Raw genomic sequence first — 56,039 nt, forward strand, 5'->3', positions numbered from 1 at the left:
ACGAACTGCGCGCCGAGACTGGCATTGCCTACGAAGGCCGCAGCCTCGGGACTACCCAGCTGTTCCGTACACAGGCCCAGCTTGATGGCGCCGCCAAAGACATCGCCGTGCTGAAAGAATCTGGCGTTCCCTTCGAACTGCTCGACCGCGCTGGTATCGCCCGCGTCGAACCGGCCCTGGCCAGTGTCACCGACATCCTCGCCGGTGCTCTGCGCCTGCCGAACGACCAGACGGGCGACTGCCAGATGTTCACCACCCGCCTGGTCGAGATGTGCAAGCAACTGGGCGTGGAATTCCGCTTCGAACAAGATATTCAGCGCCTGGACTACGCTGGCGACCGCATCAACGGTGTGTTGATCGACGGCAAGCTCGAAACCGCTGACCGCTATGTACTGGCCCTTGGCAGCTACTCGCCGAAGCTGCTCAAGCCGCTGGGGATCAAGGCGCCGGTGTACCCGCTCAAGGGTTACTCGCTGACCGTGCCGATCACCAATCCGGCAATGGCGCCGACGTCGACCATTCTCGACGAGACCTACAAGGTTGCGATCACCCGTTTCGACAACCGCATCCGCGTCGGCGGCATGGCTGAAATAGCCGGTTTTGACCTGTCGCTTAACCCGCGCCGACGCGAAACCCTGGAGATGATCGTCAACGACCTTTATCCTCAGGGCGGCGATCTGGCCCAGGCTTCGTTCTGGACCGGCTTGCGCCCAACCACGCCTGACGGCACGCCGATTGTTGGTGCCACCCCGTTCAAGAACCTGTTCCTGAACACCGGCCATGGCACCCTCGGTTGGACCATGGCCTGTGGTTCCGGGCGTTTGCTGGCGGACCTGATGGCGAAGAAAACGCCGCAGATCAGCGCTGCAGGTCTCGATATTTCCCGTTATGGCAACCACCAGGAGTCCGCAAAACATGTCAATCCAGCGCCAGCTCACCAATGAGCGCATGAGCCAGATCGTTGTCCACAGCGGTACCGTGTATCTGGCAGGGCAAGTCGGCGACGACATGAGTGCCGGGATTGAAAAGCAGACCCGTGAAACCTTGGCCAACATCGAGCGTCTGTTGGACCTGGCCGGCACCGACAAAAGCAAGTTGCTGTCGGTGACGATCTACCTGAAAGACATCGACGCCGATTTTGCCGGCATGAACGCGGTGTGGGACAAGTGGCTGCCCAAAGGCGTCGCCCCGGCTCGCGCCACGGTCCAAGCCAAGCTGTGCGAACCGGAAATCCTGGTAGAGCTGTCCGTCGTGGCCGCGCTGCCTTAAACATAGATCCCTCTCCCGGCGCCGACGTTGTTGGTCGGTGCCGGTTTTTCTTCACTCTGCCGCCTAGAAGCCTGCCGCCATGCGTCCTGCCCGTGCCCTGATCGACCTTCAAGCCCTGCGCCACAACTACCAATTGGCCCGTGAAGTCACGGGGGCCAAGGCCCTTGCCGTGGTCAAGGCCGATGCCTACGGCCATGGCGCCGTGCGGGTGGCCCAGGCGTTGGAAGCCGAGGCCGATGGCTTTGCCGTGGCGTGCATCGAAGAGGCGCTGGAACTGCGTGCCGCCGGCATTCGTGCGCCGGTTTTGTTGCTGGAAGGCTTTTTTGAAGCCGACGAGCTGCCGCTGATCAACGAGCATGACTTGTGGTGCGTGGTGCATTCGTTGTGGCAGTTGGAGGCGATCGAGCAGGCCAAGCTGAGCAAGCCGCTGACCATCTGGCTCAAGCTCGATTCGGGCATGCACCGTGTTGGCCTGCACCCCAAGGATTACCACGAGGCGTACCAGCGCCTGCTGGCCAGCGGCAAGGTAGCGAAGATCGTATTGATGAGCCACTTCGCCCGCGCCGATGAGCTCGATTGCGTGCGCAGTGACGAACAGGTGGCCGTGTTTGAAGCGGCGCGCCAAGGCCTATCGGCTGAGGTCAGCCTGCGCAACTCGCCGTCGGTGATGGGTTGGCCGAATGTTTCCAGCGACTGGGTACGGCCGGGCATCATGCTCTACGGCGCCACGCCGTTTGGCGAAGACCAGGCCGTGGCCGCGCGTCTGCAGCCGGTGATGACCTTGGAATCGAAAGTCATCTGCGTGCGCGAGCTGCCGGCTGGGGAACCAGTGGGCTACGGCGCCCGGTTCATCACGCCCAAGCCGATGCGCATCGGCGTGGTTGCCATGGGTTATGCCGATGGTTACCCGCGCCACGCACCGACCGGCACCCCCGTGCTGGTTGCCGGGCAACGCAGCCAACTGCTCGGGCGTGTGTCGATGGATATGCTGTGCATCGACCTGACGGACGTGCCCCAGGCCGGCCTGGGCTCCACGGTGGAATTGTGGGGTAAAAACATCCTTGCCAGTGACATTGCCGTCGCCGCCGAAACCATTCCCTACCAGATCTTCTGCAACTTGCGCCGCGTGCCAAGGCTCTATTCCGGCGCTTGATCGCCAGGAACGAACACAGCTGCCCGGGATTTAGGCCCAAGTGTTGTAAATACTGAACGCTGTCGCCATGATAACGCTCAATTACAACAAAGCCTGAATCCTAGGAGGCTCCTGCATTGGACGTCGGCGAACGACTGCAATCCATCCGTAAACTCAAAGGTCTTTCCCAGCGTGAGCTCGCCAAGCGTGCGGGTGTCACCAACAGCACCATTTCGATGATCGAAAAAAACAGCGTCAGCCCCTCGATCAGCTCCTTGCGCAAGGTGCTGGGTGGCATCCCCATGTCCATGGTCGAGTTCTTTTCCGAGGAGATCCTCCAGGAAATACCGACGCAGATCGTCTATAAAGCCAATGAGCTGATCGACATCTCTGACGGCGCCGTCACCATGAAACTGGTTGGTCGGGCGCACCCCAGCCGGGCGATTGCGTTTCTGAACGAGATCTACCCGCCGGGCGCCGATACAGGCGAAGAAATGCTCACCCACGAAGGCGAGGAAACCGGGATTCTGGTGGAAGGGCGTCTGGAATTGGTGGTCGGTCTTGAAACTTTTGTGCTCGAAGCTGGCGATAGCTACTACTTTGAAAGCACCAAGCCCCATCGTTTTCGCAATCCGTTCGACGTGCCGGCGCGACTAATCAGCGCAGCCACACCCGCGAACTTTTAAGAAAAGAGGCGTCCTGCCAGCGTTGCAGAGACACCCGTAGCAGTAACCGTGCGGCCGAATCTCCCTTTATTTAATAGGGTTGTTTCGGCCCGGCGGGCTAACCGTTATACTTTCGCCGCCTGCGAAACCGTGGCCGCAGGCGTGAATAGCCACCATTGAGGGTGAACGCGTGAACCTAATTATGAAAATGCTGGCTGCACCAGCAACCGTACTGGCCCTATGGGCTGTCAGCGCTCAAGCTGCGACCAATGACGAAATTGCCAAACGCCTGGAGCCTGTTGGCCAGGTGTGTGTCCAGGGCCAGGAATGCAAGGGGATGGAAGTGGCCGTGGCAGCCGGCGGCGGCGGGGCGAAAACCCCGGACGACATCATCGCCAAGCACTGTAACGCGTGCCACGGTACTGGTTTGCTGGGCGCTCCGAAAATCGGCGACACCGCCGCCTGGAAAGACCGCGCCGACCACCAGGGTGGCCTCGACGGCCTGCTGGCTAAAGCCATCACCGGCCTGAACGCCATGCCGCCCAAAGGCACCTGTGCCGATTGCTCGGATGACGAGCTCAAGGGCGCAATCGAGAAGATGTCGGGGCTTAAATAAACCGATCTTCGCCAAAAAGCCGCTGACCAGCGGCTTTTTTGTGCCTGCGATTTGTGTTTCCAGGCTGTTCTTTGCAGCAAACACCGGCCACTCTCTGTCCAACCCCTAATCACGGAATGTTCAGGAGGGTCGGATGGTGCAGTTGTGTTCAATCGAGCAAGCAGTTGACGACGTACTGGCGCGTTTGCCAGCGCATATCCACATGGGCATGCCCCTGGGCCTGGGCAAGCCCAACCTGTTTGCCAATGCGTTGTATCGGCGTATCGCCAAATTGCCGGAACGGGCGCTGACGATTTACACAGCCCTCAGCCTGGGCCGCCCGACCATGGGCGACGGCTTGCAGAAGCGTTTTCTGGAGCCCTTCATCGAGCGAGTGTTTGGCGACTACCCCGAATTGGACTTCCTCGCCGACCTGCGCAAAGACAGCCTGCCGGCGAATATCCACGTGCAACAGTTCTTCATGCAGCCCGGCAGCCTGCTTCACAGCACCTCGGCCCAGCAGGACTACGTGAGCAGCAATTACAGCCACGCCGCCCGTGATATCAACGCTGCCGGCCTGAACCTAGTTGCGCAGCTGGTGGCCAGTAGCGCTGAGCATCCTGATCGCCTGAGCCTGAGCTGCAACCCGGATATCACCCTCGACCTGTTGCCGATGATCGCCAAGCGCCGCGCCGCCGGGGAAACCATCCTGATAGTCGGTCAGGTTCACACCGATTTGCCCTACATGCCCGGCGACTCCGAGCTGGGCATGGATGCCTTCGATTACCTGTTGGACGAAAAAGACAGCACCACGTTGTTCTCCACGCCGAACATGCCGGTGGGGTTCCAGGACCACTTTATCGGTCTGCATGCGAGCACTTTGGTACGCGATGGCGGCACCTTGCAGATCGGCATCGGCTCCATGGGGGATGCGCTGACCGCCGCGTTGGTGGCGCGCCAGGCGGACAACGAGGCCTACCGATTGCTGCTGACTGACCTCGATGTTTACCAATGGGCACCATTGATCAGCCATGAAGGCGGTGTCGCGCCCTTCGCCCGTGGGCTCTATGGTTGCAGTGAGATGTTCGTCAACGGCCTGCTGGTACTGGCGGATGCGGGGATTGTGCGGCGCAAGGTCTACCCCAATGTGGCGACCCAGGCGCAGGCGAATGCCGGCACGCTGGATGATGCCGCGCAGCCCGACGGTGTTTCGATCCATGGTGGCTTCTTCCTTGGCCCGCGCAGCTTTTACCAGAGGCTGCAGGAAATGACCCACGGCAAGCGTCTCGAATTCAACATGACCCGCATCAGCTACATCAACGAGCTGTACGGCCAGGAAGAGCTCAAGCGCCTGCAACGCCTGGACGCACGCTTTATCAACAGCGCAATCATGGTGACCTTGCTCGGTGCTGGCGTGGCTGACCAGTTGGAAGATGGCCGCGTGCTCAGTGGCGTAGGCGGGCAGTACAACTTCGTGGCCCAGGGGCATGCGCTGGAAGGGGCGCGGTCGATCCTGATCTTGCGCAGCTGGCGCGAGTCGGCGGGGGAGGTCAGTTCCAATATCGTCTGGGACTACGGCCATTGCACTATTCCCCGGCACCTGCGGGATATCGTCATCACGGAGTACGGCATCGCCGATTTGCGTGGTCAGACGGATGCCAAGGTGATCGAGGCATTGCTCAACATTAGCGATTCACGCTTTCAGGACGATCTGATCGAACAGGCGCAAGAGGCGGGCAAGTTGCCCAAGGATTTCAAGCTTGATCCGAGTTTCAGCGACAACACGCCGGAACGGCTCCAGGGTATCCAGGCGCGGCATCGCCGTTTGTTCCCGGAGTATCCGCTGGGCAGCGATTTCACGGATGAAGAACGCGACCTGTTGCGGGCGCTGAACTGGCTCAAGAGCAAATTCAAGCTGACGGAGATTCTGGAGTTGGGCAAGGCGGCGTTGGATGCACCGGAGCCGGAGGTGTTTCCAGAGCATCTGAGGCGGATGCGGTTGGATAGCCCTGAAGGGCTGAAAGAAGACCTGTATCAGCGTTTATTGCTCGCGGGCCTGCAGGCCACCGCGCACTGACAAACACCATAAACCCAATGTGGGAGCGGGCTTGCTCGCGAATGCGGTGTGTCAGTCACTGAATTTATTGACTGATCCACCGCATTCGCGAGCAAGCCCGCTCCCACATTTTGATCTGTGTTCGCAGCCAATTACTCGATGAAGGTCACTACGCCACCGGCCAGCGATTTGACCCGCGCCAACGACTCAACACGATACCCTTGCGCATCCAACTCCGCACGACCACCCTGGAACGACTTCTCGATCACGATCCCCAAGCCCGCAACGGTCGCACCGGCTTGCTTGATGATCGAGATCAGCGCCTGGGACGCCTTGCCGTTGGCCAGGAAGTCATCGATCACCAGCACGCGGTCGCTGCTGGTCAGGTGGCGTGGGGAGATCGCCACGGTGCTTTCGACTTGCTTGGTGAACGAATACACGGTCGCCGACAGCAGGTTTTCAGTCAGGGTCAGGGACTGGTGCTTGCGCGCGAAGATCACTGGAACGCCCAGGTTCAAGCCGGTCATGATCGCCGGTGCGATGCCTGAGGCTTCGATGGTGACGATCTTGGTAATGCCCGAGTCCTTGAACAGTTCAGCGAATTCGTCGCCAATCAGTTTCATCAGCGCCGGGTCGATCTGGTGGTTCAGAAACGCGTCGACCTTGAGTACCTGATCGGAAAGCACGATGCCTTCTTCGCGAATTTTCTTGTGCAGTGCTTCCACGGAAAGCTTCCTCTGTTGGCGCAACGCGCGCCGAAAGTAGATTAAAAAGTAGTCGATTCTAGCGCTTTAGCATCGCGCGTATATCCGCCAAGGCAGTGTTGCCGCGCACGGCTTTTACCTCGGTCGGGGTGTCGTCATTGCCTTCCCAGGCCAGGTCGTCCGGCGGCAGTTCATCCAGGAACCGGCTGGGGGCACAATCGATGATTTCGCCGTATTGCTTGCGCTTGGCGGCAAAGGTGAAGGCCAGCGTCTGACGCGCACGGGTAATGCCCACGTAGGCCAGGCGGCGTTCTTCTTCGATGGTGTCGGCTTCGATACTGGAGCGGTGCGGGAGGATCTCCTCTTCCATGCCCATGATGAACACGTAGGGGAATTCCAGGCCCTTGGACGCATGCAAGGTCATCATTTGCACACCTTCGGCGCCGTCTTCCTCTTCCTGCTGGCGCTCCAGCATGTCGCGCAACACCAGCTTGCCGATGGCGTCTTCGACGGTCATCTCGCCGTCTTCGTCTTTTTCCAGGGTGTTCTTCAGCGCTTCGATCAGGAACCAGACGTTGCCCATGCGGTAATCCGCGGCCTTGTCGCTGGAGCTGTTGGTGCGCAGCCAGTTCTCGTAATCAATGTCCATGACCATGCTGCGCAGGGCGCTGATCGGATCTTCGCCGGCGCATTGCTCGCGCACCTTGTCCATGAAGCGCTTGAAGCGCGACAGGCGATCGGTAAAGCGCGTGTCCAGGTGTTCGCCCAGGCCGATCTCGTCGGTGGCGGCGTACATCGAGATCTTGCGCTCGGTGGCGTAGTTGCCGAGCTTTTCCAGGGTGGTGGAGCCGATTTCCCGGCGCGGCACGTTGATTACGCGCAGGAACGCGTTGTCGTCGTCCGGGTTCACGATCAGCCGGAAGTAGGCCATCAGGTCTTTGACTTCCTGGCGTCCGAAAAAGCTGTTGCCACCGGACAGGCGATACGGCACTTGGTGGTGCTGCAATTTCAGCTCGATCAGCTTGGCCTGGTAGTTGCCGCGATAGAGGATCGCGAAATCGCTGTAGGGCCGGTCGGTGCGCAAGTGCAGGCTGAGAATTTCCACGGCCACGCGCTCGGCTTCGGCGTCCTCGTTGCGGCAGCGGATCACGCGGATCTCGTCGCCGTGGCCCATCTCGCTCCACAGTTGTTTTTCAAACTCGTGCGGGTTGTTGGAGATCAGCACGTTGGCGCAGCGCAAAATACGGCTGGTGGAGCGGTAGTTCTGCTCCAGCATCACCACTTTCAAGGAGGGGTAGTCGTCCTTGAGCAGCATCAGGTTTTCTGGGCGCGCACCACGCCAGGCGTAGATCGACTGGTCGTCGTCGCCTACCACGGTGAACTGGTTGCGGGTGCCGATCAGCATCTTCACCAGCAGGTATTGGCTGGCGTTGGTGTCCTGGTATTCGTCCACCAGTAGGTAGCGCACCTTGTTCTGCCATTTTTCCAGGATGTCGGCGTGTTCTTCGAACAGCTTCACGGGCAGCAGGATCAGGTCGTCGAAGTCCACCGCGTTGAACGCCTTGAGCGTGCGCTGGTAGTGGGTGTAGACGATGGCGGCAGTCTGCTCCTTGGGGTTACGCGCGTTTTCCAGTGCCTGGGGCGGCAGGATCAGGTCGTTTTTCCAGGCGCCGATCATGTTCTTGATCTCGTCCACGCCGTCGTCGCCCGCGTATTCCTTTTGCATGATGTCGGTCATCAGGGCCTTGACGTCGGTCTCGTCGAAGATCGAGAAGCCCGGTTTGTAGCCCAGCCGCACATGCTCCTTGCGGATGATATTCAGCCCCAGGTTATGGAAGGTACACACAGTGAGGCCACGGCCTTCGCCACCTTTGAGCAAGGTGCCGACGCGCTCTTTCATTTCCCGCGCCGCCTTGTTGGTAAAGGTCATGGCGACGATGTACTGGGCGCGGATGCCGCAGTTCTGGATCAGGTGCGCGATCTTGCGGGTAATCACGCTGGTCTTGCCGGAGCCAGCACCGGCGAGCACCAATAGAGGGCCGCCGACGTAGTTCACGGCTTCTTGCTGCCGGGGATTGAGTCGGGACATACAGAGTTCAGGGGGTCATTGATCAAAAGGGCGGGCATTTTAACAGGCTGGCAGGATTCTGCTCTCTCAGAACGACAGTGTGACGTACCACTCGATCTAAATTTGCCGGTTTTGATACTTTGCCGCAGGATGTGCAGGCATTTACGGCTAATGTTTGTAATCTGCGTATTTGATAACCCCTATCATTGGTGATTGTCAGCTCGCACGTCATAATGCCCGCCGCCAACGAAATCTTGCAGAGTCTAGGGAGCTAGCTTGTCTACGCCTGTCGAACCCTTGCGTTTGCTGCTATTGGCCGATGCGCCTGAATGGGCAGCGTTGTTGCGCGAGTGCCTGGCGCCGATGGGCGATGGGGCTGTGCTGATCAGCGCGCCAAATTGGGATTCCGTGAGTCGTTTGTTCGATGACGACCACAGCGCCGTGCTATTGACCACGCCCAGCCTGCAACCCGGCCCTGGCCGTTGCAGCTTGCCGTGCGTTTTATTGTTGGAGCAGGAGCCTCTGGTTTCACCGTTGGGTGTCAGCGATTGGCTGGTGCGGGATGTATTGGATGCCGATACATTGCGCCGCTGCCTGCGTCACGTTCGCGAGCGCGGCCTGCTGGAAAACACCCTGCAACGCCTGGCCGAACAGGACCCCCTCACGGGCATCGCCAACCGCCAAGGCTTCCAGACCTTGCTGGCGGCGCGCCTGGCCGAAAACGAAGGCCGTGGCTTGGCCCTCGGTCATCTGGACCTCGATAATTTTCGCCATGCCAACGATGCCCTCGGTCATCAGGCCGGCGACCGGTTGATCTTGCAAGTGGTGTCGCGGCTCAAAAGCCAGCTCGAAGCCGGCGACCAATTGGCGCGCCTGGGCAGCGACGAATTTGCACTGCTGATCGATACTCGCCGTGCGCCCCAGCGCGCCGAGTGGATGGCCGAGCGCATCACCGAAGTCATGGCCGAACCCTACTGGGTGGACGGCGAAAGCCTGCTGATCGGTTGCAGCCTCGGGGTGGCACACGCCCGCGCCCGTGCCGGTGCCGACCCGCTGATGTGGCATGCGCATATCGCCATGCAGCAAGCCAAGAGCACCCAGGGCTGTACCTTTCATATCTTCAACGAACGCATCAACCGCAACGCCCGCAGCCTGGCCGACCTGGAAACGGAGCTGCGCCGCGCCTTGCGCCGTGATGAACTGGAATTGCATTACCAGCCGCGCCTCGACCTGGACGATGGGCATATCGTCGGCCTGGAGGCTCTGGTGCGTTGGCGTCATGGCGAGCGAGGGCTGTTGCCGCCTAGCGAGTTTGTGCCTTTGGCCGAGCAGAGCGGCCTGATCGTACCGTTGGGTTACTGGGTGATTTCCCGGGCCCTGCGCGACATGCAGGCGTTGCGTGAACGCGGCCTGCAGCCGTTGCACATGGCGGTCAACCTGTCGTTCCGCCAATTCCAGGATAGCCAGTTGCTCTCGACCCTCAGCCGGTTGATCGCCGAGCGTGGCGTGGATGCGCGCTGGCTGGAGTTCGAACTGACCGAGACGGCCGTGATGCGCCGCAGCGATCTGGTCAAGCAGACCATGGATGCCCTCGGTCGCCTGGGTGTGCGGTTTTCCCTGGATGACTTTGGTACTGGCTTCTCATCGTTCGTGCACCTCAACAGCTTGCCGATTGCCTTGTTGAAGGTCGACAAGAGCTTCGTGGGCGGCATGGAAGAGCGCGAAGAGAATCGCAAGTTGGTACACGCCATGATCAACCTGGCCCACAACCTGAACCTGGAAGTGGTGGCCGAAGGGGTGGAAACCCCTGAGCAGTTGGCGCTGTTGCGGTTGTTTGGGTGTGACCAGGCCCAGGGGTACCTGATCAGCAAGCCGCTGCCGTTGCCCGAGTTAGTGGAGTACCTGACCTTTGGCAAGAGCCAGCAGGCGTTGCTGGGCTGAGTTGTAAGCCCGGTCAGTGTGGGGGCTGGTTTGCCTGCTCCCACATTGACCGCGCACATTTTCTAGTCCGGCTGCATCGCTTGGAATTCAGCGCGAACCTCAGGCTCCCGCCGAATCATCCGCTTCATCTTCGCTTCAAACGCCCAAGTCAGGCTCACCGCCGCACACGCCAGGCCTAGCGCCAAGCCCCACCACACACCGGTCGGGCCCCAACCCAGCGTGAACGCCATCAGCCAGGCGGACGGCGCGCCGATCAGCCAGTAGCAACCCGCACCGATCAGGAAGGTCGTCTTGGCGTCCTTGAGCCCGCGAATACAGCCCATGGCGATGGTCTGCACGCCGTCGAACAGCTCGAACCAAGCGGCGACGGCGAGCAGGCTGACGGCCAGGACAATCACATCGTGGAACGCCGGGTTGTTGTGGTCGATGAGCAGTCCTATCAGCGGGTCGGAATAAAGCCACAGCACCGCGGCAAATCCCAACATCACCGCCGCACCAAAGCCGATACCAACCCGACCAGCCATGCGCGCCTGCAGCAATTGCCCCGCGCCGTAATGCTGGCCGATGCGCATGGTCACCGCGTAGGACATCCCCGCCGGCACCATGAACGCCACCGAGACGATTTGCAGGGCGATCTGATGCGATGCCAATTGCGTGCTGCCCATGGTGCCCATGCACAGCGCCGCAAAGGCAAACAGCCCGACTTCCACGGCGTAGGTGCCGCCAATCGGCAGGCCCAGGCGCCACAATTCACGCAGGTACTGGGTGTTCAGGCGCAGCAGGCCGTTGCCCAGCGGGTAGGCGGCGTACGCGCGATTGCTGCGGATGTACCACATCAGCGCCAACGCCATGCCGTTGGCGACGATGGCCGTGACCAGGCCGATACCCATCAGGCCGAGTTTAGGGAGGCCAAACATGCCTTCGATCAAGGCGTGGTTGAGCAGGTAGTTAAGCACGGTGCCGCACAGGCTGATCACCATCACTGGCGTCGCCTTGCCGATGGCGCTGGTGAACCCGCGAAGGGCCATGAAACTCAGGTAGCCGGGCAGGGCGAACGGCAGGATCGTCAGGAATTGTCCCGCCGAATGCACGTTGGTTTCGGTCTGGCCAAACATCAACAGCAGCGGCTTGAGGTTCCACAGCAGCAAGCCGGCGGCCAGGGCCATCAGCCAGGCGAGCCACAGTCCCGCCTGGGTCAGGCGGGTGGCGCCCTCGATATCGCCTGCGCCATGACGGATCGCCACCAGGGTGCCCACGGCAGCGATCACGCCGATGCAGAAGATCGACACGAACGAATAACTGGCCGCGCCCAAGCCGCCACCGGCCAAGGCTTCGGGGCTAAGGCGCGCCATCATCAGGGTGTCGGTCAGCACCATCAGCATGTGCGCCAACTGTGAGGCAATCAACGGCCCCGACAGCCGCAGAATGGCCCAGAGTTCGGTACGTGCCGGATGCTGCATGATCATCACGCTCAAATAGTCAGAGGGTTGTGGAAGGGTTGATTCTCGGCGCTTACGGCCCGTTACACAAAGGGATAAAAGCGATCGTTCACATGATTAAAACTCATGCCTGATTGATTCTGGTAGGGTTTCGCTATCCTGCTGTCGGAGTTTTCCCCATGTCTCGTCGTCTTCCTCCTCTTTATGCCCTGCGGGCATTTGAAGCCGCGTCTCGACACAACTCGTTCACCCGTGCAGCAGAAGAACTGTCGATTACCCAAAGCGCGGTAAGCCGGCACATCCGTACGCTGGAGGAGCATTTCGCCTGCCGTCTGTTCCAGCGCAGCGGGCGTACTCTGCAACTCACCGAAGCTGCTCGCCTGCTGTTGCCCGGCGTGCGTGAGGGGTTCGCCGCGCTGGAGCGCGCCTGCCATACCCTGAACGCCGAAGATGACATCCTGCGCATGAAGGCGCCGTCCACACTGACCATGCGCTGGTTGCTGGCGCGGCTCAGCCGCTTTCGGGCATTGCAGCCGGGCAATGAGGTGCAACTCACTAGCGCCTGGATGAGCGTGGACGAAGTCGACTTCAACCAGGAGCCGTTCGACTGCGCAGTGCTGCTGAGCTACGGGCATTTTCCGGCGGACTGGGAGGCCTGCTACCTGTTCCCCGAATTATTGATCCCCGTGGGCGCGCCGAACCTGTTGGAAGACGGCCCGTGGGATGCCGAGCGCCTGGCAACCGCCGAGTTGCTGCACCCCACGCCGGATCGTCGCGATTGGCGCAACTGGCTGGAGCGCATGGGCCTGTCATCGCAGATATCGCTCAAGGGCGGGCAAGTGTTCGATACCCTGGAATTGGGCATGATCGCCGCTGCGCGGGGTTATGGCGTGTCCATGGGGGATTTGCTGATGGTGGCCGAAGACGTTGCCCAGGGACGGCTGAGCCTGCCTTGGCCAACCGCTGTTGCCAGTGGGGAAAACTATTACCTGGTGTGGCCGAAAACCCGCCCCGGCGGCGAGCGATTGCGCCGGTTGGCGGACTTTCTCCAAGGTGAAGTCAAGGCGATGGAGCTGCCCGCGGTCGAGCGCCTCGACTGAGTGCCTGTGACCGTTCGTGCAATCGTTTGCGCGATAACCCTGTGATTCGCTCAAGTATTGATCGCGCGCGCCGAAGTAGGTGTGTTGGAACCATCGTGCACCAACGCTTCCCACTAGATAATTTGCCGAGTAGCGCTATGAGATCAGGATGATCCTGGCCTCGGCCAGGAGCTGTCATGTCTCAACCTCGCGCTCGGATCGCCTCCCAGCTAGGCCTCGCGTTAGCCGTGATTCTGGCTGTCGTTATCAGCGGCAGTACCGTGTTTGCCTTGCGTTCCCTCGACTCCGCCAACCTCGATACCCGTGAGGAACACCTGGCCAGCGAGGCGCGCTTGCTTGCCGACCAACTCAATACCTTCCACAGCACCTTGCGCGAGAGCACCCAGCGTTTGAGCGGGCTGTTTGAAAAGCGCTTCGGCGCCGGTTTGAGTGTGCGTGCGGACCAGCCGGTGACGGTGGCAGGCGTACAGACCCCAAGCCTGTATTTGGGCAGCGACGTGTTGAACAACGATTTCGATGAGGTCGATGAGTTCAAGGACAACTCGGGCGGCGTAGCCACTGTGTTTGTGCGCAATGGCGAGGACTTTATCCGCGTCAGCACTTCGCTGACCAAGCAGGACGGTAGCCGCGCGATCGGCACCGCGCTGGATCACCAGCACCCGGCCTATCAACGTTTGTTGGGCGGGCAAGGCTACGTTGGCCGCGCGGTGCTGTTCGAACGCTCTTACATGACCCAATACACACCGGTGCGCGATGCTGCTGGCAAGGTCATTGCGGTGCTGTTTGTCGGCTTCGACTACACCGATGCGCAGAACGCCCAGTTCGACAACCTCAAGCGGTTCCGTATCGGCAAGACCGGCTCGTTGGCTTTGCTGGATGAGCAAAAGCATTGGCTGGTGCCGCCGGCGGGCGTGCAGGCGTTGGACCAGGCGATCCCGCTGATGCTCGACCTGGCAAAAACGCCGGGCAAGGGGCGCTTCTGGAGTGACAAGAACGAAGATTTCTACAGTGTCTCGGTGCCGTTCGAAGGGGGCCCGTGGTCGGTCGTAGCGAGTATGCCGAAGTCGGAGATCCGCGAAGTGACGTGGGCGGTGGGCATCCGCTTGGTGATCGGCAGCGTATTGGCGATGTTGTTCGCGGTGGGTGCCGCCGTCTGGCTACTGCGCAGCAAATTGCAGCCCTTGAGCGACTTGGTGCGTCAGGCCGAGGCCTTGGGCGCGGGCGACCTGAGCGTACGTCTGAATGTGTCCAGCCATGATGAAATCGGCCAGCTGGCGCGCAGCTTCAACCAGATGGGTGAGGCGCTGTCGACCATGGTCTCGCATATTCGCAAGGCGGCCGAAGAGGTCAACAGCCGGGCAAAGGCGTTGTCCGGGTTGTCCGGTGGTGCGTATGAAGGCATGGAGCAGCAATCGGGTGAAATCACCAGCATGGCCGGCGCAGTGGAGGAGTTCAGCGCCACCTCGTTGAATATCGCCGACAACATGGGCAACACCGAACGCTTGGCACAGGAAAACGCCCAGCAAACCCGTATCGGCCGCACGTCGATGCAAGAGGCGTCGTCGTCTCTGGAGCACATCGCCACGGCGCTCAATAGCACCGCTACGGTGATCAACACCTTGGGCCAGCGCTCCCAGGAAATCGGCGGGATCGTCGGTGTGATTACTTCCATCGCCGAGCAGACCAATTTGCTGGCGCTGAACGCCGCGATCGAGGCAGCGCGTGCCGGTGAGCAAGGCCGTGGGTTTGCAGTGGTTGCTGACGAAGTGCGCAACCTGGCGTCGCGCACTCGCCAAGCCACCGACGAAATCTCCGGAATGATCCAGAGCATCCAGCAGGAAACCGGCAACGCCATTACCACGATGGAACACGGCAATGTGTTGATGCAGGAAGGTCTGTCGCGCAACGCAGACGTGGCTTCGGCCCTGGCGCGCATTGACGAGCAAAGTCGTTCGGCAGGGCAGCAATTCGCCGCCATCACCACCGCCACCCACGAGCAGAGCAGCACCGCAACCTTGCTGAGCAGCAACTTGCAGAGCATTGCGTTGGCCAACAGTGAGCAGCGTGAAGTGGTGTCGAATTTGGCGATCACGGCCAAAGAGTTGGAAACGTTGGCGGCGGGCTTGCGTCAGGAGGTAGACCGCTTCCGCTGACGCGCCTCGGATCAAGTTTGTATAGCAACGAAGTGCGATAACATTGTAGTGAGCGGGCTTGTCCCGCGCTGGGCTGCGAAGCGGCCCTATACCCAGACTACTCGGTTTTCCTGAAACGCCGCGGCGACCTTATTGGGGCCGCTGCGCAGCCCAGCGCGGGGCAAGCCCGCTCACTACAGGCATGCGATCTTTTGCTGGTCAGGCTTAAGTAATCGCCGCCGGGCGGTATTGCAGGGCCTCTTGCAGATGGTGGCGAGCGATGGCGGCAGCTTGCTCCAAGTCTGCCAAGGTGCGCGCCACCTTCAACAGCCTGTGAGCCGCCCGCAGCGACAGCGTCAGCCGCTCACAGGCGGCCTCCAGCCAGCCTTCATCGATCTTCGACAGCTGGCAGTGCTTGCGCAGCCCGGGTAGATCCAGGAATGCATTGGCGCAGCCTTGGCGCCGTTGCTGGCGTTCACGGGCATCGGCCACGAGTTTTGATGCACTTGCCGTATCGTCACCGGCCTGCGGTGTTGGATTCAGCGCAGTGCTCTCCCGTGCAACGGTCAGGTGCAGGTCGATGCGGTCCAGAAGCGGCCCGGAAAGCTTGTTGCGGTAGCGCTGGATCTGCTCCGGCGTACAGCGACAGCGCCCGCTGGGCTCACCCAAGTAGCCGCAAGGGCATGGGTTCATCGCCGCCACCAGTTGAAAACGTGCCGGGAAACTCACCCGGTCGCGGGCTCGCGAGATGACGATATGGCCTGACTCCAACGGCTCTCGAAGCACCTCCAACACCTTGCGATCAAACTCCGGCAACTCATCCAGAAACAGCACGCCGTGATGGGCCAGGGTAATTTCCCCCGGTTGGGGTTTTGATCCACCGCCCACCAATGCGGGCCCTGATGCTGAGTGGTGGGGCTGGCGAAAGGGTCGATGGGGCCAGTGGCTCAGCGGCGCGAGGCTGACTACGGACTGAATCGCCGCCACTTCCAACGCCTCCTGCTCGCTCAGCGGTGGCAGCAAACCCGGCAAGCGGCTGGCGAGTAGGGTCTTCCCGGTCCCCGGCGGCCCGCTGAATAGCAGGTTGTGCGCGCCTGCCGCCGCAATCAGCAGTGCGCGCTTGGCGGCTAGCTGGCCCTGTACTTCACTCAAGTCCGGATAAGGCTTGTTGAGATACAGCAAGCCATCGGACTTGTAAGGCTCAATCGGCTGATGCCCGTTCAGGTGCGCGACCACCTGTAGCAGGTGGTCCACCGCAATCACTTTCAAGCCCGACGCCAGGCACGCTTCTTCGGCATTGGCACGGGGCACTATCACGGTGCGCCCGGCCTTGCGCGCCGCCAGCGCGGCTGGCAACACACCTTTCACCGCCCGTACTTCCCCCGACAGCGCCAGTTCACCCAGGCATTCCACATTGTCGAGCATCAACGCTGGCACCTGTACGCTGGCCGCCAAAATCCCCAGCGCAATCGCCAGGTCAAACCGCCCGCCGTCCTTGGGCAGGTCGGCTGGTGCGAGGTTGAGGGTGATACGGCGGGCAGGGTATTGCAGCGCGGAGTTGAGAATGGCGCTGCGTACGCGGTCCTTGCTTTCCTTGACCGCCGTTTCCGGCAAACCCACCAAGGTCAGGGACGGCAGACCATTGGCCATGTGCACCTCGACGGTGACGGCAGGGGCTTCGACGCCGACCTGGGCGCGGCTGTGGACAATAGCGAGGGACATGCGTGTTCCTTGAAAAAGAGGCCGCTTCCTGCGGGTTTTTCAAGGGTAGGCGAGGCGGGGAAAAGCGAGGCAGAGAGGTTTTACAGAACGTATCCAAAGAGCGGAGCAAGACAAATGTGGGAGCGGGCTTGCTCGCGAAGGCGGAGTGTCAGCCAGCACATAGCTAACTGACCCACCGCCTTCGCGAGCAAGCCCGCTCCCACATGGACTGCGTTTATTCAGCAGGTTGCGGTGTCAATCGCGCTTCCAGCTCGGCGACTTTCGCTTCCAGGCTCTCAAGCCGCGCACGCGTGCGCGCCAACACCACCATCTGGCTATCAAACTCTTCCCGGCTCACCAGATCGAGTTTGCTGAAGCCACTTTGCAGCAATGCCTTGAACTGGCTTTCGATTTCGTTGCGGGGCAGCGGGGTGTCGCCGCTGAACAGGCGAGAGGCGTGGCCGCTCAGGGCGTCGAGGAGGTCTTTGGGCGCGAGCATGGGAAATAGTCCGGAAAACTGTTGGCCGGCAGTGTATCACGCGGCGTCTATAGTCTTTTTCACGGCCTTGGGCGCACGCTTTTCGCGCAAAGTGCCTGGCGTGCGCGCACCGTTTTTGTGCGCATTGCCGTCGCGAAAAAGCCCCGCAGGTGGGCTTAGGTGGGCAAAGGACTGATTTCAGTGATTTTTACGGAGCTGGCAAGGTTTCTGCTTAGACGATCATGACCCATGCACTGATGCAGTCGCTGTGACGAATGCAGTGCGCCGACGGATCAGGGGTACAGGTTTCGTCACCAGTGGTTCGCTGGCGTCACAACGGCAATTGCCTTTGCGACGACGCGTTACAAAGCCAGGCACTGCGCTTAGACTTGAGACGGGTTTGTTTTCCTGGGGCAAGTCCACCAATTCGGGAGAGAGTTTTCATGAAGCTAGTCACTGCCATCATCAAGCCGTTCAAGTTGGACGATGTACGCGAGTCGTTGTCCGAGATCGGCGTGCAGGGCATTACCGTTACTGAGGTCAAAGGCTTCGGTCGGCAGAAGGGTCACACCGAGCTGTATCGCGGCGCGGAATACGTGGTCGATTTCCTGCCGAAGGTGAAGATTGATGTCGCCATTGACGACAAGGATCTTGACCGGGTTATCGAGGCGATAACCAAGGCCGCCAACACCGGCAAGATCGGTGACGGCAAGATCTTCGTGGTCAATCTGGAACAGGCTATTCGCATCCGTACCGGCGAAACCGATACCGACGCAATCTAAGCCGCCAAACCCCAACGCCCCAGGAGAAAACAATATGACTCTGCGTAAATTCGCAGGGCTCGGAGCCCTGTTGTCCATCGTAATGCCAAGCCTGGCCATGGCGGCAGACGAAGTGGCTGCTCCAGTCCTCAATTCCGGCGACACCGCGTGGATGCTCACATCCACCGCGCTGGTGCTGTTCATGACCATTCCAGGCCTGGCGCTGTTCTACGGCGGCATGGTGCGCTCCAAAAACATTCTTTCCGTGATGATGCAGTGCTTCGCCATCACCGGTCTGATCACCATCTTGTGGTTCGTCTACGGCTACAGCATGGCGTTCGACACCACCGGGATGGAAGCGGGCGTCGTCAACTTCAACTCGTTCGTGGGCGGCCTGTCCAAACTGTTCCTGTCGGGTGTGACCCCGGCGAGCATTACTGGCCCTGCGGCGCTGTTCCCTGAGGCGGTGTTCGTCACCTTCCAGATGACGTTCGCCATCATTACCCCTGCGCTGATCGTCGGTGCTTTCGCTGAGCGTATGAAGTTCTCCGCGATGCTGATCTTCATGGGCGTCTGGTTCACTCTGGTCTACGCGCCGATTGCCCACATGGTGTGGGGCGGCCCGGGTTCGCTGCTGGGCGACTGGGGCGTGCTGGACTTCGCAGGCGGCACCGTGGTGCACATCAACGCCGGTGTGGCGGGCTTGGTAGCGTGCATCGTGCTCGGCAAGCGCAAAGGTTTCCCGACCACCCCAATGGCGCCGCACAACCTGGGCTACACCCTGGTGGGCGCGGCGATGCTGTGGGTTGGCTGGTTTGGCTTCAACGCCGGTTCCGCAGCTGCTGCCAACGGCACTGCCGGCATGGCGATGCTGGTCACCCAGATCGCTACCGCTGCTGCGGCATTGGGCTGGATGTTCGCCGAGTGGGTCACCCACGGTAAGCCAAGCGCGCTGGGCATTGCCTCGGGTGTGGTTGCAGGCTTGGTGGCAATCACCCCTGCCGCTGGCACCGTAGGCCCGATGGGTGCCTTGGTGATCGGCTTGGTAGCCGGTGTGATCTGCTTCTTCTGCGCCACCAGCCTCAAGCGCAAACTGGGCTACGACGACTCCCTGGACGCATTCGGCGTGCACGGTATCGGCGGTATCGTTGGTGCGATCCTTACTGGCGTGTTCGCGGCCCCTGCACTGGGCGGCTTCGGCACCGTGACTGACGTGGCTGCACAGGTCTGGATCCAGGCCAAAGGCGTCGGTTTCACCGTGATCTACACGGCCATCGTGACCTTCATCATCCTCAAGGTGCTGGATGCGGTCATGGGCCTGCGGGTTACCGAGGAAGAGGAAGCGGTTGGCCTCGACCTGGCACAACACAACGAACGCGGCTACAACTTGTAAGTACGCGTAAAAAAAGATGCCCGGCTTGCCGGGCATTTTTTTGCCTGGTGTTTGTCAGTCTCAGAATGCTGTAACGGTTTTTCCCTGGAGTTTGTGCTGGTACGCGCGGGGCACTTTTCGCCCTGCGAATGTCTTACAGGCATGTAGGCGTATTCGACACTTTGTTTTTTCCCAGAGCGCGCTAGAATGCGCGCCGATGGGCGCAGAACTGAAGGCGTGCCACGTGTTATCTGGACGAGCACCGTGATCATGACGGTGCTCGTAAAGTCCTCGCCACCGTGCACGGTGATGGGGCATAAGCCACTGGTTATCCAGTGGATGTTGATTTTTTTCCGGCGGCCTTCGACAGTTGGCGAAGCTGGGCTATAACTAATCTGCTTTTCGCAAGTCATGAGGTAGAACATGAGCGACGATGATCTGGAAAACGACGAACTCGAAGTAGGTGACGAAGACGACACCGAAGAAGGTCTTGAAGCGGCGGCGGAAGACGTTGCTGACGACGACGGTGGCGATGATGCACCTGCTCCGACTGCCAAAGGCAAAGCCAAGGCTGCGGTGTCGGTAGATGAGCTGCCAAGCGTTGAAGCCAAGAACAAAGAGCGTGATGCCCTGGCCCGCGCGATGGAAGAGTTCCTCGCTAAAGGCGGCAAAGTGCAGGAAGTCGAGGCTAACGTGGTAGCAGATCCACCGAAGAAGCCGGATAACAAGTACGGCAGCCGACCTATCTGAGGTCAGCCACCTGCTTGTAAGAAAAAGCCCGCCGTCGCTGCGGGCTTTTTCATGTCTGGAACGAATACCTTAAGGCTCACCGCATACCAATGTGGGAGCGGGCTTGCTCCCACAGTTTTGATTCGCGGTGTTATTGCCAGCTGCGAAGCAACTCTGGCAACTCTGACAGGTTACGAATCTCGGCATCCGGGCGCTTATCCGTATCCCACACCTTACCCGTCGGGTTAAACCACGCCGCCCGAAGCCCCGCCTGCTGCGCCCCGGCAATGTCATCCCCCGGGTGATCACCAATATGCACCGCCGCACTCGCATCCACCCCACCGCGCTGCAACGCCTCTTGGAACAGACGCGCATCCGGCTTGGCAATGCCGATATCTTCGGCGCGCAGGGCAAAGTGGAAGTAGTGCGACAGGCCAACACGTTGCACATCCGCATTGCCGTTGGTGATCACACCCAGCAGGAAGTGCTGGCGCAATGCTTGGAGCATCGGCTCGGCTTCGGGAAAGGGCGTGAGTTGATGGCGTGCATGAATGAACGCCTCAAAGCATACATCCGCCATTTCCGTGGCTTGTGGCTGTGGATAACCCGCTTCTTCGAACGCGTGCATCAAGACCCGGTGGCGCAAGATGCTGATACGGTTTTTGAGCTCCGGATGACGCTCCAGCACCTGCTTGCGCAGGGCGGCGAAGTGCTCCAGCGGCAAGTCGCCGACCTTGGACGCATGGGTCGCCAGCCATTCGCGCATCGACGCTTCGGCGCTGATGATGACGGGTACGTTGTCCCAGAGCGTGTCGTCCAGGTCGAAGGTGATCAGCTTGATACTCATGAGTCGCCGCCCTTGATGCGTTTGGCCCGTGGATGGGCGCTGTCGTACACCGTTGCAAGGTGTTGGAAGTCCAGGTGGGTGTAGATCTGCGTGGTCTTGATGTCGGAGTGGCCGAGTAGTTCTTGCACGGCGCGCAGGTCCTGGGAGGACTCCAACATATGGCTGGCAAAGGAGTGCCGCAGCATATGCGGGTGCAGGTTCTGCCCCAGTTCACGCTCGCCGGCGGCCTTGACCCGTACCTGGATAGCCCGTGGGCCCAGGCGGCGGCCTTGCTGGCTGACAAAGACGGCATCGTCCGCCGGGTCGGTCAGAAGACGCAACGGCAACCATAGCTGCAAGGCTTCCCGAGCCTTTCTACCCACCGGGAGTACGCGCGTCTTGCTGCCTTTGCCGAGTACCTGCACCAGGCCGTCCTCCAGGTCCAGTTGATCGAGGTTCAACCCGGTCAGTTCTGAAAGGCGCAGGCCCGAAGAGTAGAACAGCTCCAGGATTGCCTGGTCACGATGGGCCAGGAAGTCGTCCTCTACCGCGCCGTCCAACAGTTGCAGGGCGCGGTCGGTGTCCAGAGTCTTGGGCAGGCGTCGCTCGCCCTTGGGCGGCGACAGGCCATTGGCTGGGTCGTGGTCGCACAGGCCTTCACGGTTCAAATAATGATAGAGGCCACGTACCGCAGAAAGCAGGCGCGACAGGCTGCGCGAGGATTGGCCAGCCTGGTGCAAACGCGCGATCAGGCTGCGCAGGCTCTGGATATCCAGGGCCTTCCAGCTGCTGATCTGCTGTTTTTCGCAGTACGCCAGGACCTTGTTCAAGTCCCGTCGGTACGCTTCCAGCGTATGGGGCGACACTTGGCGCTCGTTGCGCAGGTGAGCGCAATAAGCGTCCAGTTGCCGTTCCATGGCTAGCGCACCGCGCGAAGGGCGGTGGTGAAGCGTGGCAGGACGCGGCCCAGCACTTCGGCGATGTAGGTCAGGAACAGGGTGCCGACCGAGCTTTTGTAGTGCGCAGGATCGCGGCTGGCGATGGCAAGCACGCCATGCAGGCCCTGATGGCTGAGGGCGACCACGGCGGTGGAGCCGATCTGCTTGCGCTGTTCGGCGCCAAACAGGAAGTCCAGTTCATGCTCGCGCAACGTGCCGCTGATGGTCTTGCCTTCGGACAGCAAGCCGCCAATCGCGGTTTGCGCTTCGCTGCCGCTGACCCAACGACCCACCGGCATCGGGTTGTCGCTGAACAGGATCAGGCTGACAAAGGGTACCTGGAAGTCCTGGCGCAGGCTGTCTTCGACGGCGATTACCGTTTCTTCCAGGCTGGAGGCGTCCATGAGGGTCAGGATCAGGCGGCGGGTTTTCTCGAACAGGCGGTCGTTGTCGCGGGCCACGTCCATCAGGTGCGAGAGCTTGTGGCGCATTTCGATATTGCGCTCGCGCAGGATCTTCATTTGCCGCTCCACCAGCGAGACGGTGTCGCCGCGCTGGTGGGGAATGCGCAGGGCCGGCAGGAGTTCTTCGTGATCGACGAAAAAGTCCGGATTAGCCTCAAGGTACGCCGCGACGGCAGCGGCCTCCAGACTTTCGCTCGGGGACGCTTCTGCGGGTACTTGAGGCTTATCGGTCATTAGCTTCGCTCACTCATAGACGGACCTGTCCTTCGTATACGCGCGAGGCCGGCCCGGTCATCATCACCGGGTGGCCTGGGCCTGCCCATTCGATGGACAAACGTCCACCGGGCAGGTCGATCAACAGCGGCGAATCCATCCACCCCTGGCTGATCGCGGCCACGGCAGCGGCGCAAGCACCGGTACCGCAAGCCTGGGTTTCGCCAGCGCCGCGTTCCCACACGCGCAATTGCGCACGGGAACGGTCGATCACCTGCAGGAAGCCCACATTGACCCGTGCCGGAAAGCGCGGGTGGTGTTCGATTTTCGGCCCCAATTCATGCACGGGCGCGTTGTTGATGTCGTTGACCCGCAGCACCGCATGGGGGTTGCCCATGGACACGGCTGCCAGGTCGACGACCTGGCCGTCGACGTCGACCGCATAGCTGGTGGCCTGCTCGGTGGCCTGGAACGGAATGTCCGCCGGCACCAGGCGTGGCGCGCCCATGTTGACGCTGATCTGGCCGTCGCTGCGGATATCCAGTTCGATCACGCCGCTTTTGGTCTCGACGCGGATCTGCCGCTTGGCGGTCAGGCGCTTGTCCAGCACAAAGCGCGCAAAGCAGCGTGCACCGTTGCCGCACTGTTCCACTTCGGAACCGTCGGAGTTGAAGATCCGGTAACGGAAATCCACTTCCGGGTTGCTCGGCGCTTCGACGATCAGCAACTGGTCGAAACCAATGCCGGTGTGTCGGTCGCCCCACTGTTTGGCGTGCTTGGGCAGGATGTGCGCGTGCTGGCTGACCAGGTCGAGGACCATGAAATCATTGCCCAGCCCGTGCATCTTGGTAAAACGCAGCAGCATGGCTTACTCCGGCAGCAGGCTTTCGCCAGCATACAACTCGGCTACCGTCTCGCGGCGACGCACTTCAAACGCTTGATCACCGTCCACCAGCACCTCGGCGGTACGGCCGCGGGTGTTGTAGTTGGAGCTCATGACAAACCCGTAGGCACCGGCCGAATGCACGGCCAGCAGGTCGCCTTCTTCCAGGGCTAGCTGACGATCCTTGGCCAGGAAGTCGCCGGTCTCGCAGATCGGGCCGACGATGTCGTAGGCGCGGGCTTCGCTATTGCGCGGCGTCACGGCAGTGACGTTCATCCAGGCCTGGTACAGCGCCGGGCGAATCAGGTCGTTCATCGCCGCGTCGACGATGGCGAAATCCTTGTGCTCGGTGTGCTTGAGGTATTCAACCTGGGTCAGCAGCACGCCGGCGTTGGCAACGATATAGCGGCCCGGCTCGAACATCAGCGTCAGGCCACGGCCTTCGATGCGCTCGCGCACGGCGTTGATGTAGTCAGCGATCTGCGGCGGTTCTTCATCGCGATAACGCACGCCCACGCCGCCACCGAGGTCGATGTGGTGCAGGTAGATGCCGCATTCGCCGAGGCGGTCGATCAGCGCCAGCAGGCGGTCGAGGGCATCGAGGAACGGCGGCAGGGTGGTCAGTTGCGAGCCGATATGGCAATCGACGCCCAGCACTTCCAGGTTCGGCAGTTGGGCGGCGCGGATGTACACGTCTTCGGCGTCGGCGATGGCGATGCCGAACTTGTTCTCTTTGAGACCGGTGGAAATGTACGGGTGGGTGCCGGCATCGACATCCGGGTTGACGCGCAAGGAGATCGGCGCGCGAACGCCCATCTCGGCGGCCACGACCTGCAGGCGCTCCAGCTCGTCGGTGGACTCGACGTTGAAGCAATGCACGCCAACTTCCAGGGCGCGGCGCATGTCTTCGCGGCTCTTGCCGACGCCCGAGAACACGATCTTGTCAGCCTGGCCGCCAGCGGCCAGCACGCGTTCCAGCTCGCCACGGGAAACGATGTCGAAACCGGCGCCCAGACGCGCCAGGACATTCAGTACACCCAGGTTGGAGTTGGCCTTGACCGCGTAGCACACCAGGTGTGGAACGCCGTCCAGTGGGTCGGTGAAGGAGCGATATTGGGCTTCGATATGCGCACGGGAGTACACATAGGTCGGGGTGCCAAAGCGCTCGGCAATCGCGGACAACGCCACGCCTTCCGCGAACAGCTCGCCGTCCCGGTAGTTAAAAGCGTCCATGGGTTTCCCTTAGTAGGTGTCGTGCTTATGCGCTTTGGATTGCGATGTTTGCGCCTGGTCGTTCGGGTCTTTGCTGTCATCGGGCAGGTACAGCGGGCCTTTTTGACCACAGGCACTAACGAGGCAAGCGACCGCGACGAGCGCAGCAAGGGAAGAGATCAGGCGCTTCATGGCGAAATCCTTGAATATGCATTAATTGCGCCCGAGTATACCGACCACCCGCCAGCTTGCCTATGCGCTGAAATACCCGTCCGGCGGGGGTTTGCCGAGATAGTCGAGAAGCGGACTAAGCCGGCCGGGGATATTTCATACCGCCAATCGTGATGAAATCGGTATCCTTTGCAATCGGCGAGGCTCGCCCGTATCGTGCGGCGCTTGAGCAAAACCAGACACTTTTGAGGTTGCCACAATGAGTTTGACCGAAGCCCGTTTTCACGACCTGGTGGATTCGACCCAGCAGGCGCTGGAAGATATTTTCGACGACAGCGGCCTGGACGTGGACCTGGAAAACTCGGCCGGCGTGCTGACCGTCAAGTTTGAAAACGGCACCCAACTGATCTTCAGTCGCCAGGAACCTCTGCGCCAGTTGTGGCTGGCCGCACGCACCGGTGGTTTCCACTTCGATTACGACGAAGAAGAAAACCGTTGGGCGCATGACACCACCGAGGAACTGCTGAGCGAAATGCTTGCTCGCCTGACCAAGGAACAGTCCGGCGCTGACCTGGATTTCGACGAGATTTGATCGTGACTCAGCCTGCACCTGTACGCCCGCCCAAGCCGCTGTTCAGCAATGTCAGCCCGGCGGTGCCGTCACCTTGTATCAGTTTGTGTCGCCTGGACGAGGAGAAAGTCTGTCTCGGTTGCTTCCGTCATGTGGAAGACATCCGGGAATGGCGCTCCGCCGACGATGCACGGCGCCGGGTGATCTGCGCCGAGGCCGAGCAGCGCAGGGCTCGCGCCTGAGGTCGTCTTGTTTATTTGTGACGCTGTGGTAGTGTCCGGCTACGCCTCAACTCATCGAGGCTCGTGAGAACCCCGCCTTTTTCTGGCGGGGTTTTGCTTTTTTGTGCAGAAAAAAGGAGTCTGCCTGAATCATGACCACCGCACCGTCCATCATCCTCACCCGCCTTGACGTGCAGCGTCTGGAGCAACTGATCGACCGCCTGGGCGACGAGTCTCCCGGTGTCGAAGCGTTGCAAGCCGAACTCGACCGCGCCGAAGACGTGGTTGGCCACGATGAAGTACCTGCGGGTGTCGTGACCATGAACTCCAGCGTGCATTGCCGTGAGCAAGGCAGTGGCAAGGACTACCACCTGACCCTGGTCTACCCGAAGCACGCCAATGCCGACGAAGGCAAAATTTCGATCCTGGCCCCGGTGGGCAGCGCGTTGCTCGGCTTGCAAGTGGGCCAGCACATCGACTGGCCGGCACCCGGTGGCAAGACCCTCAAGCTGGAATTGCTCAGCGTGGAAGGCCAGCCCAAAGACGGCGGCGCTTTCCCTCTTTAAAGCTGGCTCAACGCCTCGTTGAGCGACAGCTCCAGCTCGGACTTGTAACGCAGGTACAGGTTGCTCGGGCTTTGCACATCACCGAGCAGGCCCGACAGGTCCAGGTCGGTGATGTAGCAGCGGTAGCGTTCGGTCTCCTGGCGCTGCCCGACGATCTCCTGGGCGACCACGGCAAATAACTGGTCGCCAAACTCCAGCTCGGAGAACTCTCGCTGATTGCAGTACAGGGTAATGCCCACCTGGCCCGGTGCGGCCTTGCCGATAATCGCCTGTACGTCATAAAACGGTTTGTTCGCCGGATTCTGCGGCGCTGGCCGAGGCTCGATGCCGCGCGCGCGACTGCTGCCCGATGGCAACAGTTGGTAATACAAAGTTTGCACCGCGCCCAACGGTTCTTGTGGGTCCAGCGGTGACAGCGCATCCCGACGGTAGATGATCGACTGTAAAAACCGCTGCAGCGGCGCCAGCAAGCTCTGCTCATCATGAAACGGCAGGCGCTGTTGCCAAAGCGCGTTGAACTCATCCAGCACGTACAGCTCGGCGAAGCCTTCATTGACCCGGTAGAACACTTGCACGCAATCGGCCATGCCCATCGGCAGCAGCAGCGCCAGGTCGTGGTCTTCCAGGGCCATCGCGTCCAGGTGCAGCGGGCTGTAGCTGGCCTGTTCTTCGCTGAGGTAGGCGATCAGCGCGTCTTGGGTTGCCAGGGAGACATGGGTGGCTTGGCCGGGTACCAACTCCATCACGTGATAGTGCTGCTGCACTTGCAGCAGGTAACGGTGGTTGGACTGGCCCAGCAGTAGGTTCTGCGCGGTGTCGAAGATCTCTTCCACGCGTTGGGCAATGAACTGCGCGCGGTTGTGGCAGAAGCAGCGCACCCGCAGGCGCGGCAAGTGATCAGGCGGGAGTTGATTGAGGTAGTCACGCAGGCAGTCGAGCAGGGCGTGGGGGCCGTCATACCGACTGACCATCACCTCGTTCCAGCTATTGAGAGTGACCTGGTCCAGGGTCAGTACCAGGTTGTCGCGCACACCGGCATAACTCAGGGAGTCGGTGCGCTCGGTGGTCATGAGGATATTCAGGTCGCGGTGATGCTTGAGCGGGTCGACGCCGACGTTGATCAGCAGCAACACGTCCTCGGGCACTGCCGAACGCAGCAGGCGTTCTTCATCGACGCTGGCCAGGGGCAGGGCGATGGTCTGTTGCAGGCTGCCCAACAGGTTAAACAGCTCGAATTCAGTCATGTCGCTGGTGCCTGGATGTAGTGCCAGGCGGGTGCTGCTGTCGATCACGCCGTTGCGATGGCACCACGTGAGCATTTCCAGCAGGTCTCGGCTGCGTTTGATCGGCGCGAAGTGTTCCGACTCCTGGGCCGTCAGGTTGCCGTTATACAGGCCCCAGTAATGTTGGCCGGGCTCCTTGCGGTTGGGCGATTGCACCAGGGTCAGGGTGTCTTCGGCCAGGTCCGGGGCGATGCCGGGGTTGATGAACTCGACCTTGCCCGCCTTGCGTTCAAAGGCGGCGTACAAGCGCCGGCCCAGTACGTTGAGATCGCGCTTGTTGATCAGGCTGACGGTCTGCTCGGTGCGGGCGAATTGGGTCAAGAAGCGATAGCTGTAGTTCAGCTCATTGACCAGCGCGCGCCGTTCGGAGGCCACTTGGCGCACTTTCCACTGGCTGCGACTATCGAGCAACGCCAATTGGCGTTGGTCCCAGCCCCATTCGTGGGCCAGGCGCTCCAGCAGCAAACGTTGCCAACTGGTACTGCGCTGACCGGCACTGAGCTTGCGGTTGACCTTCAGGTAGAGCGCGCGCCGCACCAGTTCAAGGCGTTCTGGCTCATTGCGCGCCTTGAGGTATTCCTCGATGCGGCGGTACACCACGATGTACGGGTCCAGCTCGTCCAGGTCCATCTGGTTGGCGAACACCGCACGCTTGAAGCGCAGGCTCAGGCAATGCACGTTGGGATGTTCGCTCGCATAGACCTCGGTAAGCAGCAGCTTGAGCACCGATTTGTAGGGCGACTCGATGCCCTTGAACAGTTGCCACAGCCCGGCACCAATGAACTCTCCAGGCGGGATGCGCGCCAAGTGGCCGAGGTCGAGGGTTTCATCGGCGCGGATAAAACGTTTGGAGATCAGCGTGTGGGTGAACTCGGCATAGCGGGTTTCTTCATACACCGGCACCAGCCACCAGATTGGCGTGCGTCCGGCGAGCCAGATGGCGGTGCGGTAGAACTCGTCCAGCAGCAGGTAATGCTGCGTGGTGCCGCAATCGTCGGAGCTGAGTTGGGTGTCGCGCTCGCCCAGCACAAAGCGTGTCGGCTCGATCAGGAAGAAGTGCGCCTCGGCGCCCATGCTCAGGGCCCAGGTTTCCAGCAATTGGCATTTTTTGCGCAGTTCAGCCAGCTCGTTCTCACCCAGATCCGGTGCGTGGCATACCCACACATCCATATCGCTTTGGTCAGCCTGGGCCAGGGTGCCGAGGCTGCCCATCAGGAACAGTCCATGGATCGGCCGTGGCGGGTTGCCATGACGCGGCTTGTAGGAGAACGAACGGGTCAGGCGCTGGGCTTCGGTCAGGGCTTGGGCGTCGGGTTCGAAGTTCGACAGCCCGGCGGGCGTGCTACCGGAGACATAACCGGGCAACAGCGGATGGTTGACGTGAAAAAACAGCGGCAACAGGGTCAATACGCTTTGCTGGCGCGGTGTCAGCCCTTCGATTGCCCGGGCCATGCGGCCTTCATTAAGCGCCATGAACCGCGCGCGCAACTGGGCCAGCACCTTGCGGTCGATGCCTTCGTCCAGGTCGGGGCGGATTTCATGGGTGCGGGTCATGTCGAATTCGGTGGCTCGCAGAGCCCGACGTGGGCGGCCGTGTTGGAGTTTACAGCCAGTAGCGTAGGAGGTTTAGCGGGAAATGGTTTTTGACGTCAGAATTCTGTGCCGCCCACAGCAACGCCCTCGGAATCCGCAATCGGCGGACTCCATGGGCGGGATCGGGTGTCAGGCAGCTTCTTTGGTATTGGCGGTAGTCAGGATCGTCAGCAGGGTTTGGGCCTGCTCTGCCGCATCGCGACCGAGGCTGGTCAGATAGCCCCCGTCCGGCTGGTCAATAAGACCTTTTGCATGGAGACGTTTGGCAGCGGCGATGGCAGTAGGGGCGGCGGTCTGGTGGACTTTCAGACCTTCCTTGGTGCTGTCCAATGGGAAGAGTACAAGGATTTCCAGTTCGGCAACCAACTCAGGGGTATACGACATAAGGACTCCAGACTTTCTAAGAATTTATTAGAGGCTAGCAGGCCATAAGGTGAACGCACTTTGCCGAACTGTCCAGCGTGTAACTGCGGGCCGGGATTATTGCTTTTCGGGCGGCAGTGTCGGCAGGGCGCGCAGCGCAGTTTCATACCATTCGGTATTGAACGCGCGGTCCTCTTCCAGCAGCGCATCGATCTCGACGGCAAGCACGTGGGCCATCAATTGCAGGATCTCTTCACGTTCATAACCGACAAGGGTCAGTTTGTTGAACGTAGCCTTGGCCGCTGGCGGGTTTTCGCTCTCGATCTGGTTTTCGATTGCTTCGATCAGGGTGGTCTCGGCGAATTCTTCTTCGTCGTTGTCGATATCGGTCGGCTCGCTCATGGCAGGCTCCTCAAGGAAAGGGCGCCAGTCTACCTCCATTCAGGCAGGTGATGCTGCTGGTCAGGTGGAGCCTTGGGATCTATAACTCTTGCAGCCAACCCCATTCCCGGCCTGGAGGCAGACGCAATGCTCAAGCTCTACGGATTCTCGGTCAGCAACTACTACAACATGGTCAAGCTGGCGCTGTTGGAGAAAGGGCTGCCTTTCGAAGAAGTGCCTTTTTATGCCGGGCAAACCCCGCAAGCCTTGGCGGTAAGCCCACGAGGTAAGGTGCCGGTGCTGGGGGTCAAGCAAGGGTTTATCAACGAAACCAGTGTGATCCTCGAATACATCGAGCAAACCCAGGAAGGCCCCTCGCTGCTGCCGGCGGACCCGTTCCAGCGCGCCCAGGTACTGGCGCTGTGCCGGGAGATCGAGCTGTATATCGAGCTGCCCGCCCGCGCCTGTTTCGCCGAAGCATTTTTTGGCATGCCGGTACCGCAGGCGATCAAGGACAAATCCAAGGCCGAGTTGCTGCTGGGGGTTGGCGCGTTGGCTCGGCACGGCAAGTTTGCGCCGTATGTGGCGGGAGAGAGCTTTACGCTGGCGGATCTGTACTTCATGTACAGCGTGAACCTCGCCTGTGGTGTGGGCGAGAAGCTGTTTGGGTTGGATTTACTGGACGGGTTGCCGGCGGCCAAGGAGTTGCTGGAGAAGCTGCATGCCCTGCCCAACGCGCAAAAAGTGGCGGCGGACCGCGAAGCGGCAATGCCGGCGTTTATGGCGATGGTTGCGGCGAAGAAGTAGTCAGGAGTGTGGTAAATCAAAATGTGGGAGCGGGCTTGCTCGCGAAAGCGGAGTGTCAGTCGACGAATGTATCGACTGACACTCCGCTTTCGCGAGCAAGCCCGCTCCCACAGGTTTAACCGAGTTGTTGCTGAATGCTCGGTTTAGCGGCTAGCGAGCAACGCCTGGCCGCGCACCACCGCTGCCTTCACCTGCGCCGGCGCAGTGCCGCCGATGTGGTTACGGGCATTCACAGAGCCTTCCAGGGTCAGCACGGCAAATACATCCTGCTCGATCTGGTCGCTGAATTGGCGCAGTTCTTCCAGGCTCATTTCCGCCAGGTCCTTGCCGGTGTCCACGCCGTACTTCACGGCATGGCCGACAATTTCGTGGCAGTCACGGAACGGCAGGCCACGGCGCACCAGGTAGTCCGCCAGGTCCGTTGCGGTGGAGAACCCGCGCAGCGCCGCTTCACGCATGATCGCGTGCTTGGGCTTGATCGCCGGGATCATGTCGGCAAAGGCACGCAACGAGTCGCGCAGGGTGTCGGCGGCGTCGAACAGCGGTTCCTTGTCTTCCTGGTTGTCCTTGTTGTAGGCCAGCGGTTGGCCTTTCATCAGGGTCAGCAGGCCCATCAGCGCGCCGAATACGCGGCCGCTCTTGCCACGTACCAGCTCGGGCACGTCGGGGTTTTTCTTTTGCGGCATGATCGAACTGCCGGTGCAGAAGCGGTCCGGCAGGTCGATGAACTGGAATTGCGCGCTGGTCCACAGCACCAGCTCTTCCGAGAAACGCGACAGGTGCATCATCGCGATGCTGGCGGCGGCGCAGAATTCGATGGCGAAGTCGCGGTCGGACACGCCGTCCAGGGAGTTGCCGCCCACGGCATCAAAGCCCAGCAATTGCGCGGTGTATTCGCGGTCGATCGGGTAGGTGGTGCCGGCCAATGCGGCGCTGCCCAGGGGCATGCGGTTGGCGCGCTTGCGGCAATCTACCAGGCGCTCGTAGTCGCGGCTGAGCATCTCGAACCAGGCCAGCAGGTGGTGGCCGAAGGTCACAGGCTGCGCGGTCTGCAGATGGGTGAAGCCGGGCATGATGGTGTCCGATTCGCGCTCGGCCTGCTCCAGCAGGCCTTTTTGCAGGCGGGTGATTTCGGACAGGATCAGGTCGATTTCGTCCCGCAGCCACAGGCGGATGTCGGTAGCGACCTGGTCGTTACGGCTACGGCCGGTGTGCAGCTTCTTGCCGGTCACACCGATGCGGTCGGTGAGGCGGGCCTCGATATTCATGTGCACGTCTTCCAGGTCGACGCGCCAGTCGAACGTACCGGCTTCGATCTCGCCACGAATGGTGGTCAGGCCGTCGATGATGCTGTCGCGCTCGGCGTCGGTCAGCACGCCGACCTTGGCCAGCATCGTTGCGTGGGCGATGGAGCCCATGATGTCGTGGCGGTACAGGCGCTGGTCGAAAGTGACGGAGGCGGTGAAGCGGGCGACGAAGGCGTCGACGGGTTCACTGAAGCGGCCGCCCCAGGACTGGTTGGTCTTGTCGGTGCTCATGGATTCGCTCGTGATCTGCTTAATAAAGAGGCATGGAAGTGTGCCGGCGATAATAACAGGGTTGCCTGGGCACGCGGTGCTGCGGGTCGTCGGCATTTTTATTTGTGCAAAGGATGGCTAAGTGCCTTGCCGTCGACCGCGTCCAGGACGAGACTGGAGATAGAGGTACATTGAAACGATATTTGACGATTGAGCAATGCCGTCTCAGTGAGCGTCTACAGTTGGACTGATAGTGTGTGAATGCACCAAAGTCGGGTGATGCGGTCATAGCCCAGACTAACCATTTAAAACGGGGGGTATTCGGATTGTGTATCAGCAAACCCTATGACGGTGCCCGAAGGCAGCAGGTCTTGGGCGTTATTGAACAGGTCCGGGTAAATATGGGTGCCACTTCGAGGGCACTTTTTACCGCTCGCGCTAGTCTTAGCGTGGATCGCTGTGACGCAAGTCACCGCACCTGTCTACGCTATCCTTGTGCGAGACTCACGCAGGAATCCAGCGCAATATGAATGTCCTGATCGTTGATGACGAACCCCAAGCCCGCGAGCGACTGAGCCGTTTGGTCAGTGATCTCGAGGGTTATACAGTCCTTGAGCCTAGCGCCACCAATGGCGAGGAGGCGTTGACCCTGATCGACAGCCTCAAGCCAGATGTGGTGTTGCTCGATATCCGCATGCCGGGCCTCGATGGCCTGCAAGTTGCTGCCCGCCTGAGCGAGCGAGAATCCCCGCCCTCCGTGGTGTTTTGCGCAGGCCAGGACGAGTTTTCTGCGGAAACGCTGGAAGCCAGCGGCGTAAGCTTCCTGGCCAAGCCGGTGAGCGGCGAAGCGTTGCTCAAGGCCCTGAAAAAAGCCGAGCGTCCCAACCGCGTACAACTCGCCGCCCTGACACAGCCGGCCGCCCAAAGTGGCAACGGGCCGCGAAGCCATATCAGTGCCCGCACACGTAAAGGTATCGAGCTGATTCCCCTGAGCCAGGTGGTCTATTTTATTGCCGACCACAAGTACGTGACCCTGCGTCATGAGGCTGGCGAAGTCTTGCTCGATGAGCCGCTCAAGGCCCTTGAAGATGAGTTTGGCGACCGTTTCGTACGCATCCACCGCAATGCGCTGGTGGCTCGCGAGCGCATAGAGCGCTTGCAACGCACGCCCCTGGGACATTTCCAGTTGTTCCTGAAAGGGCTGAACGGCGACGCCTTGATCGTTAGCCGGCGCCATGTCGCCGGTGTGCGCAAGATGATGCAGCAGCTTTAGCCCAAGGGCTGTGGCGCGGTCTGCATTGCATATCCCGGTGCGGCGTGGCCAGGGAGGCCCCGCACTTGCTGATTCAAATCAAAGCGCATTTGCCTGAGCTGTTATTATCTGCCGTATCTATTCAGTACGGATTGATCCATGTCCTCTCGCGAAATCCGCATCGCCACCCGTAAAAGTGCCCTGGCCTTGTGGCAGGCCGAATACGTCAAAGCACGCCTTGAACAGGCCCATCCTGGGCTTACGGTGTCCCTGGTGCCCATGGTCAGTCGCGGCGACAAGCTGCTGGACTCGCCGCTGTCGAAGATCGGCGGCAAGGGTTTGTTCGTCAAGGAACTGGAAACCGCGCTGCTGGAAAACGAAGCCGACATCGCCGTGCATTCGATGAAAGACGTGCCCATGGACTTCCCCGAAGGCCTGGGCCTGTTCTGCATCTGCGAGCGCGAAGACCCGCGCGACGCCTTTGTTTCCAATACCTATGCATCCCTGGATGAACTGCCTCTGGGCAGTATCGTCGGCACTTCCAGCTTGCGCCGCCAGGCACAGTTACTGACTCGCCGCCCGGACCTGCAGATCCGTTTCTTGCGTGGCAACGTCAACACCCGCTTGGCCAAGCTGGACGCTGGTGAATATGACGCGATCATCCTCGCTGCCGCCGGCCTTATCCGCCTCGGCTTTGAAGATCGCATCACCTCGGCCATCAGCGTCGAAGAGAGCTTGCCGGCAGGCGGTCAGGGCGCCGTGGGCATCGAGTGCCGCACCGCCGACACTGAAATCCACGCCCTGCTCAAGCCCCTCGATCACCACGACACCGAAGTGCGCGTCACGGCGGAGCGCGCCCTGAACAAGCACCTCAACGGCGGCTGTCAGGTACCGATTGCCTGCTATGCGGTGCTTGAAGGTGAAAACCTGTGGCTGCGTGGCCTGGTGGGCGATCCGGACGGTGGCACCCTGCTGACCGCCGAAGTGCGTGGCCCGCAACGTGACGCCTCGGCCCTGGGTATCCAGGTTGCCGAAGAACTGCTGGACAAGGGCGCCGGCGCGATCCTGCAAAAGGTCTACGGCGAGGCCGGCCCGCAGTGACCGAATGGCGAGTGCTGCTGACGCGGCCTGCCGAGGAGTCGACGGCCTTGGCGGCGTCGCTGTCCGACGCTGGTATTTTCAGCAGCAGCTTGCCATTGCTGGATATTCAGCCGCTGGCGGTCACGCCTGAGCAGCAAGCCATTTTCCGTAACCTGGGCCGTTATTGCGCGGTGATCGTGGTAAGCAAGCCGGCCGCGCGCCTTGCGATGCAACAGTTGGATCAACCCTGGCCGCAACTGCCGTGGTTCAGCGTCGGCGCGGCCACCGCACAGGTACTGGCCGAACACGGTCTCAACGTTCACTATCCGCAAACTGGCGATGACAGCGAGGCCTTGCTTCAATTGCCTGCGTTGCGCGAGGCTGTTGCGCGCCCCGGCGCGCGGGTATTGATCCTGCGGGGCGAGGGCGGTCGAGAGCTGCTGGCGCAGCGTTTACGCGAGCAAGGTGCTAGTGTCGATTATCTGGAGTTGTATCGCCGTTTCCTTCCGGCCTACGAAGCGGGCGTCCTGACGCAGCGCATCCAGTTGGAACGCTTGAACGGCGTAGTGGTCAGCAGTGGGCAGGGTTTTTTACATCTGCAAACCCTGGCTGGCGCCGATTGGCCCCAGGTGGCACAGCTGCCGTTGTTCGTGCCCAGCCCGCGAGTCCAGGAGATGGCGCAGGCTGCTGGCGCAGAAAAAGTTGTGGATTGTCGTGGCGCGAGTGCCGCGGCTTTGTTAGTGGCGTTGCGTAGCACGACCTTTTAAGGAAAGCCGCCGCCACTCTCTGATACGCAAAGGACGGATACGTGAGCGAAACAGCCTTGCCTAAAGATGAAACCCAACCCGCACTCGATGCGCCGGTTGAGTCACCGGTCAGCACGCCGCGCCGTGGCAATGGCCTGGCAATTATCGCCTTGTTGTTGGGCGCCGCCGGTGTTGCCGCCGGCGGTTGGGGGATCTGGCAGGTCCGTGCCCTGCAAGCCAGCAGCCAGCAGCAGTTGGGCCAGGTGCAGACCCTCGACGATCAAGCCCAATCCCTCAAACAGAGCCAGCAACAGTTGGCCGCGCGTTTGGCGCAGTTGCCGGGCGCGGATGAGCTGGAAGAGCGCCGTCGTCTGGTCGCCCAACTGCAGGGTGACCAGCAGCGGCTGAGCCAGCGCCTGGAAACCGTGCTAGGCGCCAGTCGCCAGGACTGGCGCTTGGCCGAAGCCGAGCATTTGATCCGACTGGCGAGCTTGCGCCTGTCAGCGCTGCAGGACATCAACAGCGCCCAGTCGCTGGTGCAAGGCGCTGACGAGATCCTGCGTGAGCAGAGCGATCCAGGCTCCTACGCAGCCCGCGAGCAACTGGCCAAGAGCCTGGCCGCGTTGCGCAGCACCGAGCAGCCGGACCGTACCGGCTTGTACCTGCAACTGGCAGCGCTGCGTGACCAAGTGGTGCAACTGGCGGCCATCGCCCCGGAATATCAGCTCACCGATCCCGCTTCCCAAGGGCGTCCGACCACGGATACGGACAGCCGTTGGAGCCAGTGGTGGGAGCAGATTTCCCGCTACTTCCGTATCGACTTCAACCCCGACGACAACATCCGTCCGCTGCTGGCTGGCCAAGGCTTGAATCAGGTGCGCCTGGCCCTCAGCCTGGCGCTGGAGCAGGCGCAATGGGCGGCGCTCAATGGAGAGTCGGCGGTGTATAGCCGCTCGCTGGGTGAGGCGCGCAGCGTACTGCAAGACAACTTCAACCCGGATAACCCGCAGAGCAAGGCGATGCTCGCACGTATTGCCGAGCTTGAGCCCAAGGCCGTCTCGGTGGTGACTCCGGACCTGGCTGCGAGCCTGGCTGCGGTGCAGGCCTACCTTGAGCGTCGGCATCTGTCCGCCGATGAGGCCAAGGCGTTGGCCACGCCGGCGGCCACGTCGCCGAAGCAGGAGTAGAGCCGATGAAGCGTTTCTATGTGATCCTGGTGTTGGCGATTGCGATCGCCCTGGCACTGGCTGTGGGCATTTCGAAACACACGGGCTATGTGCTGATCACTTACCCGCATGTGCTGCATTACGAGTCGAGCCTGTGGGCCACTCTGGTGGCGGTGTTCGTCATAGGCATGGCGATCTATCTGGTTCGCGTGCTGCTGAGCCTGGTAACCACCTCCGGTGGGGTGGTCAATCCGTGGTCGCGGCGCAACCGCAGTCGTCGTGTGCAGATCGCCATCGAGCAGGGCCAGATGGACCTCGCCGAAGGCCGCTGGGCGAGTGCCGAACGCCACCTGCACCGTGCCGCCGAAGCCGAGCGCCAACCCTTGCTGTATTACCTCGGCGCAGCCCGTGCGGCCAATGAGCAGGGGCGTTATGAGGAGGCGGACGGCTTGCTGGAGCGCGCCTTGGAGCGCCAACCCCAGGCTGAACTGGCGGTTGCCTTGAGCCACGCGCAGCTGCAATTGGATCGCGGTGATACCGAGGGGGCCCTGGTCACCTTGCAGGCCATGCACGAGCGTCACCCTCACAATGCCCAAGTATTGCGCCAACTACAGCGTCTGCATCAGCAGCGCGGCGACTGGTCGGCGGTGATCCGCCTGTTGCCGGAATTGCGCAAGGACAAGGTGCTGCCCGCCAGTGAATTGGCTGAACTGGAGCGCCGCGCCTGGGGTGAGAACCTTAGCCTGGCGGCCCAGCGTGAAGAGCAGGGCGAGGCCGGTCTGCAGTCCCTCGAGCGTGCCTGGCAACAACTGACGTCCGCCCAGCGCCAAGAGCCGCAACTGGTCCTGGCCTATGCCGAGCAATTGCGCCAATTGGGCGCCGATGCCAAGGCCGAGGAGGCGTTGCGTGTTGCTATCAAGCGCGATTACGACAGCCACCTGATCCGTCTCTACGGTCTGCTGCGTGGCAGTGACCCGGCCCGGCAACTGAAATTTGCCGAAGGTTGGCTTAAGGACCATCCCGGCGATGCCAGCTTGCTGCTGACGTTGGGCCGCCTGTGCCTGCAGAACAGCCTGTGGGGCAAGGCGCGGGATTACCTGGAAAGCAGCCTGCAAGTGCAGCGCAACCCTGAGGCCTGTGCCGAGCTGGCACGCTTGCTGGCCCAGTTGGGTGATACCGAACGCAGCAACCAGCTGTTCCAGGAAGGTCTTGGCCTGTTGGATAGCCGCTTGTTGGCGTCACCGCTGCCAGTTCCCGCCCGAGCTTGATGTAGGGCAGAGTTGAAGGGTTGGATCAGAGGTGTCTGAAAGCCAACTCTTCGATGGTCCCGAAAGTGCTGGGGCTGGGTCGGCTATCAGTCAAATCCTACGCTGTATTGTTCGACGTCTTCCATGTTTTGACGGGATGTCCCTGGCCTCTCGCGGAATCGTCTGCTGCGGTGCGTGTTGAAAGGGATTGGGCCTTTCCTCTAACGTAGCGGCCTGTCTTTCGCGATGCGGATAAAGCATGTCTTTGGCCCCTTCACGTTCATTGTTTTTCCTGGCGTTCATGGCGGGTGCGCTGACGCTGGCTGGGTCTTTTTACCTTGAGTTCGGTGCGTCGTTGCGTCCTTGCTTCCTGTGCCAGATGCAGCGTGTTTTCCTGGCGGCCTTCGTACTGATCAATCTGGTCGCTGCCTTTCATAATCCCCAGCGCTCCACCCTCTATTGGTATGGGACGGCAAGCATGGGCTGTGCGGTATTGGGTGCCATAACCGCAGTACGCCAGGTGCTGCTACAAAACGTCGCGCCAGACCAGGCATCCGACTGTTGGCCCAGCCTGCATTACATGATCGAAAACCTGTCGTTTTGGCAGGCGTTGCAGTTGACCGTCAAGGGCACTGTCGATTGCGTGGAAATCAACTGGACCCTGTTTGACTTGAGCCTTCCCGAGTGGAGCCTTTTGTTCTTCGTAGCGATGCTGATCCTGGGAATCATGCAGTTTTCGCGATTGTTCTTTAGCCAGCGTTTACACCTCACGAGGCGTTAAACGCAGTGGGCAGTTTGTAGGTCGGGATTAAACACTTGTATGAACTTTCTCTCCTGCGTACCTTGAAGCCATAGTCATGCGGGCATAATCTGGCCCGCACGCGCTACAGAAACCATTTTTCAGATGCGGCCTTGTCCGGCTGCTGCTTTATCCTTGAAGTGTTGCGCGGGCACCAGGCGGCAGCGCCCCTACTAGGGAAGAGAGATCATCATGCTGGAAAGTTGTCAGAATGCTCAGGAACGCTGGGGTGGGGGGCACAAGCTGATCGACAGCTGGTTGAAGGCACGTCACGAACTGGTTCGGGCCTTTGATGCTCTCGGCGCCAAGCCCGAAGCACTGGCAGAGAACCGTGAACCGCTGCAGGACTTCTGCGGTGTGTTGGTGGACTACGTATCAGCCGGTCATTTCGGCGTCTACGAACAACTGACCAAGGAGGCGGAAGCCTTCGACGATCAGCGTGGCCTGGACTTGGCTGAGACGATTTACCCGCGCATCGATGTCATCACCGAAAAGCTGCTGGCGTTCACTGACCTGTGTGATGCCGGAAAGTGTGTTGCCGAAAAGTTCAAGGAGCTGGGTGGCTTGCTTCATGAGCGTTTCGAGTTGGAAGACTGCCTGATCGAAGTGCTACACAACGCTCACAAGGAAGAGGCGGCCACCCAGGCCTGACCTTTGCGGTGAGATAAAAAAACGGTGCGCATTGCGCACCGTTTTTTATTGCGTCAGTGACGAGTGCCGAGCAACTCGATCTCAAAAACCAACGGTGTGTAGGGCGGGATCAGCTCACCGGCACCGTCGGCGCCATACGCTTGGGCTGATGGAATCACCAGGCGCCATTTCGCGCCTACTGGCATCTGCTGCAATGCGCTGCCCCAGCCACTGATCACACTGTCTAGACGAAACCACTGCGGCTGAGTGCTTTGATCGAAGACGGTGCCATCGGGCAGTCGACCCACATACTTCACCTGGACTTGGTCACTGGCCAACGGCTTGTCGCCCGTGCCCGCGGCAAGTTCGGTGAGCAGAATTCCACCCGCCAGCTCGCGTACGCCTTTTAGGGCTTTTTCCTTGCTCAGGAATTGTTGTTCGGCAGCCAATGCTTTTTCACTTTGAGGGGCCTGCGCGTCGGCTTCGCCCTGGGCTTCGTGTTGAGCAAGAATCTGTTCGATGCGGGTGTTTTCCAGCGCCAGGGGTTTGCCTTGATAGGCCTGCTTGAGGCCGTCGATCAGGGCCTGGATCTGCAGGTCCGGAACCTCTTGGCGCAGGCGTTCACCTAGACTCGCGCCTAGGCTGTAGGCGAGGTCGTGCTGATCCTGCGAAGGGGTTTTGGGTGGCGATTGCTCGCTCGCATTGGCCATCGAAATCGCCAAGCCCAGCACCAGAAAAACGTAACGCGACATGGGGCATTCTCCCGCCGAAAGTGCGACGGATTATGCCAGTGTGAGTAGGTAAAAAGTGCCGCGTATTTTCGTTATATCGATAAGAATTTTCGTACGTTGCAACGCAAGGCAAACGATACTGTCAACATGCCCTAGCGGCGGTAAGAGCAGAGGGCTAGTATGAGCCGCACCCACGTCAGCCAGGAGGTAAACCATGTCGGCCAAACAGAAGCCTGTTAATACCCCGTTGCATTTACTCCAACAACTCTCGGGCAGCTTGCTCGAACATCTGGAAAGCGCTTGCTCCCAAGCCCTGGCCGATGCAGAAAAACTGCTCGCCAAGCTGGAAAAGCAACGCGGTAAAGCGCAAGAGAAGCTGCACAAATCCCGCACCAAACTGCAAGGCGCCGCCACTGCCGGCAAGGCCAAGGCACAAGCCAAAGCCAAAGACGCCGTCAAAGAACTTGAGGACCTGCTGGACGCCCTCAAGGATCGCCAAGCCGAAACCCGCACCTACATTTCCCAACTCAAAAAAGATGCTCAAGAAAGCCTGAAACTGGCTCAGGGCGTTGGCCGTGTGAAGGAAGCCGTAGCCAAAGTGTTGGGTGCTCGTACCCCGGCAAAAGCTGCTGCCAAGCCAGCTGCTAAAACCGCTGCTGCAAAACCAGCCGCCAAGCCAGCTGCTAAAACCGCTGCTGCAAAACCAGCCGCCAAGCCAGCTGCTAAAACCGCTGCTGCCAAACCAGCCGCCAAGCCAGCTGCCAAAACCGCTGCTGCCAAACCAGCCGCCAAGCCAGCTGCCAAAACCGCTGCTGCCAAACCAGCCGCCAAGCCAGTTGCTAAAACCGCTGCTGCAAAACCGGCCGCCAAGCCAGCTGCTAAAACCGCTGCTGCAAAACCAGCCGCCAAGCGAGCTGCCAAACCTGCTGCTGCAAAACCGGCCGCTAAGCCAGCTGCTAAAACCGCTGCTGCAAAACCGGCCGCGAAGCCAGTTGCTAAAACCGCTGCTGCAAAACCAGCCGCCAAGCCAGCTACCAAGCCTGCTGCTGCAAAGCCGGCCGCTAAGCCAGCTGCCAAACCTGCTGCTGCAAAACCAGCCGCTAAACCAGCCGCCAAACCAGCTCCGGCCAAGCCTGCAGCCCCTGCTGCAACCCCGGCAGCGTCCACCGCTCCAACCGCATCGGCCAGCAGCTCGCCTGCACCGGTCGCACCAAGCACCACCCCAACCAGCGCTTCCTAAGTGCCGGTGGCCACGACGCGCAGCAGCTGCAGCGCGTCGTGGTCAAGGTTGGCGGCATCCTCAGCCGCCAATCCTTCCATCCATTGTTGTTGACCTTTCATCCCCGTCGGCCATCCCTGTGCCAACGCTTCCAGACGCACTAGTAACTCTCGTTCGGCATCCAGCTCCAGGGCTTTGATCCGCTCCCGTAACGCTGCCAATTGCTCATCCTGCTGCGCCATGGCGCGCCATTGCACCCGAACCTGCCGTAACGGTTCGATCACGTCGACTCGCCATGGCCGGGCAAGCTGCTGCAACGCCAGCAGACGCCGCGGCTCAAGCGCGACACCGCGCTGTTCCAACCAAGCGCCACAGAGCAACAGGCACACATCCGCACCTTGCTCCTGAAGACGAAGGCAAGCGGCTTCGACGCCCGGACGGGCGTAAGTCGAGAGGGCAAAGCTCCACAGGTCAGCGCACATATTCACACTCAAGCCAGCGGGCAACGAAGCTGGTAGACTCCGCCGCCATTATGATCCGACTTCAAAGCCTAACATTACAGCGTGGCCCGCAACGTCTTCTCGAAGACGCCGAGCTGACCCTGCACGCCGGTCACAAAGCCGGCCTGATCGGTGCCAACGGCGCCGGCAAATCCACGTTGTTCGCCCTGTTGCTGGGTGAGCTGACCCCGGACTCCGGGGACTGCTTGCTGCCAGCCGACTGGCGCATCGCCCATATGCGCCAGGAGATCGACACCCTGGACCGCATCGCGATCGACTACGTGCTCGATGGCGACCTGCGCCTGCGCCAGGTGCAACACGACCTGGCCGAGGCCGAGAAAGCCCAGGACGGTGCCGCCCAGGCGCGCCTGCACTCGGAACTCGACAGCGCCGACGGCTACACGGCTGATGCCCGCGCGCGCAAGATGCTCGCCGGCCTTGGCTTTACCAACGAACAGATGGACCGCCCGGTCGCCGACTTCTCCGGCGGCTGGCGCATGCGCCTGAACCTGGCCCAGGCGCTGATGTGCCCTTCGGACCTGTTGCTGCTCGACGAACCGACCAACCACTTGGACCTCGATGCGATCCTGTGGCTGGAGGACTTCCTCAAGAGTTACCAGGGCACCTTGCTGCTGATTTCCCACGACCGGGATTTCCTCGACGCCGTGGTCGATAACATCGCCCATGTAGAACAGAAGAAAATCACCCTCTACCGTGGCGGCTACACCGCGTTCGAACGCGCCCGTGCCGAGCGTCTGGCCCAGCAGCAACAGGCCTACGAGAAGCAACAGGCGCAGCGTGCGCACATGGAAAGCTACATCGCCCGATTCAAGGCCCAGGCCACCAAGGCCCGCCAGGCCCAGAGCCGGATCAAGGCGCTGGAACGCATGGAAGAACTGTCGGCGGCCCACGTCGATTCGCCGTTCGACTTTGTGTTCCGCGAGTCGGTGAAAATCTCCAGCCCGCTGTTGGACCTCTCGGATGCACGCCTGGGTTATGGCGACAAAACCATCCTGGAGAAGGTCAAGCTGCAGCTCACGCCGGGCGCACGCATCGGTTTGCTCGGTCCCAACGGCGCGGGCAAGTCGACGCTGATCAAGAACCTGTCGGGTGAGCTTGAGCCCCTGGCCGGTCGCCTGACCCGTGGCGAGAACACCGTGGTGGGCTACTTCGCCCAGCACCAGTTGGACTCCCTCGACTCCAAGGCCAGCCCGTTGCTGCACCTGCAGCGCTTGGCGCCGACCGAGCGCGAGCAGACCCTGCGCGATTTCCTCGGTGGTTTCGACTTCCGTGGTGCGCGCATCGATGAGCCGGTACTGAATTTCTCTGGCGGCGAAAAAGCTCGCCTGGCCCTGGCGCTGATCGCCTGGGACCGCCCGAACCTGCTGCTGCTCGACGAACCGACCAACCACTTGGACCTGGAAATGCGCCTGGCGCTGACCATGGCCCTGCAGGAATTCAGCGGTGCGGTACTGGTGGTGTCTCACGATCGTCACTTGCTCAAGAGCACCACTGACAATTTCTTGCTGGTGGCCGATGGCAAAGTCGAAGAGTTCGACGGTGACCTCGATGATTACGCGCGTTGGCTGACGGATTACCGCCTGCGCAACGCGCCGGTCAGCAACACCCCGGTCAACCCGGACAAGACCGACAAGAAAGCCCAGCGCCAGGCCGCTGCTGCATTGCGCCAACAGTTGGCACCGCACAAGCGTGAAGCCGACAAGCTGGAAGCCGAACTGGGCAAGGTGCATGAGCGCTTGGCCAAGATCGAAGCCAGCCTGGGTGACAGCGCCGTGTATGAAGCCGCCCGCAAGGATGAGCTGCGCGACCTGCTGGCCGAACAGGCCAAGCTCAAGGTGCGTGAAGGGCAGTTGGAGGAAACCTGGATGGAAGCCCTCGAACTGCTGGAGTCCCTGCAAGCGGAGCTGGAGGCGCTGTCCTGATGGAAGCGCTGCAGCTGCCGTTGCCGGCCCAATGGATCGAGCCCGTGTGGATCGGTGTGCAAATCCTGCTGATCTTGCTGGCCGGCTACCTCGCCCAGCGCTTCGTGGCCAAGGGTCTCACGCGCTTGGGTGAGCGTTACCCGTTTCCGCCGCAACTGCTGATGCCGCTGCGCGGTGGTTTGCGTTGGTTGATCATGGGCAGTGCGCTGATCTTCGTGCTGGGCCGTCTGGGTGTGTCGGCCACGGTGCTCTGGACCGCGTTGTCGGGGTTTGTCGCGGTCGCCGCGGTGGCGTTCTTTGCCATGTGGTCGGTGCTGTCCAACCTGCTGTGCGCGATCTTGATCTTTACCGTGGGGCCATTTCGTCTTGGCGATATCGTCGAACTGGTGGACACCGTCGACAAACCGGGTGTGAAGGGGCGGGTGGTCGCGATCAATCTGCTGTACACCACGCTGATCGAAGTAGCCGAAGCCGGTACCGACAGTGCGATGGTGCAGGTGCCTAACAGCCTGTTCTTCCAGCGCTCGGTGCGGCGTTGGATCACGCCTGCGTAAAAATTCTATAGCCAGGCCTCGGTGCTCGGAGTTAGCTTACTGCTTACGACGAATTTGATACGAGGTGTGTAATGGCACTCGATACATGGCTGGCCTTTTTCGTGGCCAGTTGGATCATCTCCCTTTCTCCCGGCGCAGGCGCCATCGCGTCGATGTCCAGCGGCCTGCAGTATGGCTTTGTGCGCGGCTACTGGAACGCCATCGGCCTGCAAATTGGCCTGGCAATGCAGATTGCCGTGGTCGCCGGCGGCCTGGGTGCCATTTTGGCCACGTCGTCTACCGCGTTTTATGCGATCAAATGGTTTGGCGTCGCGTACCTCGTGTACCTGGCGATCAAACAGTGGCGCGCGTTGCCCATGGACATGACCGATGACGCGGCCGTGCGCCCGATTGGCAAGCCGATGGCGATGATGTTCCGCGGTTTCCTGGTCAATGCCAGCAACCCCAAGGCGTTGGTGTTCATGCTGGCCGTGTTGCCACAGTTCGTGAACCCACAGGCGCCGTTGCTGATCCAGTACGTGATCCTGGGCGCGACGATGATAGCCGTCGATATGATCGTGATGGCGGGGTATACGGGGTTGGCGTCGAAGGTGCTGCGGTTGTTGCGTACGCCTAAGCAGCAGAAGCGTATGAACCGCACGTTTGCCGGGTTGTTCGTGGGGGCTGCGGGGTTCCTCGCCAGCCTGCATCGCGCCACGGCATAAATCGCGATTTGGCTGAAGGAACCCAATCAAAATGTGGGAGCGGGCTTGCTCGCGAATGCGGTAGATCAGTCGGTACATCTGGTGACTGACACTCCGCCTTCGCGAGCAAGCCCGCTCCCACATTGGTTTTGTGGTGTTTGTGAGATCGCGATTCAGCGCAAAATCTTCGGCGCTTCATCCCTTGGCAGGTTATTGCGCAACGCAGGTTTGCCTGGCTCTTGATAGCCACCACCCAACTGCTCCGCCAACTGCCGCGCCACGTCCTCACCCAACGCTTTCGACACTTCCTTGACCACACGCGGCCGGTTCAGGCTCACGCGCACGTCGCGGCTGTTCACCAATTTGGTGTCCTGACCTTCGCCCATGGCGGTAAACGCTGAGGTGATCTCGTAGGTGCGGGTGTTGATCAGGCTGAAATCCGCCACCAACGTCAGGCCCAGTACCGCCGAGTAGCTGTTGGTGCGATCGAGGGCGTTGATGTCCTGGGTGAAGTCGATGTCCGACAGCGTGCCGAACAGCACGTAGTCCGCGCCCTTGAAGTGACCGGCCTTGATGCGCTTGATCACGTCGTAGACGTCACCCTTGGCATCGGCGGTGTAGGGCGTGCCCTGCACCAACTGGAACTGGCGCGACTTGAGGATCTCGCCCTTGATGTCACCGCTGAACTTACGCAGTTCGGTCTGCTCGATGTAGCTGGTACGGCTTTCGTACTCGCTGTAGTTCGACGCGCCGCTGGCGTTGTAGGCGCTGGCCTGGAAGTTGTTGCCGGCCGAAACCATGTGAATGTATTGCTCGACCCGTGCCTCGTAGGCCAGGTCGGTCACCGCGATCTTCGGGGCGGCCGAGGCGCCAAAGGCGCACAGCAGGCCGATCATGCCAATCCATGCACGCATTGCTTAGCGCTCCGTGGTCTTGCGGATTTCTTTTTCGTCCATCCATTCAGCCAGGCCGCTCTCGACGTCCACCAGTTGCAGGCTGAACTTGTAGAACACGTCCTTGTAGTCCGCGCTGCGCTTGACGATGGAGCTGATGGAGCCTTCCAGGCGGTACTTGGCGGCGACCATGTTGCCGGTCTTGCTGACCGTGGACTTCTTGTACAGGCCGCTCTGGTTTTGCAGCTTGAGCTGGTCGACCTGGCTTTGCATGTCGGTGTTGTCGCTGGCGAAGCGTGCGGTGCCGGTCTTCATCAGTTGGGTCTTGATCGACGTGGTGATCTCGCGGGTATCGATGTACTCGCTGGTCTTGTTCTTCACGTCATACACCTGTACCACCGGGCGGCCTTGCAGGATGCCGGACTGGGCCAGGGAGCGGGTCATGGTTTCGGCGATCATCTGCAGGTCGGTGGATCCGAACTCGTTGGTCACGGTTTCCACGGCCTTGGTGTCGCCGTAGCTGATGTTCTTGCTGCCCAGGACCGGCGAAGTGTTGGAGCAACCGCTGGCCAAGACGGCGACCACGGCGAGGATCGAAAAGCGTGCAAACATGGGGATATCTCTCCAGAGCTGAATAGGGGTGGGCGTCAAGGCGTCTTCACTTCAAGGCGGAAGTCCGCGGCCTGAGGCAGGTTGGCGATGGCCGGCAGGAAGGTCGCCTGGTTGGCGTACAGGTTCAGCACTTTCCAGGTTTCTTCGTCGCCCACCGGGAAGCCGTCGGCGCCCAGCCAGGCGAAGCGGTAATACATCGTCTGGTTGCTGCTGGTGATGTTGCTCAACTGCACCTTGGCGGTGAGGAAACCGTTCTCGCGTGCCACGCGGATGGCGCCGACGGCGATGCCCTTGAACTTGCCCATCACCACGACTTTGCTCGCGGCGCTGCCGGGCTCAGGCGGCGGCGGGGTGGCGCAGCCGGCAAGCAGGACCAGCGCCAGGGCGCCGAGGATGAAATGACGCATAGCGTGCTCCTTAAGGTTGTTTGAGGGCGATGGCTTGAGTGGCAGGGCTCGGCACTACATGGGCCGCAAGGCCGCCGGCGAACACCTGGTTGCCGACCACGCGCAGGGTGATCACTTGGTAGCGCTGGTCGGCCTTGACTGTTACCAGCGTGCCGCCCAGGGCGTTGGGCAGGCTGACCTGGTGGTCGCCACGTTTTAGGCGCAGGCGGGTCACCTGGGTCATGTCTGGCAGGGTGCGCCAGGTACGCGTGTCGGCGCCTTCGGTGACCGCCGAGGCGATCCCCAGCACCAGGCCTGCCATGGGGTTGGTCTTGTTCAGGTTGTTTTGCGCCACGCCACGTGAGACTGCCCGCACGGTGGTGCGCAGGATGATCCCCGGCATGTCATCGCGCAGGGCGCGGCGGGACATGGCGGTGGTGCTGTTGAGGGCGGTGAGGTTCTGTTGCTGGCCGTCGACACCGATCTGGGCGAACGTCGCCGTGGACGTGTCAGCCTTGATCACTGGGAACGACAGCGGGGTGATGACCAGGTGGCCGTCGATTGGGATCGGCAGTGGCAGGCGGATCGAGTCGCGGGCCGGGGCCAGGCCGCTCTGGACCACGATCAGTACGTCGGTCTCATCGGCGCCGACCTTGGCGTTGTCCAGGTCCAGCAGCGCCTGCTCTAGCAACGGCGTATTGGGGCGCAGCTCGGCGGCTTTGCGATAGCCGGGCGCGGCCAGGTCTTTTTCACCCAGGGCTTCGTAGACGAAGCCGGCCAGGTAATGGCTGAACGCACTTTGGTAGCTGTTTTTCAGGCCGACCACTTCCGGCGCGTCCAGGGCTTCCACTGGGTAGCCACGCAGGTCTTTCATCTGGGTGGTTACGCCTTCGCGCTCGGCCTCGTGTTCGCGCTTGAGGTATTCCTTGTCCCGCAGGTCGGCGATGACGGCTTCGCGTTCGTGGGTCTTCTTGATCTCGGTGCGGGCGCCGTCGAAGTCGTTCAGGGCCAGCAGGTTCAGGGCCATTTGGGTGGTCAGCATGACTTTTTCGTAGTCATAGCCTTCGTAGCGACGCACCTTGTCGTTGACCAGGAAGCTGCCGAACTGGGCGAGGTACTTCTCGCTGTCGAACTTGACCGACTCTTCCCACTTGTAAACTTGCAGGTCGGCGCTGCGCCAGGCGGTCTGGCTGCCCGTCAGGTCTCCCTTAGCGCGCAACAACTCACCTTTTTCGAAGAAATAGAGCAGGTCTTTGTCGTCGCCGGTGTTGTTCTTTTCCAGCAGGGTCAAGGCGCCGTCGACATTGCCCGTGGCCAATTGCTGGTTAGTGGCTTGCAACTCGGTGTCATAGCTGCGAAACATCGAACAGCCGGAGAGCAAGGTAACCGCCGCTAGCGCGAGCGGAGGTAAGGTGCGTAAAGCCATGCAGCTTCTTCCCTGAAAGTGTTCAACCGGTGTGGTGATTCCTCATAAAAACGAGGAATGAAATTCCCTTTCGCACTAACAGGGCGCGGCATTATAAACACCGCTAGTGGCAAAACAATGGCTTATTGCTCAGTGCCCTCGACAGAATGGCCATCATTCAGCCCTTAAAATTCCGCGATCTTCCACACACCAAATCACTTACGCCTTGAGTCAAACCCCTTAAGGCTCAACAATGTGTTACTTCGTATTTCCCTTTGAGATTCATTCATGACTGCCCCCTTCCGTTTTCTCGCCTGGCTGCTGTTGCCGGCGCTGATGTCGTGCAGCTTCAATCTGCTGGCCGCGACTGCCGAGGGCGCCCCACAAGCCCTGCATTTGCTGGACTACATTGGCGCTGACTACCCTCCCACGGTGGAGGCGGGAAAGGTTATCGATGAGTCTGAATACCGTGAGCAGGTGGAGTTTCTCGGGGTTTTGCAGGGTTTGGTCGCTGACCTGCCAGAGAAGCCTGAACGCGCTGAGTTGGTAAAAGGCGTTGATGAGTTGCTGGCGGCAGTGACAGCACGCGCGGAGGGTGCGACGGTCGCGCACCACGCCCGGCAGTTGGGCGCTCAGTTGGCGGTGGCCTATGAAGTCAGCCAAGCCCCGGCGATCACCCCAGACCCGACGCGCGGCGCACCGCTCTACGCTCAGCATTGCTCGGTGTGCCACGGCACAGCCGGTGCGGGTGATGGCCCGGCCGCCACGGGCATGACACCGCCACCTGCCAACCTGACGGATGCGGCGCGCCTGGACCGCCTGAGCCTGTATGCGATCTACAACACCCTCGGCCTGGGCGTCGAAGGCACCGACATGCCGTCCTTTGCCGACCAATTGGACGACCGCCAGCGCTGGGACCTGGCCACCTATATCGCTGGCTTCACCGCCGAGCCGGCCGCTGCGAAAAGCGAGCAACCCTTCAACCTCGCTGACCTGGCCCGTCAGACCCCTAATGAAGTGCTGGCTGCCAGCGGTCCGGCCGCCGCCGCGACCTTCCGCGCCCAACGTGCGCAACCGCCGCAGGTCAAGCGTGGCCCCGCGCAGTTGCTCGATTACACCGCGACCACCTTGGACAAGAGCCTCGCTGCGTTCCGCAACGGTGATCACGAGCAGGCCTATGACCTGTCGGTAGCCGCTTACCTGGAAGGCTTCGAACTGGTCGAAAGCTCCCTGGATAACGTCGACGCCAACGTGCGCAAGGACACCGAGAAGGCCCTGATGGCCTACCGGCAGTCGTTGCAGGACGGCTTGCCAATCGAGCAAGTGCAGCAGCGTCTGGATGTGGCCAAGGCCAAGCTCACCGAATCCGCTGGCCTGTTGGGCAGTGATGGCCTGAGTTGGTCGTTGAGCTACGTCTCCGGCTTGCTGATTTTGCTGCGCGAAGGCCTGGAGGCGATCCTGGTGCTCGCGGCGATCCTGGCGTTCCTGCGTAATACCGGCCAGCAATCGGCGGTGCGCAGCGTCAACGTTGGCTGGGGCCTGGCGCTGTTGGCCGGTTTGGCCACCTGGGCGTTGGCGGCGTATGTGATTGATGTGAGCGGTGCGCAGCGTGAGCTGCTTGAAGGCTGCACCGCGCTGTTCGCCAGTGTGATGGTGCTGTGGCTGGGCGTGTGGATGCACGACCGTCGCCATGCAGCAGCTTGGCAGGACTACATCAAGAGCAGCCTCGTGGGCGGCGGCGGGCGCTTTGGTTTTGCGATGCTGGCCTTCTTCTCGGTGTACCGCGAGCTGTTCGAAGTGATCCTGTTCTATGAAACCCTGTGGTTGCAAGCCGGCCCAGCCGGGCACAACGCGGTGTTGGCGGGCGGCGCAACGGCGCTGGTGCTTCTGGTGGGCCTGGCGTGGGTGATTTTGCGCGGTTCGGCGAAGCTGCCATTGGCGTTGTTCTTCGGCATCAACGCAGCACTGCTGTGCGCGCTGTCGGTGGTGTTCGCTGGCCATGGTGTGAAAGCGCTGCAGGAAGCCGGCATCTTCGGCACACGGCCAGTGGCGTTCTTTGACTTCGACTGGCTGGGTATTCACGCCGATGCGTATTCGTTGAGTGCGCAGGCGGTGGCCATCCTGGCGATTGTGGTGTTGTATGGCCGCAGTCGGCTGGCCGAAAAACGGCGTGTTACTGCTTAAGCGGGCACGGTCAGTGTGGGAGCGGGCTTGCTCGCGAAGACGGTGTGTCAGTCGCCAGATTATTTGACTGAACCACCGCCTTCGCGAGCAAGCCCGCTCCCACATTTGGATTGGTGGTGTGTTGTAAAGGTGAGGAGTGTTTATGCGCGTATGGATCGATGCCGACGCCTGCCCTCGGGCAGCCAAGGACCAGGTGGTCAAGTTCGCCCTCAAGCGCCAGTTCGAAGTGGTGCTGGTGGCGGGGCAGAGCCAGATCAAGCCGAGCTTTTCGTGCGTGAAGCTGATCGTGGTCCCCAGCGGTCCGGACGCGGCGGATGACTACCTGGTAGAGCATGCCGTGCCCGGCGAGCTAGTGATTTGCAGCGACGTCCCCCTGGCCGATCGCCTGGTGAAGAAGGGCGTGACCGCCCTCGACCCACGGGGCAAGGAGTTCAGTCCGGCGAACATGAGCGAACGCCTGGCGGTGCGCAACCTGTTCACCGACCTGCGTGAACAGGGCCAGATGGGCGGCGGGCCCGCGCCCTATGGGGAGAAGGACAAGCAGGCATTTGCCAATGCCCTGGACCGGATCCTCACACGCCTGATGTTGTAGTGAGCGGGCTTGCCCCGCGCCGCGGTGTGTCAGGTAAGCGTGTTGCGCCTGGTATACCGCAGCGCGGGGCAAGCCCGCTCACTACATTCAATGGGTTGCTCAGTCGTTTTCGTGGGTCAGTTCAAGTACTCGATCCACCAGCTTGTTGATGCCTGACGCCACCTCGCTGATGCGCTTGCCCACCATATAGGCCGGTGTGCTCACCAATTTGCGTGCCCTGTCCTCAACGATATCTTCCACCGAGCACTCCTGGTGAGTGGCACCCATCTTGTCCAACGCCGCTGCGGTCTCGGGGCAGTTGCCAATGGTGCAGGTCACACCTGGGCCGTAGATTTTCGCCGCCAGCGCAGGCGAGATGCAGATCAGCCCCACCGGTTTACCGGCTTCGGCAAATGCCTCGGCCAATTCCAATACCTGAGGGTTGACGCTGCAACCGGCGCCTTCCACGGCAAAGTTCGACAGGTTCTTCGCCGCGCCAAACCCACCGGGCACGATCAGCGCGTCGAAGTCATCGGCGTTGGCGTCACGGATGTCTTTCACTTCGCCTCGTGCGATCCGCGCCGACTCCACCAGCACATTGCGTGACTCGGGCATCTCCTCGCCGGTGAGGTGGTTGATCACGTGCAACTGGGCAATGTCGGGGGCAAAGCATTGGACCTGAGCGCCGCGCTGGTCCAGGCGCAGCAAGGTGATCACGCTTTCGTGGATCTCTGCGCCGTCGTACACGCCGCAGCCGGAAAGGATCACTGCAATCTTTTTGCTCATGGGCATTTCTCCTGGGGTCATGGCGTTAAATGTCTACTAATTTGTCACCTGTTGCCAATGGGGTCTGGCGCCGCTACACCTAATCTAGATGTAACAAAAACAAACCGGACCAGACCATGGACTTCGTGCCTTACGCGGTACCGTTTTTCATCGCCTTGATCGTGGTGGAGCTGCTCGCTGACCGCTGGCGTGGCGAGCGCAACTACCGAGTGGCGGACGCCATCAACAGCCTCAGCACCGGTGTGTTGTCCACCACCACGGGGCTGTTGACCAAAGGCGTGGGGATTTTGACCTACGCGTTCGCCCTCAAGCACCTGGCGCTGATCGAGCTGTCGGCCCACAGCGTCTGGACCTGGGTGTTCGCCTTTGTGTTCTACGACTTCTGCTACTACTGGCTGCACCGCATGGGCCACGAGCGCAATATCCTCTGGGCCGCGCACTCGGTGCATCACCAGAGCGAGGACTACAACCTCAGCACGGCCCTGCGCCAGACCAGCACCGGCTTCCTGCTGAGCTGGATCTTCTATCTGCCGCTGGCCGTACTCGGCGTACCACTGGTGGTATTTATCAGTGTGGCGTCCCTTAACTTGCTGTACCAATTTTGGGTGCACACCCGTCATGTGCCAAAGCTCGGTTGGTACGAGTGGTTCTTCGTCACCCCGTCCAATCATCGGGCTCACCATGCACAAAACGCTCTCTACATGGATCGCAACTACGGTGGGGTGTTCATTATTTGGGACCGGCTGTTCGGCACCTTCCAGGAAGAAGATGACAACGAGCCGGTGATTTTCGGTGTGACAACACCCCTGGCCAGTTGGAACCCGCTGTGGGCCAACCTGCAGTTTTATGCACAACTGTGGAGTGATGCGCGCCGTACTGAAAGCGGGTGGGACAAGTTGCGCATCTGGTTCATGCGCACCGGTTGGCGCCCGGCGGACGTGAAGGCCAAGTACCCGCTGGCCAAACACGATCTGAGTCAGTTTCGTAAATTCGAGGTACCGCTGGACGTGCGCCAGCAGGTGTACATCGCCCTGCAATTTGCGGCGTATGTAGGCTTTGGTAGCTACCTGATGAATTTCGGCGAGGGGTTGCCCACGGCGGCGCTGGTCCTGGGCTGGAGTGCGATGGCGTTGGGGCTGTTTACCTTGGGCGTGGCCCTGGAAAATCGCCCGTGGGCGCTCAAGGCAGAGCTGGCGCGCCTGGTGCTGAACGTGCCGCTGGTATGGCTGGCGCCGCTGGTTGGGCTATGGCCGGCCAGCAACTTGGGCTGGCTGGGCCTGGTGAGTTACAGCTTGCTCAGCGTAATCGGTCTCTACTGCTGCAGGGACCGGCTTACTCGATTGGCGTCTTAGGCGCTTCGACCGGGGCCGGCTCGGCAGCGAGCCGGGCCTTGGCATCGGCACAGGCTTCACGGGCGATGCGCGCGTTCTTGAAACGGCGGCGCAGCCACAAGCCGAAACCCAGCACCAGCAATGCGCCCAGTACCCACAGTTCGTACTTCTTGACGCTGCCCAGCATGCCTTCCAGCACCGCGCCGAAGTGGTAGGCCGCAGCGCCCAGTGCCAGCGCCCAGATTGCAGCGCCAATACCGTTGAGGATCAGGTAGCGCAACGGCGGGTAGCCGGAAAGCCCGATGGCCACGGGCATGACGGTGCGTAACCCGTAGACGAAGCGGAAGCTCAGCACCCAGATATCCGGATGTTTGCGGATATGCTCCAGGGCCTTGTCGCCCATCAATTGCCAGCGCGGCTTGCGCGCTAGCAGCTTGCGGCCGTGCTTGCGGCCCATGTAATACCAAAGCTGGTCGCCGGCGTAGCTGCCGAAGAAGGCAACGACCACCACCAGATTGATATCCATGTACCCACGGAACGCCAGGAAGCCTGCGAGAACCAAGATGGTCTCGCCTTCGAAGAACGTGCCCAGGAAGAGCGCAAAGTAGCCGAAGTCATGCAGAAATTGTTGAAGCATGGTCTGGGGTGCTGGCGAAATGAACGCGCAGCCTACGCCTTCGTGAACATTCATGAAAGTATCGAGATGTGTCACGAAGTGAACAATTCCTACATAAACGACGAATGCGACTACAGGTCGCATCGGCAAGCACAACTGTCATACCTTCGTCATAATGGCCGCTTATAACTGCAACGCTCGCCCGTATTACGCGGGCTCAGGAGTCTGTCGTGAGCTTTACCCCTGCCAATCGCCTCTTCCCCGCAACCCGCCTGCGTCGCAATCGCCGTGATGATTTTTCTCGCCGCCTGGTGCGTGAAAACGTGCTGACGACGAACGATCTGATCCTGCCGGTGTTTGTGCTCGACGGTGAGAATCGGCGCGAAGCCGTGACATCGATGCCGGGTGTAGAGCGCTTGACCATCGATCAGCTATTGATCGAGGCGGCCGGTTGGGTCGAACTGGGGATTCCGGCGCTGGCGCTATTTCCGGTCACGCCGCCTGAGCTCAAGTCCCTCGATGCCGCTGAAGCCTGGAACCCGGAGGGCATCGCCCAGCGCGCCACCCGTGCGTTGCGCGAGCGTTTCCCGGAGCTGGGGGTGATCACTGACGTGGCGTTGGACCCGTTCACCACCCACGGCCAGGATGGCATTCTTGATGAAGACGGCTATGTTCAGAACGACATCACCGTTGATGCACTGGTCAAGCAAGCCTTGTCCCACGCCGCAGCGGGCGCCCAGGTGGTTGCACCGTCGGACATGATGGACGGCCGCATCCAGGCGATTCGCGAAGCCCTGGAGCTGGCCGGCCACGTCAATGTGCGCATCATGGCCTACTCGGCCAAGTACGCCAGCGCTTATTACGGCCCCTTCCGTGATGCGGTGGGTTCGGCCCTGAACCTGGGCAAGGCCAACAAGGCCTCGTACCAGATGGACCCGGCCAACAGCCACGAAGCCTTGCACGAAGTGGCGGCCGACCTGGCCGAAGGCGCCGACATGGTGATGGTCAAGCCCGGGATGCCGTACCTCGACATCCTTTATCGGGTCAAAGAGGAATTCAAGGTGCCGACCTTTGTCTATCAGGTCAGTGGCGAATACGCGATGCACATGGCTGCAATACAGAATGGATGGCTGAGTGAAGGGGTGATCCTTGAATCCCTGACGGCCTTTAAACGTGCCGGCGCTGATGGCATTCTGACCTACTTCGCCGCCCGCGCTGCCCAATTGCTTAGAGAGCAACAATAGCCCTCACAGGAACACTCGATGAATACCGAAGGACTCACAGACGTTGCCGTAAAAGACGCTCACCCGGTGGTTGAACAAGTCACCGAGACCCCGCCGGAACTGGAGCCCGCCGCGCCTGCCGTGGTGGCCGAGCCGCCTGTGCCGGCGCCGGTGGCCGCGGTGACCAACCTGGATGACAGCAGCCTGTACATCCACCGCGAGCTGTCCCAACTGCAATTCAACATCCGCGTGCTGGAGCAGGCGCTGGATGAGTCCTATCCCTTGCTGGAACGGCTGAAATTCCTGCTGATTTTCTCCAGCAACCTGGACGAGTTCTTCGAAATCCGCGTGGCCGGCCTCAAGAAGCAGATCACCTTCGCCCGTGAACAAGCCGGTGCCGACGGCCTGCAACCGCACCAGGCGCTGGCGCGCATCAGCGAGCTGGTGCACGGCCATGTGGACCGCCAGTACGCGATCCTTAACGACATCCTGCTGCCGGAGCTGGAAAAACATCAGGTCCGCTTCATCCGTCGCCGTCACTGGACCACCAAGATCAAGACCTGGGTGCGCCGTTATTTCCGCGATGAGATTTCTCCGATCATTACACCTATCGGTCTCGACCCGACGCATCCGTTCCCGTTGCTGGTGAACAAAAGCCTCAACTTTATCGTCGAGCTGGAAGGTATCGACGCCTTCGGTCGCGATTCCGGCCTGGCGATTATCCCGGCCCCGCGCTTGTTGCCACGGATCATCAAGGTACCGGAAGAGGTGGGGGGCGCAGGCGACAATTATGTATTCCTCTCGTCGATGATCCACGCGCACGCCGATGACCTGTTCCAGGGCATGAAGGTCAAGGGTTGCTACCAGTTCCGACTGACTCGTAACGCCGACCTGGCGCTGGACTCCGAAGACGTCGAAGACTTGGCTCGTGCCCTGCGCGGCGAGCTGTTTTCGCGTAGATACGGCGATGCGGTGCGCCTTGAGGTGGCCGACACTTGCCCGAAACACCTGTCGGACTACTTGCTCAAGCAGTTCAACCTGGCGGAGTCCGAGCTGTATCAGGTCAATGGTCCGGTGAACCTGACCCGTCTGTTCAGCATCACTGGCCTGGACAGCCATCCGGAGCTGCAATACACCCCGTTCACCCCGCAGATCCCGAAACTGCTGCAAAACAGCGAGAACATTTTCAGCGTGGTGAGCAAGCAGGACATCCTGCTGCTGCACCCATTCGAGTCCTTCACCCCGGTGGTCGACCTGCTGCGCCAGGCCGCCAAGGACCCGCACGTATTGGCCGTACGCCAGACGTTGTACCGTTCTGGCGCCAACTCGGA

General features: G+C 60.9%; 55 protein-coding genes and 1 pseudogene (2 of these 56 cut by a window edge). 33 read left to right on the top strand and 23 right to left on the bottom strand.

The features are described from left to right. The 6 genes from dadA to HF257_RS17330 form a co-directional block, all read left to right on the top strand. Nucleotides 1-944 carry the 3' portion of a D-amino acid dehydrogenase gene (gene dadA / locus HF257_RS17305; RefSeq protein ID WP_185709978.1) on the top strand. Its footprint begins 358 nt before the window's first position, so 944 of the gene's 1,302 nt are visible here — the last part of the coding sequence; its start codon lies beyond the left edge, outside the window; it ends in the stop codon at nt 942-944. Then, nucleotides 916-1,269, top strand: a complete 354-nt coding sequence (locus tag HF257_RS17310) for a RidA family protein (RefSeq protein WP_185709977.1) — start codon at nt 916-918, stop codon at nt 1,267-1,269. The genes dadA and HF257_RS17310 overlap by 29 nt, the downstream gene beginning before the upstream one ends. A gap of 79 nt (nt 1,270-1,348) precedes the next feature. Next, complete coding sequence (gene alr / locus HF257_RS17315; protein ID WP_185709976.1) at nt 1,349-2,422, top strand: alanine racemase; 1,074 nt, start codon at nt 1,349-1,351, stop codon at nt 2,420-2,422. Between the two features lie 116 nt (nt 2,423-2,538). Further along, nucleotides 2,539-3,087 (top strand): cupin domain-containing protein, encoded by a 549-nt coding sequence (locus HF257_RS17320; RefSeq protein WP_003176893.1) that lies wholly within the window; start codon nt 2,539-2,541, stop codon nt 3,085-3,087. 181 nt (nt 3,088-3,268) lie between these two features. Beyond that, a complete protein-coding gene (locus HF257_RS17325; RefSeq protein WP_135310820.1) occupies nt 3,269-3,682 on the top strand; it encodes a c-type cytochrome in 414 nt (137 codons plus the stop codon). 133 nt (nt 3,683-3,815) lie between these two features. Beyond that, nucleotides 3,816-5,738 carry an acetyl-CoA hydrolase/transferase family protein gene (locus HF257_RS17330; RefSeq protein ID WP_185709975.1) on the top strand — a complete coding sequence of 641 codons (1,923 nt, stop codon included), beginning with the start codon at nt 3,816-3,818 and terminating at the stop codon, nt 5,736-5,738. Between the two features lie 131 nt (nt 5,739-5,869). Here HF257_RS17330 and HF257_RS17335 read toward each other — a convergent pair whose 3' ends face one another. Then, nucleotides 5,870-6,442 carry a xanthine phosphoribosyltransferase gene (locus HF257_RS17335; RefSeq protein WP_185709974.1) on the bottom strand — a complete coding sequence of 191 codons (573 nt, stop codon included), beginning with the start codon at nt 6,440-6,442 and terminating at the stop codon, nt 5,870-5,872. 58 nt (nt 6,443-6,500) lie between these two features. Next, nucleotides 6,501-8,510 carry a DNA helicase Rep gene (gene rep / locus HF257_RS17340; RefSeq protein WP_185709973.1) on the bottom strand — a complete coding sequence of 670 codons (2,010 nt, stop codon included), beginning with the start codon at nt 8,508-8,510 and terminating at the stop codon, nt 6,501-6,503. A gap of 255 nt (nt 8,511-8,765) precedes the next feature. Between rep and HF257_RS17345 the strand changes: the two genes are divergently transcribed. Then, nucleotides 8,766-10,430: a putative bifunctional diguanylate cyclase/phosphodiesterase gene (locus HF257_RS17345; RefSeq protein ID WP_185709972.1), complete on the top strand. Its 1,665-nt coding sequence runs from the start codon at nt 8,766-8,768 to the stop codon at nt 10,428-10,430. A gap of 62 nt (nt 10,431-10,492) precedes the next feature. Here HF257_RS17345 and HF257_RS17350 read toward each other — a convergent pair whose 3' ends face one another. Beyond that, nucleotides 10,493-11,896, bottom strand: a complete 1,404-nt coding sequence (locus HF257_RS17350) for a NorM family multidrug efflux MATE transporter (RefSeq protein ID WP_185709971.1) — start codon at nt 11,894-11,896, stop codon at nt 10,493-10,495. Nucleotides 11,897-12,048: 152 nt separating this feature from the next. Here HF257_RS17350 and HF257_RS17355 point away from each other — a divergent pair, with 152 nt between their 5' ends. Together HF257_RS17355 and HF257_RS17360 are read left to right on the top strand one after the other, a co-directional pair. Further along, on the top strand, nt 12,049-12,969 hold the full coding sequence (locus tag HF257_RS17355) for a LysR substrate-binding domain-containing protein (protein WP_185709970.1): 921 nt from the start codon (nt 12,049-12,051) through the stop codon (nt 12,967-12,969). 176 nt (nt 12,970-13,145) lie between these two features. Then, nucleotides 13,146-15,122: a methyl-accepting chemotaxis protein gene (locus HF257_RS17360; RefSeq protein WP_185709969.1), complete on the top strand. Its 1,977-nt coding sequence runs from the start codon at nt 13,146-13,148 to the stop codon at nt 15,120-15,122. A gap of 204 nt (nt 15,123-15,326) precedes the next feature. Here HF257_RS17360 and HF257_RS17365 read toward each other — a convergent pair whose 3' ends face one another. Further along, a complete protein-coding gene (locus tag HF257_RS17365; protein ID WP_185709968.1) occupies nt 15,327-16,823 on the bottom strand; it encodes a YifB family Mg chelatase-like AAA ATPase in 1,497 nt (498 codons plus the stop codon). Nucleotides 16,824-17,037: 214 nt separating this feature from the next. Beyond that, nucleotides 17,038-17,301, bottom strand: a complete 264-nt coding sequence (locus HF257_RS17370; protein ID WP_185709967.1) for an accessory factor UbiK family protein — start codon at nt 17,299-17,301, stop codon at nt 17,038-17,040. A 422-nt stretch (nt 17,302-17,723) separates the two neighbouring features. On the opposite strand from HF257_RS17370, the gene glnK reads away from it, so the two are divergent. From glnK to sutA, 4 genes and pseudogenes are all read left to right on the top strand, one after another. Continuing rightward, entirely contained in the window at nt 17,724-18,062 is a 339-nt protein-coding gene (gene glnK, locus HF257_RS17375; protein ID WP_002555808.1) for a P-II family nitrogen regulator, read from the top strand. A 34-nt stretch (nt 18,063-18,096) separates the two neighbouring features. Next, nucleotides 18,097-19,434: an ammonium transporter gene (locus HF257_RS17380; protein ID WP_025856327.1), complete on the top strand. Its 1,338-nt coding sequence runs from the start codon at nt 18,097-18,099 to the stop codon at nt 19,432-19,434. 227 nt (nt 19,435-19,661) lie between these two features. Continuing rightward, nucleotides 19,662-19,733, top strand: a pseudogene (locus tag HF257_RS33480) (secondary thiamine-phosphate synthase enzyme YjbQ); the annotation flags it as partial. Nucleotides 19,734-19,836: 103 nt separating this feature from the next. Beyond that, a complete protein-coding gene (gene sutA, locus HF257_RS17385; protein ID WP_135289349.1) occupies nt 19,837-20,163 on the top strand; it encodes a transcriptional regulator SutA in 327 nt (108 codons plus the stop codon). A gap of 130 nt (nt 20,164-20,293) precedes the next feature. On the opposite strand, the gene HF257_RS17390 is transcribed toward sutA, so the two are convergent. Genes HF257_RS17390 through lptM form a run of 6 tightly spaced genes read right to left on the bottom strand, consistent with a single transcriptional unit; the run spans nt 20,294 to nt 24,870 of the window. Continuing rightward, nucleotides 20,294-20,989 carry an HAD family hydrolase gene (locus HF257_RS17390; RefSeq protein WP_185709966.1) on the bottom strand — a complete coding sequence of 232 codons (696 nt, stop codon included), beginning with the start codon at nt 20,987-20,989 and terminating at the stop codon, nt 20,294-20,296. Continuing rightward, nucleotides 20,986-21,885: a tyrosine recombinase XerC gene (gene xerC / locus HF257_RS17395; protein WP_185709965.1), complete on the bottom strand. Its 900-nt coding sequence runs from the start codon at nt 21,883-21,885 to the stop codon at nt 20,986-20,988. The genes HF257_RS17390 and xerC overlap by 4 nt, the downstream gene beginning before the upstream one ends. 2 nt (nt 21,886-21,887) lie before the next feature. Beyond that, nucleotides 21,888-22,604 (bottom strand): DUF484 family protein, encoded by a 717-nt coding sequence (locus HF257_RS17400; RefSeq protein WP_185709964.1) that lies wholly within the window; start codon nt 22,602-22,604, stop codon nt 21,888-21,890. 13 nt (nt 22,605-22,617) lie between these two features. Continuing rightward, nucleotides 22,618-23,448, bottom strand: coding sequence for a diaminopimelate epimerase (gene dapF, locus HF257_RS17405; RefSeq protein WP_185709963.1), 831 nt, complete (start codon nt 23,446-23,448; stop codon nt 22,618-22,620). Between the two features lie 3 nt (nt 23,449-23,451). Further along, a complete protein-coding gene (gene lysA, locus HF257_RS17410; protein WP_185709962.1) occupies nt 23,452-24,699 on the bottom strand; it encodes a diaminopimelate decarboxylase in 1,248 nt (415 codons plus the stop codon). A 9-nt stretch (nt 24,700-24,708) separates the two neighbouring features. Next, entirely contained in the window at nt 24,709-24,870 is a 162-nt protein-coding gene (gene lptM / locus HF257_RS17415; protein WP_074851643.1) for an LPS translocon maturation chaperone LptM, read from the bottom strand. Nucleotides 24,871-25,108: 238 nt separating this feature from the next. Here lptM and cyaY point away from each other — a divergent pair, with 238 nt between their 5' ends. The 3 genes from cyaY to rnk all read left to right on the top strand — a co-directional run bounded on the left by cyaY (nt 25,109) and on the right by rnk (nt 26,207). Next, complete coding sequence (gene cyaY, locus HF257_RS17420) at nt 25,109-25,441, top strand: iron donor protein CyaY (RefSeq protein ID WP_034116382.1); 333 nt, start codon at nt 25,109-25,111, stop codon at nt 25,439-25,441. A 2-nt stretch (nt 25,442-25,443) separates the two neighbouring features. Beyond that, nucleotides 25,444-25,662, top strand: a complete 219-nt coding sequence (locus HF257_RS17425; RefSeq protein ID WP_185709961.1) for a DUF1289 domain-containing protein — start codon at nt 25,444-25,446, stop codon at nt 25,660-25,662. Between the two features lie 131 nt (nt 25,663-25,793). Next, entirely contained in the window at nt 25,794-26,207 is a 414-nt protein-coding gene (rnk, locus tag HF257_RS17430) for a nucleoside diphosphate kinase regulator (RefSeq protein ID WP_135311347.1), read from the top strand. Here rnk and HF257_RS17435 read toward each other — a convergent pair. The 3 genes from HF257_RS17435 to HF257_RS17445 all read right to left on the bottom strand — a co-directional run bounded on the left by HF257_RS17435 (nt 26,204) and on the right by HF257_RS17445 (nt 29,848). Further along, nucleotides 26,204-29,044, bottom strand: a complete 2,841-nt coding sequence (locus tag HF257_RS17435; RefSeq protein ID WP_185709960.1) for a class I adenylate cyclase — start codon at nt 29,042-29,044, stop codon at nt 26,204-26,206. The two genes, rnk and HF257_RS17435, sit on opposite strands and share 4 nt — an antisense overlap. A gap of 168 nt (nt 29,045-29,212) precedes the next feature. After that, nucleotides 29,213-29,467: a TIGR02647 family protein gene (locus HF257_RS17440; protein WP_014720451.1), complete on the bottom strand. Its 255-nt coding sequence runs from the start codon at nt 29,465-29,467 to the stop codon at nt 29,213-29,215. 96 nt (nt 29,468-29,563) lie between these two features. Next, complete coding sequence (locus HF257_RS17445) at nt 29,564-29,848, bottom strand: hypothetical protein (protein WP_185709959.1); 285 nt, start codon at nt 29,846-29,848, stop codon at nt 29,564-29,566. A gap of 126 nt (nt 29,849-29,974) precedes the next feature. Between HF257_RS17445 and HF257_RS17450 the strand changes: the two genes are divergently transcribed. Beyond that, nucleotides 29,975-30,634: a glutathione S-transferase family protein gene (locus HF257_RS17450; protein WP_185710033.1), complete on the top strand. Its 660-nt coding sequence runs from the start codon at nt 29,975-29,977 to the stop codon at nt 30,632-30,634. A gap of 143 nt (nt 30,635-30,777) precedes the next feature. Here HF257_RS17450 and argH read toward each other — a convergent pair whose 3' ends face one another. Continuing rightward, on the bottom strand, nt 30,778-32,172 hold the full coding sequence (gene argH, locus HF257_RS17455; protein ID WP_185709958.1) for an argininosuccinate lyase: 1,395 nt from the start codon (nt 32,170-32,172) through the stop codon (nt 30,778-30,780). Between the two features lie 505 nt (nt 32,173-32,677). On the opposite strand from argH, the gene HF257_RS17460 reads away from it, so the two are divergent. The 7 genes from HF257_RS17460 (at nt 32,678) to rsd (ending at nt 39,092) form a co-directional block, all read left to right on the top strand. Then, a complete protein-coding gene (locus tag HF257_RS17460) occupies nt 32,678-33,424 on the top strand; it encodes a LytR/AlgR family response regulator transcription factor (RefSeq protein WP_185709957.1) in 747 nt (248 codons plus the stop codon). A gap of 138 nt (nt 33,425-33,562) precedes the next feature. After that, nucleotides 33,563-34,504: a hydroxymethylbilane synthase gene (gene hemC / locus HF257_RS17465; protein WP_185709956.1), complete on the top strand. Its 942-nt coding sequence runs from the start codon at nt 33,563-33,565 to the stop codon at nt 34,502-34,504. Further along, nucleotides 34,501-35,250: a uroporphyrinogen-III synthase gene (locus HF257_RS17470; protein WP_185709955.1), complete on the top strand. Its 750-nt coding sequence runs from the start codon at nt 34,501-34,503 to the stop codon at nt 35,248-35,250. Before hemC ends, HF257_RS17470 begins: the two co-directional genes overlap by 4 nt. A gap of 41 nt (nt 35,251-35,291) precedes the next feature. Beyond that, on the top strand, nt 35,292-36,416 hold the full coding sequence (locus HF257_RS17475; RefSeq protein ID WP_185709954.1) for a uroporphyrinogen-III C-methyltransferase: 1,125 nt from the start codon (nt 35,292-35,294) through the stop codon (nt 36,414-36,416). Between the two features lie 5 nt (nt 36,417-36,421). Then, nucleotides 36,422-37,663, top strand: a complete 1,242-nt coding sequence (locus tag HF257_RS17480) for a heme biosynthesis protein HemY (protein ID WP_185709953.1) — start codon at nt 36,422-36,424, stop codon at nt 37,661-37,663. 238 nt (nt 37,664-37,901) lie between these two features. Further along, a complete protein-coding gene (locus HF257_RS17485) occupies nt 37,902-38,423 on the top strand; it encodes a disulfide bond formation protein B (RefSeq protein WP_185709952.1) in 522 nt (173 codons plus the stop codon). Nucleotides 38,424-38,633: 210 nt separating this feature from the next. Further along, on the top strand, nt 38,634-39,092 hold the full coding sequence (gene rsd / locus HF257_RS17490; RefSeq protein WP_185712102.1) for a sigma D regulator: 459 nt from the start codon (nt 38,634-38,636) through the stop codon (nt 39,090-39,092). A gap of 53 nt (nt 39,093-39,145) precedes the next feature. On the opposite strand, the gene HF257_RS17495 is transcribed toward rsd, so the two are convergent. Further along, nucleotides 39,146-39,823, bottom strand: coding sequence for an FKBP-type peptidyl-prolyl cis-trans isomerase (locus HF257_RS17495; RefSeq protein WP_185709950.1), 678 nt, complete (start codon nt 39,821-39,823; stop codon nt 39,146-39,148). A gap of 193 nt (nt 39,824-40,016) precedes the next feature. On the opposite strand from HF257_RS17495, the gene HF257_RS17500 reads away from it, so the two are divergent. Then, nucleotides 40,017-41,042: an AlgP family protein gene (locus HF257_RS17500; protein WP_185712103.1), complete on the top strand. Its 1,026-nt coding sequence runs from the start codon at nt 40,017-40,019 to the stop codon at nt 41,040-41,042. Here the strand turns inward: HF257_RS17500 and HF257_RS17505 are convergent. Beyond that, complete coding sequence (locus HF257_RS17505; protein ID WP_185709825.1) at nt 41,039-41,503, bottom strand: TIGR02444 family protein; 465 nt, start codon at nt 41,501-41,503, stop codon at nt 41,039-41,041. The two genes, HF257_RS17500 and HF257_RS17505, sit on opposite strands and share 4 nt — an antisense overlap. A gap of 50 nt (nt 41,504-41,553) precedes the next feature. On the opposite strand from HF257_RS17505, the gene HF257_RS17510 reads away from it, so the two are divergent. The 3 genes from HF257_RS17510 to HF257_RS17520 all read left to right on the top strand — a co-directional run bounded on the left by HF257_RS17510 (nt 41,554) and on the right by HF257_RS17520 (nt 44,722). Further along, nucleotides 41,554-43,464, top strand: coding sequence for an ATP-binding cassette domain-containing protein (locus HF257_RS17510; RefSeq protein ID WP_185709824.1), 1,911 nt, complete (start codon nt 41,554-41,556; stop codon nt 43,462-43,464). Next, nucleotides 43,464-44,018 (top strand): mechanosensitive ion channel family protein, encoded by a 555-nt coding sequence (locus HF257_RS17515; RefSeq protein WP_185709823.1) that lies wholly within the window; start codon nt 43,464-43,466, stop codon nt 44,016-44,018. The genes HF257_RS17510 and HF257_RS17515 overlap by 1 nt, the downstream gene beginning before the upstream one ends. 71 nt (nt 44,019-44,089) lie before the next feature. Continuing rightward, a complete protein-coding gene (locus HF257_RS17520) occupies nt 44,090-44,722 on the top strand; it encodes a LysE family transporter (protein ID WP_135290740.1) in 633 nt (210 codons plus the stop codon). 152 nt (nt 44,723-44,874) lie between these two features. Here the strand turns inward: HF257_RS17520 and HF257_RS17525 are convergent, their stop codons facing one another. From HF257_RS17525 to HF257_RS17540, 4 genes are read right to left on the bottom strand one after another with little or no spacing between them, the layout of a single operon-like run. Then, nucleotides 44,875-45,615, bottom strand: coding sequence for a penicillin-binding protein activator LpoB (locus tag HF257_RS17525; protein ID WP_185709822.1), 741 nt, complete (start codon nt 45,613-45,615; stop codon nt 44,875-44,877). A gap of 3 nt (nt 45,616-45,618) precedes the next feature. Beyond that, nucleotides 45,619-46,206 (bottom strand): penicillin-binding protein activator LpoB, encoded by a 588-nt coding sequence (gene lpoB, locus HF257_RS17530; RefSeq protein WP_185709821.1) that lies wholly within the window; start codon nt 46,204-46,206, stop codon nt 45,619-45,621. 35 nt (nt 46,207-46,241) lie between these two features. Next, complete coding sequence (locus HF257_RS17535; RefSeq protein ID WP_185709820.1) at nt 46,242-46,613, bottom strand: YcfL family protein; 372 nt, start codon at nt 46,611-46,613, stop codon at nt 46,242-46,244. A gap of 10 nt (nt 46,614-46,623) precedes the next feature. Then, entirely contained in the window at nt 46,624-48,018 is a 1,395-nt protein-coding gene (locus HF257_RS17540) for a COG3014 family protein (RefSeq protein WP_185709819.1), read from the bottom strand. A 267-nt stretch (nt 48,019-48,285) separates the two neighbouring features. Here HF257_RS17540 and HF257_RS17545 point away from each other — a divergent pair, with 267 nt between their 5' ends. Beyond that, a complete protein-coding gene (locus HF257_RS17545; RefSeq protein WP_185709818.1) occupies nt 48,286-50,181 on the top strand; it encodes an FTR1 family protein in 1,896 nt (631 codons plus the stop codon). Between the two features lie 142 nt (nt 50,182-50,323). Beyond that, nucleotides 50,324-50,773: a YaiI/YqxD family protein gene (locus HF257_RS17550; protein ID WP_185709817.1), complete on the top strand. Its 450-nt coding sequence runs from the start codon at nt 50,324-50,326 to the stop codon at nt 50,771-50,773. Nucleotides 50,774-50,872: 99 nt separating this feature from the next. Here HF257_RS17550 and elbB read toward each other — a convergent pair whose 3' ends face one another. After that, entirely contained in the window at nt 50,873-51,538 is a 666-nt protein-coding gene (gene elbB, locus HF257_RS17555) for an isoprenoid biosynthesis glyoxalase ElbB (protein WP_185709816.1), read from the bottom strand. Between the two features lie 116 nt (nt 51,539-51,654). Between elbB and HF257_RS17560 the strand changes: the two genes are divergently transcribed. Continuing rightward, the gene (locus tag HF257_RS17560; protein ID WP_185709815.1) at nt 51,655-52,890 is read left to right on the top strand and encodes a sterol desaturase family protein; all 1,236 of its coding nucleotides are present in this window, start codon (nt 51,655-51,657) and stop codon (nt 52,888-52,890) included. On the opposite strand, the gene HF257_RS17565 is transcribed toward HF257_RS17560, so the two are convergent. Further along, nucleotides 52,871-53,506 carry a DedA family protein gene (locus HF257_RS17565; RefSeq protein WP_185709833.1) on the bottom strand — a complete coding sequence of 212 codons (636 nt, stop codon included), beginning with the start codon at nt 53,504-53,506 and terminating at the stop codon, nt 52,871-52,873. The genes HF257_RS17560 and HF257_RS17565 overlap by 20 nt on opposite strands. Nucleotides 53,507-53,715: 209 nt before the next feature. Here HF257_RS17565 and hemB point away from each other — a divergent pair, with 209 nt between their 5' ends. Together hemB and ppk1 are read left to right on the top strand one after the other, a co-directional pair. Continuing rightward, nucleotides 53,716-54,729, top strand: coding sequence for a porphobilinogen synthase (hemB, locus tag HF257_RS17570; RefSeq protein WP_185709814.1), 1,014 nt, complete (start codon nt 53,716-53,718; stop codon nt 54,727-54,729). An 18-nt stretch (nt 54,730-54,747) separates the two neighbouring features. Beyond that, nucleotides 54,748-56,039, top strand: partial view of a polyphosphate kinase 1 gene (gene ppk1 / locus HF257_RS17575; protein ID WP_185709813.1) — the 5' portion only. 931 nt of this gene lie beyond the right edge of the window; the window shows 1,292 of its 2,223 coding nt (coding positions 1-1,292); the start codon lies at nt 54,748-54,750; the stop codon falls past the right edge of the window.

The sequence above is a fragment of the Pseudomonas cremoris genome, from assembly GCF_014230465.1.

Excerpts from the sequence above, each read along its gene's own strand:
- HF257_RS17310 (WP_185709977.1), top strand. The coding sequence starts at position 916 with ATGTCAATCCAGCGCCAGCTCACCAATGAGCGCATGAGCCAGATCGTT.
- alr (WP_185709976.1), top strand. The coding sequence starts at position 1,349 with ATGCGTCCTGCCCGTGCCCTGATCGACCTTCAAGCCCTGCGCCACAAC.
- HF257_RS17325 (WP_135310820.1), top strand. The coding sequence starts at position 3,269 with ATGAAAATGCTGGCTGCACCAGCAACCGTACTGGCCCTATGGGCTGTC.
- HF257_RS17330 (WP_185709975.1), top strand. The coding sequence starts at position 3,816 with ATGGTGCAGTTGTGTTCAATCGAGCAAGCAGTTGACGACGTACTGGCG.
- rep (WP_185709973.1), bottom strand. The coding sequence starts at position 8,510 with ATGTCCCGACTCAATCCCCGGCAGCAAGAAGCCGTGAACTACGTCGGC.
- HF257_RS17350 (WP_185709971.1), bottom strand. The coding sequence starts at position 11,896 with ATGATCATGCAGCATCCGGCACGTACCGAACTCTGGGCCATTCTGCGG.
- HF257_RS17355 (WP_185709970.1), top strand. The coding sequence starts at position 12,049 with ATGTCTCGTCGTCTTCCTCCTCTTTATGCCCTGCGGGCATTTGAAGCC.
- HF257_RS17360 (WP_185709969.1), top strand. The coding sequence starts at position 13,146 with ATGTCTCAACCTCGCGCTCGGATCGCCTCCCAGCTAGGCCTCGCGTTA.
- HF257_RS17365 (WP_185709968.1), bottom strand. The coding sequence starts at position 16,823 with ATGTCCCTCGCTATTGTCCACAGCCGCGCCCAGGTCGGCGTCGAAGCC.
- HF257_RS17370 (WP_185709967.1), bottom strand. The coding sequence starts at position 17,301 with ATGCTCGCGCCCAAAGACCTCCTCGACGCCCTGAGCGGCCACGCCTCT.
- glnK (WP_002555808.1), top strand. The coding sequence starts at position 17,724 with ATGAAGCTAGTCACTGCCATCATCAAGCCGTTCAAGTTGGACGATGTA.
- HF257_RS17380 (WP_025856327.1), top strand. The coding sequence starts at position 18,097 with ATGACTCTGCGTAAATTCGCAGGGCTCGGAGCCCTGTTGTCCATCGTA.
- sutA (WP_135289349.1), top strand. The coding sequence starts at position 19,837 with ATGAGCGACGATGATCTGGAAAACGACGAACTCGAAGTAGGTGACGAA.
- HF257_RS17390 (WP_185709966.1), bottom strand. The coding sequence starts at position 20,989 with ATGAGTATCAAGCTGATCACCTTCGACCTGGACGACACGCTCTGGGAC.
- xerC (WP_185709965.1), bottom strand. The coding sequence starts at position 21,885 with ATGGAACGGCAACTGGACGCTTATTGCGCTCACCTGCGCAACGAGCGC.
- HF257_RS17400 (WP_185709964.1), bottom strand. The coding sequence starts at position 22,604 with ATGACCGATAAGCCTCAAGTACCCGCAGAAGCGTCCCCGAGCGAAAGT.
- dapF (WP_185709963.1), bottom strand. The coding sequence starts at position 23,448 with ATGCTGCTGCGTTTTACCAAGATGCACGGGCTGGGCAATGATTTCATG.
- lysA (WP_185709962.1), bottom strand. The coding sequence starts at position 24,699 with ATGGACGCTTTTAACTACCGGGACGGCGAGCTGTTCGCGGAAGGCGTG.
- lptM (WP_074851643.1), bottom strand. The coding sequence starts at position 24,870 with ATGAAGCGCCTGATCTCTTCCCTTGCTGCGCTCGTCGCGGTCGCTTGC.
- cyaY (WP_034116382.1), top strand. The coding sequence starts at position 25,109 with ATGAGTTTGACCGAAGCCCGTTTTCACGACCTGGTGGATTCGACCCAG.
- rnk (WP_135311347.1), top strand. The coding sequence starts at position 25,794 with ATGACCACCGCACCGTCCATCATCCTCACCCGCCTTGACGTGCAGCGT.
- HF257_RS17435 (WP_185709960.1), bottom strand. The coding sequence starts at position 29,044 with ATGACCCGCACCCATGAAATCCGCCCCGACCTGGACGAAGGCATCGAC.
- HF257_RS17440 (WP_014720451.1), bottom strand. The coding sequence starts at position 29,467 with ATGTCGTATACCCCTGAGTTGGTTGCCGAACTGGAAATCCTTGTACTC.
- HF257_RS17445 (WP_185709959.1), bottom strand. The coding sequence starts at position 29,848 with ATGAGCGAGCCGACCGATATCGACAACGACGAAGAAGAATTCGCCGAG.
- HF257_RS17450 (WP_185710033.1), top strand. The coding sequence starts at position 29,975 with ATGCTCAAGCTCTACGGATTCTCGGTCAGCAACTACTACAACATGGTC.
- argH (WP_185709958.1), bottom strand. The coding sequence starts at position 32,172 with ATGAGCACCGACAAGACCAACCAGTCCTGGGGCGGCCGCTTCAGTGAA.
- HF257_RS17460 (WP_185709957.1), top strand. The coding sequence starts at position 32,678 with ATGAATGTCCTGATCGTTGATGACGAACCCCAAGCCCGCGAGCGACTG.
- hemC (WP_185709956.1), top strand. The coding sequence starts at position 33,563 with ATGTCCTCTCGCGAAATCCGCATCGCCACCCGTAAAAGTGCCCTGGCC.
- HF257_RS17480 (WP_185709953.1), top strand. The coding sequence starts at position 36,422 with ATGAAGCGTTTCTATGTGATCCTGGTGTTGGCGATTGCGATCGCCCTG.
- HF257_RS17485 (WP_185709952.1), top strand. The coding sequence starts at position 37,902 with ATGTCTTTGGCCCCTTCACGTTCATTGTTTTTCCTGGCGTTCATGGCG.
- rsd (WP_185712102.1), top strand. The coding sequence starts at position 38,634 with ATGCTGGAAAGTTGTCAGAATGCTCAGGAACGCTGGGGTGGGGGGCAC.
- HF257_RS17495 (WP_185709950.1), bottom strand. The coding sequence starts at position 39,823 with ATGTCGCGTTACGTTTTTCTGGTGCTGGGCTTGGCGATTTCGATGGCC.
- HF257_RS17500 (WP_185712103.1), top strand. The coding sequence starts at position 40,017 with ATGTCGGCCAAACAGAAGCCTGTTAATACCCCGTTGCATTTACTCCAA.
- HF257_RS17505 (WP_185709825.1), bottom strand. The coding sequence starts at position 41,503 with ATGTGCGCTGACCTGTGGAGCTTTGCCCTCTCGACTTACGCCCGTCCG.
- HF257_RS17510 (WP_185709824.1), top strand. The coding sequence starts at position 41,554 with ATGATCCGACTTCAAAGCCTAACATTACAGCGTGGCCCGCAACGTCTT.
- HF257_RS17515 (WP_185709823.1), top strand. The coding sequence starts at position 43,464 with ATGGAAGCGCTGCAGCTGCCGTTGCCGGCCCAATGGATCGAGCCCGTG.
- HF257_RS17520 (WP_135290740.1), top strand. The coding sequence starts at position 44,090 with ATGGCACTCGATACATGGCTGGCCTTTTTCGTGGCCAGTTGGATCATC.
- HF257_RS17525 (WP_185709822.1), bottom strand. The coding sequence starts at position 45,615 with ATGCGTGCATGGATTGGCATGATCGGCCTGCTGTGCGCCTTTGGCGCC.
- lpoB (WP_185709821.1), bottom strand. The coding sequence starts at position 46,206 with ATGTTTGCACGCTTTTCGATCCTCGCCGTGGTCGCCGTCTTGGCCAGC.
- HF257_RS17535 (WP_185709820.1), bottom strand. The coding sequence starts at position 46,613 with ATGCGTCATTTCATCCTCGGCGCCCTGGCGCTGGTCCTGCTTGCCGGC.
- HF257_RS17540 (WP_185709819.1), bottom strand. The coding sequence starts at position 48,018 with ATGGCTTTACGCACCTTACCTCCGCTCGCGCTAGCGGCGGTTACCTTG.
- HF257_RS17545 (WP_185709818.1), top strand. The coding sequence starts at position 48,286 with ATGACTGCCCCCTTCCGTTTTCTCGCCTGGCTGCTGTTGCCGGCGCTG.
- HF257_RS17550 (WP_185709817.1), top strand. The coding sequence starts at position 50,324 with ATGCGCGTATGGATCGATGCCGACGCCTGCCCTCGGGCAGCCAAGGAC.
- elbB (WP_185709816.1), bottom strand. The coding sequence starts at position 51,538 with ATGAGCAAAAAGATTGCAGTGATCCTTTCCGGCTGCGGCGTGTACGAC.
- HF257_RS17560 (WP_185709815.1), top strand. The coding sequence starts at position 51,655 with ATGGACTTCGTGCCTTACGCGGTACCGTTTTTCATCGCCTTGATCGTG.
- HF257_RS17565 (WP_185709833.1), bottom strand. The coding sequence starts at position 53,506 with ATGCTTCAACAATTTCTGCATGACTTCGGCTACTTTGCGCTCTTCCTG.